The sequence below is a fragment of the Vibrio sp. A1-b2 genome (genome assembly GCF_021726015.1).
GTDB lineage: Bacteria > Pseudomonadota > Gammaproteobacteria > Enterobacterales > Vibrionaceae > Vibrio > Vibrio diazotrophicus.
The window spans coordinates 1-57,671 of record NZ_JAKKCI010000012.1; the positions used below are offsets into that span (position 1 = coordinate 1).

The following is a 57,671-nucleotide window of genomic DNA, read 5'->3' on the forward strand; positions in this document are numbered from 1 at the left end:
GAAGAATAATCATTCTAAATGAACTAAAAAATATGTAATAGCAAGCATTACGATGTAACTATACCGTACTCATGAACAAATGCGACTAACTGTATAACAGACTAACTATCATCGCATTTTGCCTTGAGCGTTACTTGATGATTGTGACGGAGTATCGAGAAACATTTTATCTACATTCCCGCCATAGACAAAAGTCGGATACGTCTTCTACCCTGATGGCTAAAACGCTGGGCAAAATTCTTCTCTCCCCAAAAGATACAATATGAAGCGCCTATTTTTTCATTACGCCCTATTACAGCCAATTTTGCATGCATCTAACATTTAAAGCCTATCAGGTACAGAGTACAATGTAGAGCATAGACCTAATCTACAATTGGCTTTTATTGAAAGAGGAATATATGATGTAAAATCGAATATTTACATAATAACTCCACTTAATAACTCTATAGGTAACCGCTTAATAGAAAGCAACGTTGAATCCTCATTTTTATCTTTATCGTATCCGTCTTCAGTTATATGTTATTAAGAAAAACGCAAATAATCGGCAATAGCGGCATGTTGGATTATGCCTACAAGCCGCCGTACTTACATCAACCGATATCACTTCTAGCAGCATCAGCTGTTAGCGAGTCCGCTATCTCATTCCCTCTAACACCAGAATGTGCTTTCACCTTGATGACTTCAACATATTTCGCAGTTCGAAAAACATCGACTGCCTGCCCACAAGTGTCGATTCTTAGTTGGTGAAACAGATTTATGATGCAGGGTCGACCAACTCAAAATTGAGCGAGGTGGTACTACTCCAACGACCAAAACCCTTATATATTCAAAAGATATAAGTTAGATAAATGGTTTAAGCTTATTCTTTCAAAAAATAATTGAGAGGTAATGTATTTTTATACAACTCAACGGTATCCAACCATTTTTTGGATATTTCACCAAAGTGCAAAAAGTGTGGCAAAGATTCATGTTCATTCAATGCTTCAATAGATTCCCATTCCTCAAATATAAAAAATGTCACCTCATCTGCTTTAAACGCTTCGTATCTTATTACTCCTAGTTCTTTATTACTCTCAGTAACTAGTTTTTTTAGGGCATCGGAAAACTCACTCACGCTTTCCTGTTTTACAACCAATTTAACTAATACATGAATCATTACATCACCAATTGAAAAATGCCGGGTAATCGTATCCGGCAAAAAATACACAACATTAAAAACAAATGGACAGTGGTTCTCTTTTTTATGACTTGAGATGTCAGCACCGGTCAGACATGACTCCTTATTAGGCGACATTTTGATTTTAAATAGCTGACTTTTAAGCACTAGACTGTAAAGTCAAAGACAACTATCTCATCAAGTAATGGGCGAAACTCTTTTTTGAGAGCATCATGCTCTGGGTGATATAGATAATTTTCACGACCTTTATCATCAACAAACGTCATCAAAACAGAATGTGTGTACCTTGATTCTTGCCCTCAAGGCAATCATTTCCTCCCCACTCAACAGAGAGAACGCCCTCGTTCTTGTTGGGTAATGAAGCAAAAACATCCTTTAACCTATTTATTTCTGGTAGTTCTGATGATTGATTAAACCTTTGAAGCAAAATGTGTCGAATCATATGTATCCCTCGATATTAGCTAACTCTTCTTTAGATTATAAAAAAGATTTATATGACTATTTAACTGGCAATATATAGCATCGAATAAAAATTGGATAATAAGATATTTATAATAAGAACTTAAATTAGTTTTATTGAGATAAATACACTGTTCATTAAATGCACTAACACCAAACTTGAAGGGACCTAACGAAATGGCCCCATGAAAAGAACGTGCTCAATATAGCTTAGCTTAATGTAATTACCGTTTTTTGTTTAGTAACTTCGCTATTTTCCAATGCATCAAGCAATTGTTCAAATTTAAAAGTAACTGGTAAACCAACTTCAACACTACCTTTTGAAATACGTTCAAGTAACGCTTCACCGTTTTGCATTAATACATACCAATCTTCTTTATCACCAAAATCATGTAACGCTCCTAGTGCTATTTCGTGGTAAGAAATAGTGCGAGTAAATGGAGGGTCAATTGGTTCAGGGATGCGATCTTGAATGCAAACAATATGTCCATTGGCTCTTAGCAGTGGCACTAAATGGGCCGCGTTTTGTCCACTGATCGCATCAAAAATAGCGAAGTATTTCATGTCAATTTGTGATTGCTCTCTATAAACTAGGCGAAAACCTAGCTTTATTGCACGCTCTTCGCTAAGACTAGCTGACACAACATCAACGACATAGCCAGCATTAACAAGGATCTGAGATAGCAAATTATTAACCGCGCCAAAACCAACAACAAGCACTTCTCTTTGTCGGGTTGACGGAATTTTTTCAAATGCTTGCCACGCAGTGAGCATGGGACAAGGTAGTGCTGCTGCAAGTTCAAATGTTAGGTTCTCGGGCAACATCATCACTCGCTCAACATTTAAAACCGTACACTCAGCAAAGCTGCCATTTCGTTTTAGTGAGCAATGATACGTCACTCGACGCCCAATTAAATCCGTGTCAACCATTGCACCGACTTGTACAATAACACCTGCTCCATCAACACCAGGGACATGACCATTAGGCCAGTTCAAAGGATTTGCTTTGATAAATTTCCAATCTACAGGATTAATACCAATGGCTTTGTTTTGCACTAAAACTTCATTGTCAGCTAATTGTGGGCTTTCTGCTTTACCTAAAATAAGGCTATGCTTCTCTGTTTGATATTGCCAAATTGGATATTGTTCCATCTAAATTCCGTTCGCTTATTGAAAAACATAAGGCACCGAGGAGTTGCCCTTGATGCCTGATATATTAGGCCTGATAAGTAGGATAATCGATGTAGCCCTCCTCTCCGCCACCATATAAGGTTAACCTAGCATTGGCATCAAACTCAGCCAGTGGCAAATCATGAGCAAAACGGGCGACTAAATCTGGGTTCGTTACAAAAGGGGTACCAAAGGCAACGAAATCAGCATACTGCTTATCAAGTAAGCGTTGTGCAGATTGCTTTGTTAATTTTCCTGCAACCATTATCGGATTAGTGTAAATCTGACGTACCTGCTGACGAAATCCTTCAGGCACCTCTACATAACGCGAAATATTTTCTGAAAAATGTACATACGCAAGGTTCATCGGTTGCAGTTTTTCCAATAATGCCAACGTCAGTGGAACAATTTCAGCATCATCTCCTGCAAAACCTTCTCCGATATGAGGAGACAAACGAACGGCAACTTTCCCACCACCAATTTCGTTAGTAAGAGCTTGTAATGTATCAACCAAAAAACGCATACGATTCTCTTGGCTGCCCCCATATTGATCAATTCTTTGGTTGCTTTCTAAGCGTAAAAAGGTATCGAACAAGTAACCATGTGCAGCGTGTACTTCAACGCCATCGAACCCCGCTTCAATAGCATTTCTTGCTGCTTGAACAAAATCGGTAATTGTAGCTTGGATTTCATCTGCACTCATTGCTTTTGGTTGCTCAGTTTCTACCATCCCAAACCCGCCTTCAGGTAGTGGGCCGAATACTTGATCTGGAATTTTGATCGCTGATGGTGCAATGGGTTGTGTTCCTGAAATATCAGAATGACTACGACGCCCAACATGCCAGAGTTGGATAAATATCTTACCCCCTTCCTCATGAACAGCTTGGGTCACTTTTCTCCAACCTTCAATGTGTTCTTCAGTATAAATGCCTGGAGTCATAGAATACCCACGACTTACGGCTGATACAGGAGCACCTTCGGTAACAATCAAACCTGCACTGGCACGTTGACGATAATAAGTCGCCATCATCTCGTTGGGAATATCACCAGGTTGAAACGTTCGTGAACGAGTCATCGGCGCCATGGCAATACGGTTACTGGTCTCTAGTACTTGACCTTTAAATGCATTAAACATACTTCCCCCTAAGCTCTATATGTTAGATAATCAATAAGCCCTTTTTCACCGCCACCAAACAACGTGTTTGGATCGTGATCCGCTAATGGGTAACCGTGAAGTAAACGCTCAGGGAGGTCAGGATTAGCCACAAAAGGTCTACCAAAACCAATCATATCAGCTAGCCCTTCATTGATAGCGTGTTCAGCTTTTTCCGCATTATAACGACCTGCGTAAATCAAAATGCCTTGGTAAGCCTCTCGTAATGCACGTTTAAAAGAGACTGGCGTGTCAGGGGCATCATCCCAATCTACTTCAGCGATATGCAGATAAACGATACCGTGCTTATTCAGTAACGCAGCGGCAGCGGTATAAGTTTCGATAGGGTTCGCATCTACGGTACCATTTAAGGTTGTCAAAGGAGCCAGACGCACCCCAACACGTTCAGCGCCAATCGAGTCCACCAATGCTGCAACTACTTCATCAAGAAAACGAAGACGATTTTCTAAACTACCACCGTACTCATCGGTACGGTTATTGGCTTCGGAGTCAATAAATTGGTTAATCAAATATCCGTTAGCCGCATGTAGTTCAATACCATCAAAGCCCGCCTCAATGGCATTCAATGCAGCTTGACGATATTCTGCTATGACGTGCTGAATATCCGATTTTGTCATCGCTCTAGGTTGTACGACATCAACAAAGCCAGGTTCATCAGTTCCATTATCAACGAATACTTTCACATTTTCCGCTTTTAACGCTGATGAAGACATCGGCAGTTCGCCACAGATGTTATCTGGGTGAGTGACTCTACCAACGTGCCAAAGCTGTGCGAAAATCGTCCCGCTCTCAGCATGCACAGCTTCGGTAACTTTACGCCAGCCTTCAATCTGCTCGGGTGTATAAATACCTGGGGTCCAAGCATAACCTTTTGCAATCGGTGAAATTTGCGTCCCTTCAGAGACAATCAAACCTGAACTTGCTCTCTGCGCGTAATAAGTCGCCATCATTTCGTTCGCGACATCGCCAGGCTGACTCGCTCGAGAGCGAGTCATCGGTGGCATAACAATTCGGTTTTTTAAGGTCAACTGACCGAGTTGAATTGGTTGAAACAGTGATTTAGACATAGCAAGCCCCTTCATTAACTAAGGACATACTAACAGATGAACAAAACAACATTCATAGCTATAAAAACAAATAACATTTGTTAAATTCGCAATAATCCAATACTACGAAGAAAAATACAGTTCGTTTAAAATCGCCTTTTCGATGATAGATACGTGATTCGAACTGGAATATTTAGGAGGCTTTGTTGCAGAAATCGAATCAACTAAATCAGAACCTTACGATCAGATCAGGGACATTCATTCACTGACTTTAGTTTCATGCCGAAGCCTCGCTACAAAACCACTAATTGGCGCAAGTACAATAACTAACTCATCAACCGAGGTTCACTCACGTTTTGGATTGGCGAAGAAGCGATAACTGAGTGGAAACAACCTAAGCAGGATAGGCGTGGTAGACCACGATTGTTTAGTGACTTAGCTATCACGACTGCTCTCATGGTAAAGCGCATTTTTTCCTTGCCTTTAAAGGCTTTGCAAGGCTTTATCGACTCGGTTTTTAGATTGGCAAATGTTACATTGGTTTGTCCCCACTATACCTGCATAAGTCGCCGAGCAAAGGATGTCGAGGTTTGCTTTTAAACCTCTTCACGAGGCACTATTCAGCACTTAGCCATTGATGCAACTGGACTTAAGGTATACGGTGACGGTGAATGGAAAGTGAAAAAGCATGGAACCGATGGTAAGCGCCGAGTCTGGCGTAAACTCCATCTTGCCGTTGATACCGATACTCATGAAATTATCGCAGCTGAGCTGACACTATCAGGCGTGACAGATTCGGAAGTACTCCCCAATCTACTCAAACAAACACGCCGAGTCATCAAGGTGATCTCGGGAGATGGTGCATACGATACAAGAGAGTGCCACAGGGCGATTAGGGTTAAGAAAGCGATACCTTTAATCCCTCCGCGTGAAGGAGCAGCCTTCTGGGAAAAGGAGCATCCACGCAATCTGTCGGTTGGCTGCCAGAAACTCTATGGGTCGAAAAAAAAGTGGAAACAGAAGTATGGTACCACAGACGTTCACTGTCTGAAACCGCTATGTGTCGCGTGAAACAGTTACTTGGAGCCTCACTCACTTTTCGTAATTACAATGCACAAGTTGGGGAGACTTACGCCATGATCAAAGCCCTCAACAAGTTAACTGGGATAGGTATGCCCGAAACTCAGTATATCGTTTAAAAGGTGTATGATTTAGCTAGCGTCCGCTCGTAAGCTGAATTCAGCAACAAAGCCCAAACTAGTTATTGATGTTAAACCAGAGCCTACATCATCTAAAGATATTCCAAACCCTTGCTTTTTAAAATCATTTAAACATAGTACAACTACAATCTAGTAAATACGATTCAGCAATTTCCAATGTTATTAATCTAGGTGACAATTCGTACTCACTTAAAATAGAACCAATATGACAAGCTCGCAATGCTAAAAGCAAGCGAGCTTGTATTATTTGCCTATTTTTATTTTCCGTTACGCTTACTTAAGCGACCTTCTAATCTATAAAAATCAAGATGACTAGATGTAAAGAAAGATGAAGACTGACCGCTAGTGAAGTTGTCCAGATGTACGACAGTCGCTCCATTTTCTTCCTGCCATGAAATCGCATATAACCCTTGTTTTAGGACCTTCCATTGGCAGGCTGCTTGTCCACTGGTCCCCTTTAGTGCACCACTAATAATTTCATAGCTGACAACAGAAGCGTCGGCGTTATAGGTATTAATCGCAGATAATCCCTCATACTCGACAAGATATGACCCACCTGCGAATTCTGGGATTTCATCTATATACTTCATATTAATCATTCCATTTCGGAGCAAGTCCTTCAGGGTTTACTTCACGTCCATTTCTTTCCAGTGAGTCAATTCTGAAGATGGCTTCATCTGTAAGTTTAAGGTTTAGTGCTTCAAGATTGCTAGCCAAATTATGGCGCTTGGTCGAGGAAGGAATGACAGCGTAACCTTTAGATAATGCCCATGCGAGTACTACCTGAGCCGGTGTAGCCGAAACCTCTTCTGCGATTTCGCCAATAACAGGATCTCCCAAAACTTTACCATAAGCTAGTGTCATATAAGATGTAACTTGTATATTATTTTCCTGCATAAATTTAACTAAGCTGCGATTTTGTAAATATGGGCTAAGTTCAATTTGGTTTGTAGCAATGTTTTCTTTACCTACGGCATCCATAGCTTGTTGTAGTAGGTCTATGTTAAAGTTTGATACCCCTATTTCACGAGTCAACCCTATATTCTTTGCTTCAAGTAATGACGTCATATATTCTTTTACATCATTATTGCTACCTGGCCAATGAATCAAAGTTAAATCCACATAATCAGTATTAAGCTTGTCCAAACTTTCCTTCAAACTAGGGATAAGTCGCTCAGAATTCATATTATCTACCCAGATCTTAGTTGTGATGAATAGTTCATCACGACCTAAGTTCGCTTGTGTGATAACTTCTCCTACCTCTTTCTCATTGCCGTAAATTTGAGCAGTGTCAATGACACGATAACCAACTTCTAATGCATTCTTAATAGAGTCTTTTACAACGTCTCCTTCTAGACGGAACGTTCCTACTCCAAATGATGGTACTTTCATATAACTCTCCTAAACTCATTGATATTATTCGATATATAAAATTCAAATTTACTTTACGAGTTTGTAAGATTTCCGTAAAGTTAATAATAATCAAATCTATATTGAGAAATTATCAACAATGAAAGCAACTCTAGATGAAATGAAAACCTTTGTAGCCGTCGTTGATACTGGTTCAGTTAGTGCAGCGGCTAAACTAATGTCAATGACTGTTTCAGCCGTCAGTCGCACAGTATCAAGACTAGAAAGCAAGTTGGATACAACATTGCTAAACAGGACTACTCGTAAGTTAGATGTAACGAATGAAGGAGCAATCTATCTTGACAAAGTAAGAGAGATCTTAGATGCAGTGGAACTTGCTGAAGCGCAACTTCAAAGTCAAAAATCTAATCCTTCAGGTTTACTAAGGATAAATGCTGCTACTCCATTTTTATTGCATGCATTGACTCCACATATTGCACAGTATCAATCCCGTTATCCAGATGTAGACCTTGAACTAACTTCCAGTGAAGGAAACATCGACCTCTTAGGAACGAAAACTGACATAGCTTTTCGTATAGGCGAACTACAAGACTCAACGTTACGAGCGACATTCATAGGAAATAGTCGAATTAGAATGGTCGCTAGCCCTGAATACCTCAGCAATTTCGGAACACCATCATCGGTAGAACAATTGCTTGATCACAAACTGATAGGATTTAGCCAACCTGAATCATTAAAAGAGTGGCCAATTATGGATAAGAACAACAAGTTGCTAAGAATTAACAGCAGCCTTAGGTCTGACAATGGTGAGACTATTCGATGCCTCGCACTTCAAGGAGCAGGCATCGCATGTTTATCGGACTTCATGACACACTCAGATAGAGAATGTGGCCACTTAGTGGAGGTACTTAGCGAGTATTCGCGTGAGGTAAAACAACCTATCCACGCCGTTTATTACAAAAACGCAGGAACCTCGAGAAGAATAAGTTCGTTTATTAACTTTATAAAGGAAGAACTATTGGTCAAGAATTTCAATTTTCTTTAGTGTGTAGCCTATTTATACAAAACTGTTTTGTCGTTTAGGCACTTTTTCTTACTTTGAAGATGAAATAATTTCATTGAGTGAGATCAAAATCTCACCACTAAGTGATATTAACATTTTCTGGTAGGCAATATTATGCATAAAAATCTAAATACTTCTTTTTCTATTGGAGTAGAGCTACCCTTAGATAACGATTGGACTCGAGAAGGCCAAACAAAACGTTTACTCCAACATAAACCATTTGGCGTTCCTGATATGACTGAACATAAAGAACGGATCATGCTGGCAGATGAACTTGGTTTCAAAGCAGCTTGGATTAGAGATGTTCCGATTTATGATCCAAATTTTGGTGATGCTGCTCAAGTTTTTGAAGCGTTCAGTTATCTAGGTTATCTATCAGCATGTACCAATAACATCTTATTAGGTACAGCTGCTATTGTTCTGCCGTTACGAGAGCCTTGGATTGTTAAAAAAGCAGCCGCAACAATCAATGAACTAAGCAACAATCGTTTAATTCTTGGTGTTGCTAGTGGAGATCGCCCGAGCGAGTATCCACTATTTGATGTGGATTTTAACAACCGTAGTGAAGTATTTCGCAACAGTCTGGAAATACTAAAAGATACGAATAACTCTAAACTCAAAGACGGGCTTCAGTTGCTCCCCGAGTTTAAAGACATTCCTATCTATGTAGCGGGATTAGCTCAACAAAATCCTGAGTGGATCGGCGCAAATGTAGATGGTTGGCTTGCGTACCCAGGTACACCACAAGACCATGAAAATCGCGTTAAGCTTTGGCGTAAGGTTGCAGGAGATAAACCTTATATCAGTTTCATTCACCTCGACTTAGTTGATGATCCTAATGCCCCTATCATTAGGCATCATTTTGGAGTTCAGACTGGTGTGGAAGGATTAATTACCGAGCTAGAGGCTATGAAAAATATCGGGGTGGACCATATCGGTTTACACTTCAGAAGAAATCGCCAGCCTATTGAAAATGCACTAAAAGAAATTGCTCGCGAAGTCCTCCCTCACTTCCAATAAGCTGATTGAAACAATAGGAGGTTTCAATTACCTGCTCCAAAAAATCGAGTTGGTAATCCCCCCTTGGAACCTCTTGTTCAGTACTTAAAATATTTTTTCAACTCACATCCAATACCTTACTATGTTGTGGAAAGAAGATCTCTTTAGCCAATCAAATTAGAACATACGCAATTAATGCTTACGATCACGCACTACGATCCGCTCGAATTAGACCAATAATGAAAAAACTCTTTTGTTATTTTAACAAGAATTCACTCACCGCAATGTAAGTCTAGGCTGAATAAAATCTATAAATGCTGTTATTCGTTTAGATAAAGAAGATGACTTGTAGAAAACCGCATTTACCTGCTCTCTCCCTGTGCTGACAGTTTTTTCTGACTCTAGTAATGCTACGAGTCGACCCGAATCTAAGTCTTGTTTCACCATAAACCCGGAAAGGCAAGCAATCCCATTCCCTTCAAGTACTAGTTTTCTTATGGTTTCACCACTACTAGATATTAGATCTGGAGTTCCAATATCAAACCCCCTAAGAGGCCATTCATTTAAAACCTTAGGTCCTGAAAAGCCAATCAAACTATGCTGTTTCAAGTCGCTCGTTGATTGGGGAAACCCTTTTCTTGCCAAGTAACTCGGAGATGCAACGATAAATAACGGGCTAGTACCAAGCGGTTTTGCATGCAATGTAGAATCGGCTAATTGCCCAATTCGAATCGCAACATCAGTTCTCTTTTCCAATAAGTCAACAAATCCTTCATTAGAGGTTAAATCTAGTTGTATATCTGGATAAGCCTCCTTAAATGGCTGAATTAATGGAACCAGTTGATGTAAAACAAAGGGACTAGCCGCGTCTACTCTGAGCCGTCCTTTAGGTAGCTCACCTCTTGTAATTATATCTTCCTCAGCTTCTTGAATTTCACGTAATCCTTTACGAACAGACTCAACAAACTGAAGGCCTTCCTCTGTAACTTCTACCCTTCGCGTTGTCCTATTCAGAAGTGTGATACCCAATTGAGATTCTATTTTGCTTACTGCCCTGGAAACCCTTGCCACCTGAATCCCTAGTGAGTTTGCTGCAGAAGAAAATCCACCACTATCAACGACAGTGATAAGAATCTCAAGTTCATCTGACCTAGTTAACATGCTCTATTCCCCCTGAACCATTTACATCAAAATTAGCAAAAGTATTTTGTAATAAATACTATTTTTTACAATTAAGTTCTATTCAATAATTCAACCACTGAAACGTTGAAACTGTTTCGGTTATTAACGTCCACTGATTAAGAGAGAGAAATATTATGCCTTTAGCATTATTAGCATTGACGCTTAGCGCCTTTGCTATAGGAACCACAGAGTTTGTTATTGTCGGGCTAATCCCTACAATGGCAACAGACTTAAATGTATCGTTACCTTCAGCGGGTCTTTTAGTTAGCCTATACGCACTTGGCGTTGCGATTGGTGCTCCCGTTTTAACTGCGCTGACAGGCAACTGGAAACGAAAATATGTATTAATGGCGGTAATGGCGCTGTTTGTACTTGGTAACCTATTAGCGTGGCAAGCACCAGAATACAACACATTGGTCACTGCTCGAATTTTAACAGGCTTAGCTCACGGCGTGTTCTTTTCTATTGGCTCCACAATCGCAACTGGTCTGGTTTCTAAAGAAAAGGCAGCTAGTGCAATTGCTATTATGTTCACAGGTCTAACTGTTGCGTTAGTTACTGGCGTACCTCTTGGTACGTGGATTGGACAAACATTTGGTTGGCAGTCAACATTTTTAATTGTTGCGATTCTCGGCCTAATTGCTCTGATTGGCAGCGCTATTTTGGTACCAAGCAATCTTAAGCAACCACCAGCAACTAAACTATCATCACAACTGAAAGTATTGACTCAACCTCGACTTCTATTAGTTTATGCGATCACTGCATTAGGTTACGGTGGTACTTTCACTGCATTTACGTTCTTAGCCCCAATCCTTGAAGAGGTATCAGGTTTCGGATCGAATGCAATTAGTCTGATTATGCTAGTTTATGGTGTGTCTGTAGCAATCGGTAATATTTGGGGCGGAAAAATGGCCGACAAGATGGGACCGATCAAAGCGCTAACTGCAATTTTCATTGGTTTGATCGTTGTTCTTCTTGTATTTAATGTCGCAGCAACAAACCAAACTGCAGTAGTTATTACCATTCTAGTATGGGGTGCGTTTGCTTTTGGCAATGTTCCTGGCCTTCAAGTCTACGTAGTAAAACTGGCTGAAAAATACACTCCTGATGCAGTGGATGTTGCTTCAGGCCTAAATATCGCAGCATTCAACGTTGGTATCGCACTGGGTTCATGGGGCGGAGGTCTGGTGGTTTCAAATGCTGGGCTAATGCACACACCATGGATTGGATCAGTGGTTGTTTTTGTTGCCCTATTACTTACACGATTCAGTGGAAGTTTGGACAAACGCAACGAAAAATACGTAGCCTCTTACAGATAAGAATCGAACAGAACATACATAGTTCGCCACTTTAAACCCAGTCTAAGACTGGGTTTGTCATTTTTAAGAACACTAAAGGCTTTGTTGCAGAAATCGAATGAACTAAATCAGAACCTTACGATCAGATCAGGGACATTCATTCACTGACTTTAATTTCATGCCGAAGCCTCGCTACAAAACCACTAACTGGAAACAGTACAATAACTCCCTGACCAACAGAGGTTCACTCACGTTTTGGATTGACGAAGAGGCGATAACTGAGTGGACACAATCTAAGCAGGATAAGCGTGGTAGACCACGATTGTTTAGTGACCTAGCTATCACAACTGCTCTTATGGTAAAGCGTATCTTCTCCTTACCTTTGAGGGCGCTGCAAGGTTCTATCGACTCCGTTTTTAAATTGGCGAATGTTCCTTTGGTTTGTCCCCACTATACTTGCATAAGTCGCCGAGCTAAGAATGTAGAGGTTTGTTTTAAAACTCCTTCACGAGGCACTATTCAGCACCTAGCCATTGATGCAACTGGACTCAAGGTATACGGTGAGGGCGAATGGAAAGTGAAAAAACATGGAACCGATGGTAAGCGTCGAGTCTGGCGTAAACTCCACCTTGCTGTGGATACTGATACTCATGAAATTATCGCGGCTGAGCTGACGTTATCAGGCGTGACTGATGCGGAAGTACTCCCCAATCTACTCAAACAAACCCATAGAGCCGTCAAGGAGCTCTCGGGAGATGGCGCATACGATACAAGAGAATGCCATAGGGCGATTAGGGTTAAGAAAGCGATACCTCTAACCCCTCCGCGTGAGGGAGCAGCCTTCTGGAAAAAGGGGCATCCACGCAATCTAGCGGTTGGATGCCAGAAACTCTATGGCTCAAACAAAAAGTGGAAACAGAAGTATGGTTACCACAGACGTTCACTGCCTGAAACCGCTATGTATCGTGTGAAACAGTTACTTGGAGCATCACTCACTCTTCGTAATTACAATGCACAAGTTGGGGAGACTTACGCCATGATCAAAGCCCTCAACAAGTTAACTGGGATAGGTATGCCCGAAACTCAGTATATCGTTTAAAAGATGTACAATTTAGCTAGCGTCTACTCGTAAGCTGAATTCAGCAACAAAGCCCATAACAACTCTAAAAATAACTCATATAATATAGCCAGAATAAATATCGACATTATTGCCATTACTAATAAACACTTTTGTTATAAATGCTATTTTACTACCAAATTAATATGGATAAAATAAAAACATTACGAATCACATCGTAAAATTAACACAGATTGACTTTTATAACTTACGAAATATTTGAATAGTAGCTAAGTCAACAGTTGCTATGACTATAAATAAGTTATTTAAAATAGGACATATTCATGCCTACAGTATTTATTACCGGTGCCAATAGAGGTCTAGGTTTAGAGTTTGTAAACCAATATTCAAATCTAGGATGTCAGGTTATTGCATGTTACAGAAATCGAGAAAATTCATTAAACTTAATTAGTATTGCAGAAAGAAATGACAATATAACCCTATATAGACTTGATGTAACAAAAGAAGAACAAATTAATCAATTGTCTGATTATTTTAGAGGTAAAGAAATTGACATTTTAATTCACAATGCTGGAATAGATGGTAATCGATGTGAAAGCTTTGGAACAATGAATATGATGGAATGGATGAACGTAATGATCACGAATACTATTTCACCAGTGCTTGTTACCCAAGCTTTAGTTGAAAGCCTAAAAATTGGTAAGCATAAAACTATTGTAGGAATGACTTCGATTATGGCTAGTATCGATGACAACCAATCAGGGGGCAGATATAGTTACCGAGCATCTAAAGCTGCTCTAAATCAAGTCATTAGAACTCTATCTATCGATTTATCTGACGACAAAATTAAAGCATTAGCTATTCATCCAGGATGGGTTCAAACAGACATGGGGGGAGTAAATGCTAAAATAAGTCCAAATGAAAGCGTAAAGTCTATGATTGAACTAATAAATAAATGTACGGATACTGATTCTGGTTCTTTTTTACTTTATGACGGTACGAGGTTACCTTGGTAATGTATATTTTAGGTCTGTTCGCCATCATTATAATTTTCTTCTACGTACGATCAATCCTTATGAGCATTGGTGATTTTAACATCACTTGGGAGTGGGATGAAGAAGATAAAGATATTCTATAGCTAATTAAATTGGATTAAGGGACTATATTTTTAGTTGGCTTTGTTGCAGAACTCTGCTAAAGAGCGGATGCTAGCTAAATCGTACACTTTTTAAACGACACACTGAGTTTCGGGCATACCTATCCCAGTTAACTTGTTGAGGGCTTTGATCAAGGCGTAAGTCTCCCCAACTTGTGCATTGTAATTACGAAAAGTGAGTGAGGCGCCAAGTAACTGTTTCACGCGACACATAGCGATTTCAGACAGTGAACGTCTGTGGTACCATACTTCTGTTTCCACTTTTTTTTCGACCCATAGAGTTTCTGGCAGCCAACCGACAGATTGCGTGGATGCTCCTTTTCCCAGAAGGCTGCTCCTTCTTCACGCGGAGGGATTAGAGATATCGCTTTCTTAACCCTAATCGCCCTGTGGTACTCCCTTGTATCGTATACACCATCTCCCGAGATCACCTTGATGACTCGGCGTGTTTGTTTGAGTAGATTGGGGAGTACTTCCGAATCTGTCACGCCTGATAGTGTCAGCTCAGCTGCGATAATTTCATGAGTATCGGTATCAACGGCAAGATGGAGTTTACGCCAGACTCGGCGCTTACCATCGGTTCCATGCTTTTTCACTTTCCATTCACCGTATACCTTAAGTCCAGTTGCATCAATGGCTAGGTGCTGAATAGTGCCTCGTGAAGAGGTTTAAAAGCAAACCTCGACATCCTTTGCTCGGCGACTTATGCAGGTATAGTGGGGACAAACCAATGGAACATTTGCCAATCTAAAAACCGAGTCGATAAAGCCTTGCAAAGCCCTTAAAGGCAAGGAAAAAATGCGCTTTACCATGAGAGCAGTCGTGATAGCTAAGTCACTAAACAATCGTGGTCTACCACGCCTACCCTGTTTAGGTTGTTTCCACTCAGTTATCGCTTCTTCGCCAATCCAAAACGTGAGTGAACCTCGGTTGATGAGTGAGTTATTGTACTTACGCTAATTAGTGGTTTTGTAGCGAGGCTTCGGCATGAAACTAAAGTCAGTGAATGAATGTACCTGATCTGATCGTAAGATTCTGATTTAGTTGATTCGATTTCTGCAACAAAGCCTAGCAGAATTACAAGCTTGATCTTTAGCTAGGAAAATTGAAACCATCTCTATGAATCATACACCTAAGTCGCTATTTAAGAAAAGCAATAGCGTCAGCGAGTACTTTAGACGCATCTTCTGCACTCATGTTCGAGTTCATGAACTCACCAACGACCAAATAAATCGCACTTTGAACTTCGCTCGACACCATATGACCATGTGCGATACTGCCTACCATAGAGTCTTGCTTTACTGCTTGCTTCAAATCAGCCATCGATTTCTTAGCACAAGCATCAAAACCATCACCGCTAACTTCTAAGTTTGGCGGAACAGAACCTTTAACTTGATTAAACTTAGCTTGAAATCCCGGCTCCATGACCGCTTTCGCCATGGTCTCTTGCGCCCCTTTCTTCTCTTGAGACACATCAAACATTCCAAACTGGTCAGAATTAAATACAAAGGCACCATCAGTGCCTGGATATTGGAAACAGAGGAAATCTTTGTTTGGCACTTTACCATTGTTAATGAACTCGCCTTTAGCCCAGTCACCCATGATTTGCATCGCGGCATCACCACGCATCACCATAGCTGTGGCTTTGTTCCAATCCCGCCCAGGGTAGTCAGCATCAACATAGCCGCGATACTGCCTTAACTGTTCAAATGCCTGAGCCATTGTATCGCTATTTAAACTGTTATAATCCAAATCTCCAAACGCTTTGCGATAAAATTTTAAGCCTCCTGCACTTAGTACCGCACTGTCAAAAATGGTCACTTCTTGCCAAGTTTGGCCGCCACCTGCGAACGGAATATAACCAAATGCTTGAATTAAGCTAGCAGCAACCATTAGCTCGTTAAACGTTTTTGGAACTGCAATATTTAGCTCATCAAAGATCTGCTTGTTGGCCCATATCCAATTAGTTCGGTGAACCCCGACAGGAGAAGCGACCCATTTACCTTCATATTTTGAGAATTTCTGAAGTGCTGGCGGGACGATTTGATCCCAGTTACCCTGTTGCGCGACGCTGTTAATGTTTGCCATCACCCCTTCAGAAGCCCATTCAGTCAATTTGGTTCCACCCATTTGCACCGCTGTTGGTGGATTACCAAAGGCTGCTCGCACACGAAGATAATTTTGAGCGTTGGCGCCTGCTGCCCCAGCGATTTTTAAGTCCTTCCATTCAATGCCCTGTTCAAGTAGGTTATTCTTTAACACTTCTACAGCAGCAGCTTCACCACCGGATGACCAACCATGCAATACTTCAACCGAAGAGTCAGCGTAAACAAATCCAGCACATAGACATAATGTGAGTGTGAGTTTCTTCATTGTCTTTTCCCTACATCTTGAACTGTTCTGTGATTTTCGCTTGCTGGTCTGAAAGCGACATTAAGTCTTCAAAGGTTCGTCGATTACCCCGCGATAGTTGATGTATTTGGTCCGCTGAGTCAGAAATAGCCACTACATTTTCCGTAATATCTTTCGACACATGGGACTGCTCTTGCGCGGCAGACGCGATTTGTTCACTCATATTCGCAACAGAATCAATGGCAGCTGAAATTTCCAGCAACGAAGTAGCCGCATGTTGAGAGTTATCCACCACCTCTTTCGCGGTTTGACTATTTTTCTGCATAATGTCTACAGAGGACGTCGAGATCTTTTGCAGTGACTGAATCATACGATAAATCTCTTCCGTCGAGCTCTGCGTTTTACTGGCTAGATTGCGCACTTCATCTGCAACAACAGCAAAGCCTCTACCTTGTTCCCCAGCGCGAGCGGCTTCAATGGCCGCATTAAGAGCGAGTAGATTAGTTTGCTCTGCAATACCGGTTATCACTTCAAGAATCCCTTCAATATTTTCAGACTCTTGCTTCATCTGACCTATGGTTTGAGCCGCCGATTTAATGTCTGAATCAAGCTCGTTAATCGAGTTAATCGACATATCCATCTTCGACTTACCTGTGGATGCTAATTCGCGAATTGCTAACACTTGCCCCAATGAAGATTCTGCATTTCTCGCCACTTCATACACCGCAGACTCCATTTCGGTAACCGCTGTAGCAACTGAACTAGTTTGAAATTTCTGGCTTTCCAACATCTCTTCCGATTTAGTTGCTACATCGAGTGCACCCTGAGCCGAATTAGAAAGCGTATTTGAACTCTCTTTTAGCTCGGAAAGCACACCACCAAGTTTATTGGTTAGTTGATTAATGCCACCAGCAATCTCACCAAACTCATCTTTCTTCTTAAGAACGATATGCTGATCGATCTGACCATTGCCTAATGCAGCGAGTGCATTGGTGATACTTTTCAGTGGCATCTTAATACTCTGAATTTGACTCAACACGATCAAAACACTGACCACTATCGCCACGATAAACAACATCGAAGTCATTAGAATATTTGAGTCAGCACCTTGTTCCACTTTCTGGTTAGTACTCGCCACTAATGCGTTTATAGATTGAGATAGTTCATCAAGGTTGTTCGCACCTCGATTGACCAATGAACCGATTTCAACAAGGTTTTTATTTATCTGTTCACCCAATGAGACCAACTTGATCTGCAGAGATAAATAGCCTCGCTCATCGTTAACCGAGAAATTAAGGAACTCTACAAAGGGCTTAAGTTTCTCGGCTGAGTTCGGTGCCATATCGGTAAGTTTTTCTATTCGAGAAACGGCTTTTAACGCATTGGTGGATAGTTTTTGCTTAATGTTATTGAGCAGATCCAAATTTTCAATGTTACTAACGCCACCTAGGGTTGCTTGTGCAAGGGTTAAGCTATCGGCAATAACTGAAACCGCGAAGCTTTCTACCAAACTTAGATTGCTAGCAAGTAACACTGCTGCATCTCTCTCATCATCGAAAGTAATCCATCTTGCAGTGTAGTTCTGTATCTCGGCGCGCGAAACATCTCGTGTCGTCGCCAGTTCATTTGTAGCATTTATTTGCTGTTGTCCCAAAGCAAATGCTTGAGAGAAGGCTTGATCAGCTTGTTCCAACAAACGATTGAACTCAGCTTGATCTGCTAAAGAGCTGCTCAATGAAGAACGCAGGTCCTTATATTGTTTGACGGCGGCATCAAACTCTTGCTCTAGCAGATTGCGTTGTTGATTATTGAGAGCATTAGCATGTTGACTCACAGCTCTATTAACGTTTTGCGCGATAATGGCAAGTTGGTAGCTACGCTCCATGATTGGAATTAGCGTTTCTGCTGTTTCTTTATAGGCACTTGATGATTGCTTTTGGGCATAGAAGCCCATCCCCGCCAAGAGTGTCATCAAAGAAACAACGATACTAAAGCCCAATATGGTGCGACTAATTACAGTTAAACTCAATTTTAGCCCCCTTTTATATGGAGCCTTCGGCAAATCGAACACACCTAGCTCCGCTTATTGTTGTAGGACGAGACTCCGACAAGAAGCCTCTTTTATTCACGTTCTGAATGGATTGATTAAATTGTAGTTGATAACGCAAAATTGGCATTTGGTATGGGTTCGCTATTTGAAACTAAGAGCTTTTGCGTCGACAACCTTCTGCGTTTGCGGCTTTAATAGAGGCAAACACCGCGTCTGGATCAACTGGGTTAGGTTCGTTATGAATGGTTTCACCTTCGGCACATGCCGCTTGTGCTACTCGAACTAGATCAGCATCATCTACTTGTTCAAGACCTATGTCCGCCAGCGTAGTTGGAAGACCGACTTGTTCACAGAACTGGTAAACCTGCTCGATAGTTTGTGGATCTTTACCTGTTAGGTATAGTGAGGCAAGAACACCAAACGCAACCTTTTCACCATGTAAATAGGAGTGAGTTGGCTCTAGTACAGTTAGACCATTATGGATAGCGTGCGAAGCTGCAAGGCCGCCACTTTCAAAACCTAAGCCACTGAGCAATGTATTGGCTTCAACAACACGCTCCAACGCTGTGGTTACTACCCCTTCATCATTCGATACTTTGGCAAGATGACCATATTCTAACAAAGTGTTGTAACAAAGCTCTGCCAGCGCGTATGCTGACATCGATCCTAAGCGACCTGTCATATTAGTCGCGAAGCTTTGCATACAAGAATTTGCTTCAAACCAAGTAGCTAGAGCATCACCCATACCAGCCACTAGCAAACGAGTCGGGGCTTTAGCAATGATTTCACTATCGACTAAAACCAAGTTAGGGTTTTGCGGCAGAATCAAATAACGATCGAATTCACCCTGCGGTGTATAAATAACCGAAAGCGCACTACAAGGGGCATCACTTGCGGCTAAAGAAGGAACAACTGCCACAGCAACCTCAGCAAAGTGCGCGACTGCTTTAGCGGTATCAATGGTTTTGCCGCCACCAAGGCCAGCGACAAACTGCCCGCCTCGGCTCGTTAAGCGATCGACTAATCGAGAAATCTCGTGATCACAACATTCCCCAGAAAAAGAGACAATATCAACCTCTACTTGACTTAAATAGGATTCAAACTCGGACAAAATATTGTCATAAACAAACGGGTCACAAATCATCATACCTTTTTGTCCAAATCGTTGAAGCTCTTCACCAAGAAGCTTTCTAGCACCTTTACCTTGAACATAACGACCTGGAAAAACTGTCGTTGTAATCATAATTTACCTCTACTTATAATAATGATTTAAATACTTTTTCTGTTCCATTTGAACAACAAAGTCATCCTGCGGGAATAGTACAAATCTTCACTCAATAGTATTTTTGAACACCAATCTATGTTCTCTGACACATCTGTTAGTAGGAAAGTACTATCCGATTGGCAACTTTAAATAGCGACGTCATTACTGTTTTTCTTTTTTACGTATAATAGCTTCCATCAACTTGATGGTCGGTTTGTCTGCTCTTGGGTATTGCACTTGCACATCAGTTTGTAGGCCTAACTCGTTTTGATTTTGAGTTATCCAGACCGCAATATCGACTTGCAGCAACATATCGCGGTACAAATCTTCTGCACACGTATCTGAGGATTCACTACAACTGATGAAAAGACGATACCCGAGTTTTCGAGAGAGTTTTTCTATTCTCGCCAAACATTTCATTGCCTTTGGCTCGTGCAAATTAGGTAATACAACGCCAACCAGTTGACTTCGACCTCCACGTAACACTCTAGCAGCAATATGAGGTCGATAGTTATGCTGCTCGGCTAGTGCCCATACTTTGTTCTGTGTGGGTAAACTGATTCGATATTGGTCACCTTTGCCGCTTAATACATAACTCGCCGTCGTTTTAGACACACCAGCTAACTTAGCGAGATCACTTAATCTCATACCTGGCCCCATGCATCATTTAAATCACATACCGCTGAACAAGAACTTGCTTGAGCATTTCATCAAGTAAATTAATTGAGGCAACGCCAACCCCCACTTGAGATACCGCCAAAGCTCCTATCGCTGTCGCACTGGCAATCTGCCTGTAGGGATTGTCAAACTGACTCGCCCAACAGAATGCTGCGACCACAGAGTCACCCGCCCCAACGGTGCTGACAGGTTTAACCGTCGGAGGCGTCGAAACTAATACTTCTGTTTCAGTCGCCCAAATTACACCTTTCTCACCCATTGAAATAAGAACATTATCAATGCCAAGCTTTACTAACTCTTGAGCGGCAGTGACGCCATCTTCGATAGAGCCTACTGCGCGGCCAAGAAGTTCAGAAGCTTCTGTTTCGTTGGGCTTAATCAACCAAGGCTGAACAGAAACACCGGCTTTCAGCATGGCTTTACTGCTATCAAGAACGACCTTTTTTCCGAGCTGTTTTAGCTCTCGCATCCAACTTGTAACTACGTTTTCATCAATATTTTCAGGCAGGCTACCGGCAAAAATAAAACCTTCATGGTCGTACGCAAGTTCTAAAAGCTTGCGATGAAGCCGTTCGATATGATTAGGCTGTACGGAAAAGCCACCAAAATTAATGTCGGTTGTTTCTCCGTTACGAGCGTGGACTTTGATATTGGTTCGGTTGGTGCCATCCACGCTAACAAACTGCGCATCTAGCCCACTAGCGTCAAACATCTTATCGAATAACTCTTGATTGTTGTGGCCAAGGAACCCTGTCAAAGTGACTGATGCACCAAGATCTGACATCACCTTAGCGACATTTATCCCTTTGCCAGCAGCGTAGCTGTGCTGCTCTTTGACTATATTAACTTGATTAACCGAAAAATTGTCCGCTTCCGCAGACAGGTCTATAGCAGGATTTAGAGTCACGCTAACCCATTTCGTAGTATTCAAATTGACCTCCTCATATGGAATGTACTTGGTTAGTTTTTTCAACCACAGGGAGCAAGTGCCCCAAAGCACGAGTTGTTATGAATTTGTAAACAAGCTTAAATAACCAACGCGCCGCGATATGTAGGTTAGATGTTCGATAAACTAGAAAAATGTGCGTTCTTGCTAATATTGAGATGTCACGCAATCAATTATTGTTGATTCGCGAGGCTCTTCCTAAGTAGCCGCCGTGATGCCTAAGGCCGTACTCTTGTTTGGTGAACCCTTTCGCTTCTGAAACAGACATTGATATCGCATCACAAATCGCCAGCATCACGGCAATTGTGGTCGTCGGTGCTAAGTTTAGGTGACACGCCTCTTTGTGCTGTCCCATATTCAGCACATATTCACAATGTTCTCTAAGCTCTGAATCTGGATGCGAGGTAATACCAACGATGTGTCTGACACCAAGGTGACGTGCTAGCTCTAAGATCTCAATCACCTCACGTGATTTACCACTGGTTGAACAGGCAATAAGGATATCATTGCTATTGACGATGCCGAGATCGCCATGGGCTGCCTCAGCAGCATGAAGGAACACGGCTGGGCTACCAGTGGAACTTAAGGTGGCGGCCATCTTTTTCGCAATCAATCCTGCCTTACCTATCCCTGTGGTAATTACCTTACTGTCGCAATCTAAGATAAGCTTTACTACTTTCTCGTAGTTGTCATCGACTTCGATACTGGCAATAGCGGCCGCTTCCTGGGCTATTACATCACGTGCCTTTTGTAATATGTCCATAGTTATACCCTTTCATCTGCGAGATAGTCAGAAATCGTATCTACCACTAGCTTGTGATCTTCATACTGAGGAAGACCAGATACAGAGATAGAGCCAACAACACCCACGCCTCGAATAATCAAAGGAAAACTACCACCGTAGGGAGCAAACTCTTTTGCATCAACTAAGGATGCTTGGTCAATGGTTTTACCTTTCGCCTTATAGTACTGGCCCATATACCAAGAACTATGTTGATAACGGTCGACCACGTTACGCTTGCGCTTAATCCAGCATTGATTGTCACGAGTCGTGTCAGGCATGGCAAAACTAAACAAGCGGTGGCCGTTACATACAATCTCGATAGCTACGTTAACCTGTTTCGCCTCAGCACGATTTTTAATCAAGCTGCCCAACTCCCACGCTGTTTGATTATCAAACTCGGTAAACTGTAACTCAGCTTCTTGCGCCAATAGTTGGTTTAGATCGGTAATCATAGAAGCTCCTGTAATTTCACTCGACGTTTCTCTTTAGCACTTAAATAAGCCGCTTCTATCACAGCAATAACACTCAAAGCTTCATGTGCTGGAACGGGGACTGATTCACCGAAGCGAATGGCATTTGCCAGTTGATGATAGAAGTTTTGATAACAGCCGAGTTCGGTAGCAATACTACTCTGAACGCCATTTTCATTGGTGTACAGACCGTAAAGATCTTCGCTTTCACGGCCCCAGCCTAGAGTGTTCGGCCCTTTCTTATCTCGAAGGAAGTCCTCTTGGCTATCCATACCATATTTGATCAAGCTGCCATTGTTGGCGTAAATCTGGAATCTTGGCCCTTCTGTAGTGCTCAAGCAGTTGCCATGGACAATAACTTCACGTTCTGGATAATGGAGCACTAAATGAAAGTGGTCGACAGCCTCTGCTCCCGGCCTTTGGTTACGTAGTATGCCCGTCACCTCATCTGGATTGCCAAACAGCGCGATAGATTGGTCAATTAAGTGTGCGCCCAAATCATAGAGAATTCCCGCACCAGGAACGTCTTGTTCACGCCACCGAACCTTTACCTCTGGTCGATAACGATTGTAACTCGAATAAAAGGTATGAATCCCTTCGAGCTTTCCTTCGCTAATCAGCTTTTTGATAGTGATAAAGTCGCCATCAAAACGACGGCTTTGATAAACCGTCAGCACCTTACCCGAGGTAGCCTGAATATCTAACAGCGCTTTACCCTCTTGGTATGACACGGAAAACGGCTTTTCTACCACCACATGCTTACCTGCTTGCAGCGATGCCATAGCCTGCGGCACATGCAAATGATTGGGTGTCGAGACCACGACAAGTTCGATGTCGGCGTGCTCAAGCATGGTTTCGAGGTTAGGATAAACCTCTGCATTTGGAAGTTGGGCTTTTACTTTCTCTTCGTTGCTAGAGACAACCGCAATAAGATCGTACTGTGGGCAATCGCTGATAATTGGCGCTTGAAAACACTGCCCCGAAATACCGAAGCCAACTAAACCGACTTTAATCGTTTCCATTAAATAGTCCTTATAAAAAAGGCTGTGATTCCGCAGAGCGCCACAGCCAAAAGCATAAACGGGGGGTGGGGGGGGAACTTATACGAGCTCAAGCTCTTGTTTTAACAGCGCCTCGACTTGAGTATCACTGCTTGCAGTCATTAACTGCTCCCTAAAGTCTGCATGCATAATTTTGCGCGCCAGTTTAGAGAAAATCTTCATATGCTGGTCACCAGCAGCGTGTTTATTCAAAGTTAGCATGATGATGAACTGTGCTTCTTCATCACCCCAAGCAATAGGTTTAGCTAAACGGCACACGCTAATTGCAGACTGCTCAATATGCTCACTCTTGGTATGAGGAATAGCAAAACCGAAGCCTAGTCCAGTAGAGAAGACATCCTCACGAGCCCACAAGTCATCAGCCAGTTTATTCGGGTATCGACAGCGGCCAGTAATAAACAAGTTGTCAGCAAGCGTCTTAATTACTTCTTCTCTACTACGTAGATCTCGGTCAAGGCTGATGCAGTCTTTCGACACCATAGGCGCCTCTGTTTGAGTCATGCGGAACTGAGCAAGAACATGCTCAACTTCCTGAACAGTGCGACAATCCATCGCGCGGTTAAGTAGTTGGCGACATTCACGGCTATCAAGCTTAGAAATTCGCTCTTTAGTTGCAGCAATACTTGGCGCGCTCATACTGATTTCATCCAAACCTAAGCCAACTAATAGTGGCAGTACGGAGCCTTTCGCACCTAGCTCGCCACACAAGCCAATCCATTTGCCATGACGATGCACTTCACGTACCACATGGTCAAGGGTGCGCAAGAATGCAGGGTTCAAGCTGTTGTAGTTTTTGGCAACCTTAGCGTTGTCGCGGTCAACAGCCATTAGGTACTGAGTCAGGTCGTTTGAACCGATAGAGAAGAAATCAATTTCTTCACAACACTGGTCGATGATGAAAGCGACTGAAGGAACTTCAAGCATTATGCCCAGTGGCACGCGCTCTGCAAAAGGCACTGCCTCTTTGCGCAGTTCTTGACGCACTTCCGCCAATACATCCTTCACCCAAAGGATCTCTTCCATTGACGAGATCATTGGAATCATAATCTTCAAGTTACCGTGAGCCGAAGCACGTAATATGGCACGTAACTGAGTCTTGAACATCTCAATAAACTCAGGGTAGATACGAACTGCTCTGTAGCCTAAGAATGGGTTGTTTTCAGACGGGATATTGAGGTAATCCACTGGCTTATCACCACCAATATCAATGGTACGGATAATGATAGATTTGCCATTCGCCGCTTCACAAGCCTGACAGAAGATGTTGTACAGTTCGTTCTCATCTGGTGCAGATGTTCTGTCCATATAGAGCATTTCAGTACGGAACAGACCTACCGCTTCCGCCCCGTGAGCAAAGGCTTGTGGCGCTTCCACTGAGTGAGCAATGTTCGCTGCTACTTCTAACACTTTGCCATCGGCCGTTGCTGCTGTTAGGTCACGGTATTTGGCTTGGCGTGTAGCCACAATCTCTTTTACTTTTTGCTCTTGAGCATAGTAGCGCTCAACAGGGTCTGTGATATCTGTCACTACCGCACCTAAGTGACCATCTACAATCACCTGCTTACCCATAAACTCACTTAACTTAGCCGCATCTAAACCAACAATCGTTGGAATAGCGAAAGAGCGCGCCAAGATAACAGTGTGCGAAGTGCTACCGCCATGAGATAGAATCAACCCTTTAAGCAGAGATTTGTCTAGCTCAAGGAACTGACTTGGCGTTAAATCCTCAGCCAGACACACTGTTGGCTCATTAAGCTGAGTTTGGCTAGCAAATCGCTCGTCGCCATAGATGCTTTGCAGTAGTTGATAGCAAACATCGCGAATGTCTAACTCACGCTCACGCATGTAGCTGCTAGACGAGTTCTTCATCATCTCGCCAAAGTGTTTTGCTGTCGCGATAATAGCATCTGCACAGCTGTGACCTTCACTCAAGTTACCTGTGATGGTTTGCTGAAACTCTTCGTCTTTAGCGATTGAAAGGTGAGCTTTTAGAACTTCCCCTTCGGTATGTTCAGCGGCTTTGAGTTGAATTGAAATCGACTTAATCACTGACTCCAACCCATTTTGCATTTGCAGTTGCTCTTCACTGAACGCTAACGCAGGTGGAAGATTGTCTAGACTATCGAAGTTTACCGCCCCCATAATAGTAAGGGTACCGCGACCAATACCTTCACTCACTGCACGGCCTCGCTCATGTGCCACTTCTATATTAGAGAAGTTACGCGGTAGCGGTGTTAGTTCAGCATCGTCAGCACTCTCATTGTTTTGTAACGGTGCGTCACAGTGTGGGAACTCGTTAACGATGAACTGTTTAAGTTGGTTAATGGCAGACTCTTCATCTTGACCATCAATGGTAATTAAGCACTCATCACCAAGAAGCGTATCAGTACCAATAAGAGAGAGAACGCTCTTCGCGTTACCACTCATACCTGTGCGTTTATTTTGCCAAGTAACGTCAGAAGAAAATTGGTTGCAAAGCGCTTCGACATGACTCGCTGGACGAGCGTGAACACCATTTGGTAGTTCACAAGAGAAAGAGAAAGTTTTCATTACATATTGTCCTTGTACTGCTAGGCGATAGACCCGAGTTGATGTAACAACAATAACAAATCATCACACTCCAGCTATTGGACAAAAATACTAATTACTGGATTTTTGTATTACCAAGAACTAAGTGTGAACGAAATCAAATTTACTATCATTTTTGTGAACCAGAACACTTTAAATGATAATTAAATCAAAAATAAAACACATAACCAATTGTTTTTAAACATTATAAATATAGAAAAACTATCTAACCCTAATCTAGATATAAATATAGATGGAGATCAAACTTCTCCTCCACTCTAACAATTATCCAGTAAATAGCATAAAAATCCTCTAACTAGACAGCACAAATGCTCACTATATTAGACTCAAAGCTCGGGCTGCTAAACCAACGTGAAACAGATTCTACAAATACTATTTGACCCAATCCAAGGAGAGGTCTATGAATGATTTAATCACAATTTTGAAGGACACCAGAAGACATCTTATGACTGGTGTATCTCATATGATCCCATTTGTGGTGGCTGGCGGTATCTTACTTGCTACGTCAGTTATGATGTATGGTGAAGGCGCCGTTCCTGAAGATGGGACATGGTTGCACGATCTGTTCTTTATCGGTGTAGCTGGTTTCCAATTAATGGTACCAATACTAGCTGCTTACATCGGCTACTCCATCGCAGACCGTTCAGCGCTAGCACCTTCTGCCATCGCCGCTTTTATTGGCGCTAACATGTACAACACTGGTTTCTTCGGGGCGATCTTCGCTGGTCTACTCGGTGGTATCGTCGTCTTCTACTTGAAGAAGATAAAAGTACCCGCGTTTGCTCGATCCATCATGCCTATCTTTGTTATTCCAATAATTGGTACCTTCGTCACTGCGGGCGCTATTGTATGGGGTATTGGTGAACCAATTGGTGCGGCAACAGCTTCACTAACTGACTTCCTAAAAAGCATGCAAAATGAAAGCATCGTAGTACTCGCTATCATCATGGGTTGTATGATCGCTTTCGATATGGGTGGTCCAGTCAACAAAGTCGCTTACGCATTCGTCATCTTGTGTGTCGGTGAAGGAATCTACAACGTAGCAGGTATCTCTTCAGTAGCAGTAGCAGTTCCTTCTATCGGAATGGGGTTAGCAACCTTTATCAATAAAAAACTGTACGACTCGAGCGAGCAAGAAGCAGGGCGTGCATCAATCCTAATGGGTACTATGGGTATCACTGAAGGGGCTATCCCATTCGCAGCAGGTGACCCACTTCGTGTTATCCCATCGATCATGATCGGTACAGCGGCTGGTGCAGTAACTGCGGCAACAATCGGTGTAGAGAGCTACGCAGCTTGGGGTGGGCTAATTGTTTTACCAGTTGTTGAAGGTCGCGTCGGATTTATTGCTGCCCTAGCTGTTGGCTCAATCGTCACAGCACTAATGGTTAACTTTCTAAAGGCACGTCGCCCGGTGCTTGAGAAAACCAACGAAAAGTCCGACGACTTAGACTTAGATATCAAAATCGGTTAATCACTAAGACCTATCAAAATAAGCAAGGCGTGCTCGCTATCACTTGGCGCCTTGCCCCCCAAACTTAATGTTAAGGAATTAAATTATGACTAGTATCGTAGCAGTAACAGCATGCCCATCAGGTGTAGCTCATACGTACATGGCAGCAGAGGCGATCGACGCAGCAGCAAAAGCCAAAGGTTGGACATGTGAAGTGGAAACTCAAGGCTCAATTGGCATCGAAAACGAGCTGACTGCCGCAGCAATTGAAGCCGCTGACATCGTTATCCTTACAAAAGACATCGACATCAAAAATAGGGAACGTTTTGAAGGCAAAACTGTGGTTAGTATTGGTGTCAGCGATGCAGTTAAGAGAGCAGCAGCAGTAATGGATAAGATTGAAGCTCATCTTTCAAATGTAACGGCTTAAGACAGCAATAAGCAATATCACACCTATAGAATCGCTCCCCTCCTCCTTAGAGGGGAGCGCCTAAAAACCAATGAGTAGTGATACCAAAGTGACCGCCGCATAAAAATCCGCACACGGCAACTTTGTTATAAGTGTTCAAAACACCAAAACGCTCAACAACCGTATTACTGGTAATGCAAGGAGCCAAGCAAATGAGCACCCCAAGAATTGAACGCCTCAAGTCAGCACTGTTTGAATCACAACGTGAAATATCCCTTGAACGTGCATTACTTTACACAGAAAGCCATAAAACGACAGAAGGTGAACACACGCTAATTCGTCGTGCAAAAGCCACCGCACACGTTCTCGACAATGTCGAAATTTCTATTCGCGAAGATGAGTTGATTGCTGGCAACCGCACAGTAAAAGCTCGTGCAGGTATTATCTCTCCAGAGATGGACCCTTACTGGATTGAGAAAGAGCTCGATATATTCGCTACACGCCCTCAAGATAAGTTTTTTATCTCAGAACAAGATAAAGCCGTTTACCGTGAAGAGCTACTGGCTTACTGGTCAGAACGCTCAATGAAAGATTTCATCAACGCGCAAATTCCATCCGAAGTCAAAGATGCCGTGGCGCAAAAAATCTTTAGTGTCAACCAGACAGATAAAGGCCAAGGCCATATCATCATCGACTTTGAACGCTTGCTAGAACACGGTTTAGGTTCGTTACTGGATGATATGCAGGGCCTAACGTTAAGTAACCCAGACAATGAGTTCTATCAATCTGTCGTGCTATTGCTAGAAGCCTCAATCCGTCATATCTACCGTTACGCCGATCTTGCGCAGAATATGGCAGAAGCGAGTGAGGATGCAGAACGCAAGGCAGAACTGTTCAAAATCGCTAATATTTCTCGGAAGATCGCTACTAGTAAACCGCAAGGTTTCTACGAGGCGTGTCAGCTATTTTGGTACATGAACATTGTTCTGCAATACGAATCTAATGCAAGCTCGCTATCTTTAGGTCGCTTTGATCAATACATGATGCCGTTCTATCAAGCGTCTATTGATGCTGGAGAATCTCCGGCGTTCCTGAAAGAGCTATTAGAAAGTCTATGGATTAAAACCAACGATATCGTACTTCTGCGCTCTTCCGGCAGTGCTAAGTTCTTCGCAGGTTTCCCTACCGGTTACACCATCTTACTTGGCGGACTGACTGACACGGGTAAAAGTGCGGTTAACACTCTATCTAGCCTATGTTTAGATGCGTATCAAAGCGTGCAGCTTCCACAGCCAAACTTGGGTGTTCGCGTCAACGAATTCATTGATCGCAACTTCTTAATGAAAACTGCGGAAACCATTCGTCTCGGCACAGGTATCCCGCAAATATTCAACGATGAGGTCGTGGTTCCAGCCTTCCTTAACCGTGGAGTTTCACTCGAAGACGCGCGTGATTACTCGGTAGTGGGTTGTGTTGAGCTCTCTATTCCAGGCAAGACTTATGGCTTGCATGATATCGCTATGTTCAATCTGCTCAAAGTGATGGAACTAACCATGCAGCGCAATCAAGACAATCCAAATATCAGCTTTGATAACTTGGTTGAGCAAATTCGCAATGACATCAAGCACTACATAAAACTAATGGTCGAAGGCTCGAACATCTGTGATGTTGGCCACCGTGACTGGGCTCCAGTTCCTCTACTGTCATCGTTTATTAGCGACTGTATCGAGAACGGCAAAGACATCACTTACGGCGGCGCTCGCTATAACTTCTCTGGTGTGCAAGGTATCGGTATTGCCAACCTATCAGACTCACTACAAGCACTAAAACGCTTCGTTTTTGAAGAACAGCGTCTGAGTTTTGCTGAATTTATCGACGTACTAAACGCCAACTTCGATGTTCCTGAAGGTGACAAGATTCGTACTCGACTAATGAACAAATATGAGAAGTACGGCAACGATATTGATGAGGTCGACAACCTAGGCTCTGAGCTTCTACGCCTGTTCTGTAAAGAGGTAGAGAAGTATGACAATCCGCGTGGTGGTCAGTTTACTCCGGGCTCTTACACCGTTTCAGCGCACGTACCGCTAGGTGCTGTTGTTGGCGCAACTGCAGATGGTCGTTTAGCTGGAGAACAACTGGCAGATGGTGGCCTGTCACCTATGCTGGGTAAAGATCAACTTGGCCCTACAGCGGTACTGAAATCAGTAAGCAAGCTAGACAATTACCTCCTTTCGAACGGTAGCCTACTCAACGTTAAGTTCACTCCTGCAACCCTAGAAGGCCAATCAGGACTAAGCAAACTGTCTGACTTCTTGCGCGCGTTTATGAAGCTAAAACTACAACACGTTCAGTTCAACGTGCTCAATGCGGAAACGCTGAAGAAAGCGCAGCAAAAACCTGAAGATTACGCAGGGCTGGTCGTTCGTGTCGCAGGCTACAGCGCATTCTTTGTTGAATTATCGAAAGAGATTCAAGATGACATCATTCGCAGAACCGCACATGAGCTGTAATTCAACACCAAAAGATCAAGCGAGCAGCGCCCGGATATTCAACATCCAGCGCTACTCGCTGCACGACGGCACTGGTATCCGTACCGTTGTGTTCTTTAAAGGCTGCCCATTAAGCTGCCCATGGTGTTCTAATCCTGAGTCGCGTTCGCACCGCACCACATACCTGCGCGGAGAATCCAAGTGCATAGATTGTGAAACCTGTGCCATGGATGTCGATGAGTGTCCAAGTGGCGCGTGGGAGCAAGTCGGGACAGATATGACCTTAGATGAAGTTGTTGCTGAAGTGACCAAGGATGACGTGTTCTTCAACACCTCAAATGGCGGCATTACTTTATCAGGTGGCGAGGTGTTAACTCAGCCTAAGTTTGCTATTGAGTTACTCTGCAAACTAAAAGCATTGGGATTCAGAACCGCGATTGAAACCTCGGGACATGGCAACACCAAGTTGCTACTTAAAATTGGTCAGTTGTGTGATGAAGTGCTGTTCGACTTTAAAATCATGGACCCGCAACGGGCGAAAACCGTGATAGGGATTAATCTGGAACTGGTTTTAGACAACTTCCGTCAATTGGTAGAACAAGGAACGAACGTCATCCCTCGCCTGCCCCTTATCCCGGGTTATACCATGAACCTAATTAACACAGACCGGGTGATCAACTTCCTGCGCCCGTTCAATCTTAACGAAATTCATTTACTGCCATTTCATCAATATGGCGCAAACAAATACCAAACCTTGGGGATGGAGTATCTACTCGAAGACGTTCCGGTTCCGAGTAAATCAGAGGTGGAAAGTATACGTCAACATGTTGCGGCGCAAGGCTACCACGTCATCATTGGAGGATAATCATGACTAAGAAAATACTAATTACCGGTGCAAAAGGTTTCTTCGGCACTCGTTTTATCAACCGCTACCAAGGTGAGTTTGATATCCTTGGACTGGATGTTGAGCAGCTAGACATCACCGATAACCAAGCGGTGGTTGAAACTTTCGCAAACTTCAAACCTGATTACGTTATCCACGCTGCGGCGATTGCGGTGACAGACTTCTGCAACAAGCATCCTGATCTCGCACATAAGGTCAATGTTCAAGGGGCGATCAACGTAGCAAAAGCGTGTAAAGAACATGGTGCTAAGCTGGTGTTTATATCCACAGAGCAAGTGTTTAACGGTAACCTAGAAAAAGGTCCATACAGCGAATTAGACCAACCTGTACCAGATACCGTGTACGGACAGAACAAACTTGAAGCTGAAAAAGAGCTAGCAAGTATTCTCGACGAGATGTGGATACTGCGCTTTACTTGGCTATTTGGTCTTCCTGAGCGTAACACTACCATCAACCCGAACGTGGTTTGGAACACACTACAAGCGCTAGTTAACGGACAGGTGATGCGAGAGCGTCGCAATGAGTTCCGTGGTCTAACTTACGTTCACGAGCTTATCGAACAGTTCCCGAAGATCTTCACTATTCCTTACGGTACCTATCATACAGGGGCACATAACCCAGCAAGCCGCTACGAGATTGCAGAGCATATTCTCATAGAGTTAGGCCAACAAGAGCGACTAAATGAACTGTTAGAAGCAGCGGATGCCCCAATAACACGCGATGTACGTTTAGACACAAGCAAACTCGCCGATCAAGGCGTGGTATTTACTGAGAGTAAAGATGCCATTACCAAGTGCATGAAAGAATTTCACTTTATTTAAATTTGTTTGGTTGCGCCGAGGCGTAGCCTACCCCCAATTAGGAGCAGCACCATGATTTACATGCTAGATACCGCAGACCTTAACGCAATTCGCAAAGCGGTAGATCTTTACCCTCTGGCTGGCGTAACGACTAACCCATCTATCGTCGCTAAAGAAAACCGTCCTCTTAAAGAGATCCTATTGGATATCCGTGAGTGTATTGGTGAAAAGCGTATGCTACATGCCCAAGTAATGGGTAAAGACGCAGAGACAATGCTTGAAGAAGCAAAAGCACTGAAAGCATTTGATAACAACATCATCGTAAAAGTGCCAGCAACACCTCAGGGCATCAAAGCGATGAAGCTTATCCACGCAGAAGGCATACGTATCACCGCAACAGCTATCCTTACTCCTCAGCAAGCGCTAATGGCAGCAGTTGCTGGCGCAGAGTTTCTAGCCCCTTATGTAAACCGTCTAGATAACATCTGTAGCGATGGTGTTAATGTTGCTGCTGATATGGTGGCACTGATCGACACTTATAACTTGGATGCTAAAGTTCTCGGTGCATCATTTAAAAACGTGCAGCAAGTTCATCAATTATCTCTAGTAGGTGCACACTCAGTAACGATTGCACCAGACGTATTTGACCAACTATTGGTGCATCCACTGACAGAATCTGGTGTCGCAGGCTTTGTTACTGATTGGGAAGGCGTTTATGGGAAAGATACCACGGTGCTAGACGTACTATAATGTGATCTAGTCATTAGTTTTTGGTCACTGGATTATAAAACACACAAAATGAAACCAATCGCATGCCCAAGGATATTACAATCATTGGGCATTAGCATATAATACTAATGAGATATTTATCTCGATTGGTATAACTAATAAAAGACCGCATTATGAAAATCGTTGGAGTTACTGCGTGCATCAGTGGCGTAGCACACACCTACATGGCTGCCGAAGCACTAGAAAAAGCCTGTAAAAAAGCGGGATATAAAATCTCAGTTGAAACTCAAGGAGCACTGGGGAGCGAGAACCAACTTGAAGAGTCTGATATCGCAGAAGCTGATGTTGCGGTCATTATTGCCGATATCAATATTGACGGTGTTGAGCGATTCAGTCAAACGCGAATTGTGCGTTGTTCCATTGCGCATTTTTTAAGAAATAGCGAAGAAGTACTTCAAGCTATAAAAAAAATACGCAACGCGCCACCTAATGCAGAGCTCATTCTCTAGTCTGCTGACGTTGCACTTGAGCTAAGATACTGCGCGCGATACTCCGACGGAGAGCGTGCAGTTTGGTTTCTAAACACGCGGCAAAAATAGTTACTATCCTTAAAGCCGCAGCGATGCGCTACCTCTTTCACTTTCATATCGTATTCAATCAACAAGTATTTTGAGCGCTCCAAACGTACATGGTTTAAATATTCGTTGAATTTAAGTTGCCCCTCTTTTTGAAACAACTGAGACAAGTAGTTCGGTGACACATAAAAATGCTGAGCAACAGATTCGCGTGTTAAAGGCTCGTGATAATGCTGCTCAAGATGATCCCTCACCGCTTCAAACAATGCATGGCTTTTAGATGGTGTTTCAACTGGTCGCTCAATCAAATCGAGAATATGACTAACTAACGCCCCTACCAACAAGCGCTTTGTTCCTTGACTCTCTGGCTGTTTGATCAGCTCTTCAATAGCATTAAGAATAAACGCGCCGATTCTCGGGCCACGACGAAGGACATTTTCCTTTATCGCAGAGTCAAACTGCTCTCCATCCCAGCTAAGTAAACTCATACCAAAACTCTGCTTACCCGCCATCACAGTTAAAATGACGACTGGTTTATTCCATATCGGCTTATTCCAACTTTCCGCAGGTAAATACAATACTCCGCCCTGCTTTAGTGTGTATTGAGTATCTACCCCCATACTATTACCCACTTCCATATCCAACTCTCCCACCAGCACCATTTCTAGGCGAGGAAAGTGAACTTGATAGGCTAATGGCGGAGGCGAGGGTAGATTACCGGCAAAGTAGACATCGCTGATAGCTTCAGTCTGGTTTGCATAATATTCAAGCGCTTCTAATAAATATGTTTTGTCTAGCATGGTTGATTGTCTGTATGAATTTTAACTATACCAAAGTTACGGATGATTACTCCTTAAAACATTATAGTTATTAACCTGCAACAAAATATGTGAGCAATCACCTTAAAGATATGTGCTAAATCACACTTCGCTTCATAGTCAACAAATATCCAGTATTTCGAACAATTTCCCTACTTATAAAACACCTAATGTCCATTATTTTGACTGTTAATGTCAGCACTAAAATAATATCAAAAGGTACCCTCCATGACACAAATCGCTCAAACTCATTTAAATGCTCTCGGTGCAGATCTTGAACTATCCCCTCAGATGATTCATGAACTAGACACCCAAGGTTTTACAGTAATTCACAACGTTGTAGATAAAGATTGGCTAGAAGAGATACGCCGCACTATCGACATGCTTGTTGAACGAGAAGGGAAGAACTTGGCGATCGAACATCACCAAGAAGAAGGTGTAACAAGAGTCGCCAACCTGATAAACAAAGGCACAGTATGGGAAAAGGTATGGGCACACCCGCTTGTTCTCTCCGCTTGTAAACACATCTTTGGTGGCGCTTTTAAGATATCTAGCCTCAACGCACGAGAGGCTCATCCAGACTGTGGCCATCAACCGCTTCATGCAGACTGGAAAAAGCCGCGTCCAGATTTCCCTAAAGTCCACCTAGTTAACTCAATTTGGGCGATTGACGACCTAACCCGTGAGAATGGTGCGCCTCGAATTATCCCCAGTACTCATTTACGTCCAGAATTGCCTGAAGAGGTTTTAGCTGATGTTGAAGGCGCGCACCCTGATGAAATCTATTTGGAGTGTCCGGCTGGCAGTGTGATGATTTTCAACGCTCACACTTGGCATGGCGGCACTATTAACTACGCAGGAACGCGCCGTCGTGTGCTTCACGGCCTCTATATCGATCGTGACGATGTCGCGCAACAAGATCAACAAAAATGGCTTACTGAGCATACTGCCAGCCGCCTAACTCCAGCTCAAAAATGGCTACTAGATGTAGAGTAATCAAACCAAAAGTTAGCTGTTCAACATGAATGGCTAACCTATTGAAATAGTGAAACATAATATATCAGTATATAAAGCAAACAACGTCATTAATAGTAATAAATGGGAGAACGTTACTTCTTGGCAAGAATTGTTCAATATTGACACCACAGACATTCACCCCTAGCAGAATCGTGGATGGACGTATTTTCGCGTAAAGCCGCACAATCTGGGGTAAACCGCCGAACGAACCAATACACAAGAATCTAGATCACACAGAATGAGTTGATTTTAATTCACACCTACTGAATATTAATGCGTATTATAACTTCAATAAGCCTCAATAGATATTGACTGAACTTCGTAGAAATTACTCTTTAATAGTAGACGATACAAAGTCAACCAGAGCTTCATCTCTCGCTAAAGCTCCATTCCACATATTATGTTGACTTGGGATCTTAAGCTGCAAATTGTTCAGTCAAACAAAATCCAGTCCTTACTAGATTAGACTAAATTTTCGGTCTCAAAAATTTGCGTGGTCACCAGTTGGTCACAATTGTGACCATCCGTGCCCTACAAAATATGAGTCAGCAAAATTTATGTGAATAAAACAGAATAAATATTTGAGTAAAAGAAGAGAAATAACAGAGAATGTACAAGTATACTTTACAGGCTTCAGAAACAATAAAACCCGCTAATGTGCGGGTTTTATTGAGAAATTTGGTGGGTCCGGGCGAACTCGAATCGCCGACCTCCGCCATGTCAAGGCGATACTCTAACCAACTGAGCTACGGACCCAAATTTACATATATATTCAATTTTTATGGTGGGTCTAGGCAGACTCGAACTGCCGACCCCTACCATGTCAAGGTAGTACTCTAACCAACTGAGCTATAGACCCAAATTCTGTGTTCTATTGTTCTTAATGATTTAAGAATGGTGCGTCCGAGTGGACTCGAACCACCGACCCCCGCCATGTCAAGGCGATACTCTAACCAACTGAGCTACGGACGCACTGCTTTAGAACGAAAGCGATATTAGCGACTGAACCTGAGGCATGCAAGTGCAATTTCTATGTTTTTGAACTAATTGGCTCTTCTATAGACAGTTTGGTGTTTTTTTATCCGTGCTTATAAAGTCTCTCTTAATACGCGCTAAATAGCTTCTTATTAATAAGACGCTCGTAAACCACTTCTCTTTAATTTTGTGACACCGACCCAAAATACTGATTGATTGATTACTCTAAAAACGTAATATTGAATTTACCCAAAAATAACCAATAACAACCGATATCAAAGTAGTGAATGGACGTTCATATTTTCGATAACTCACACACTCTACGAGCTTCCGTCTTAACGGGAGTCAGTCTTTTCATGTCTGTTATTGCACTTTGTTTTGCGGTTTTTCACTTCCATGTGACTGGTAAATATTTTCACTCAGGGTTAGATCTCATTTTGGGGGGATACTCTTTTTATGCTTATCAATTAGCTAAGAAAAACAAGCATAAAAAGCATCACATTCAAATCTTCGTCTACTTATTTACCTTCGTGGCATCTACCTCTATTTATACCCAGCCGATTGAACATGGTACTTATGTATGGACAATGCTGTTCCCTATTTTCTTTTATTCTCTATTGGGGATAAAACAAGGCCGCGCTTTCTGTTTTGCTGTGCTTCTTATTCACCTAACCAGCATTTACCACAACGTAGACTCGAACCAAGTTTTGCAAGCTCTTCCGACTTTTACCAACCTTATTGCATGTTACGTGTGCATATGGATCATTGCTCACATCTACGAGTTCAACCGAAGAAACATTGAAAATTCACTTACTTATCTAGCATCTCGAGACTCATTAACCGGAGCTCACAACCGCTTATCCCTGACTTCGACATTTAAGCACTTTGAAACTCATAAAGACGATGAAACAACACTTTGTCTGCTTTTTATTGATTTGGACTATTTCAAGAAAGTGAATGACCAATATGGCCATGATGCTGGTGACAAAGTATTGATGGAAACCACCCGCCTGCTTTGCCAAGTGGTCGGTGACGATAATCTTTATCGGATTGGCGGCGAGGAGTTTTGCGTTACTCTTTTTGATCATCCTATTGAACTAGCAGAGCAAGTTGGAGAGCGAGTCCGCTCAATGATGAGCCAACACTTGTTCGCTTTTGGTGATAAAAGAATACACATTACACTCAGTGTGGGCATCTGCGAATATAGTGACGGAGACAAACTCAGTGATCTCTTGAAGCTCGCAGATCTTCAGCTCTATAAAGCAAAAGAAAACGGACGTAATCAAGTCCGTTTGAGTCGCGCTTCAAAAGATCTCACAGAAGATACCAGCACCTGTTAACCATTAAATCAACTTAGTTTAGGCGCTCTATATTTGGGTCGTCATCAAAGTTGTCCTGCTCAAACACCACGTTGTAGTTTTCTGTGTATGTGCAGTGTGGCTGACGGCTGCAAGTAAAGAATCGACGCCCTTTGAAATCACCTTGGCTAGCGGTTTTTATCACCATAGGACTACCACAGCGTTTACAGAATCGTACTTCTTTATCTGATTCAATAAGGTCGATATGTGCAGCGAGCAAACGTCTCAGTTTACTTACTTGGTAACTCAGTTTCACATTAGTGCCAATCAGTGGGATGTTGGCGGATTTGCATACGTGAATAAGCAACTTTTCACGTTCAACTTTGCCTTTTTTCAGTTCCTTTCCGTCATCAAGTTCAATGATCACTCTTGGCTCTAATGTACGAGCATCACAAACAACAAAGTCAAAATAACTTTTCGCAATTCGGTTGTAGGCGATAAACCACTCTTTCTTATTATTGGTTTTTGTAGGGGTAACAAGATTCGCCATACTCACTTTTGCTAGCACTACACCATGATCACCTACTGCCGTCTTCAGAGCGTTATAAAAAGCACTTTCTGTCATATTCAGGGCTGCACCCTTTGACTTGTATGCAAAGTCTTTTGTTTCGTCACTACGAGTAACTGTTTTCTGAATGATATAGAAAAACAAAACCAAAATGGCAACAACAATAAAAATGTTGGTCATGATAAAAAGCCGACTCCTAAGCTAAACGACGCTAACACGTTAATTCATAACCGAAGTTATGTAGAAAAACCAGCACTGATGGTTACTTTTGAGAGATGTTGATACCGCTATGTTACACCCGTTGTTCATCGCTTGAGGTTTGTACTTGCAAAATAAAGACTACTGATATTTTTCGACGATGGACTGATAACGAGTGATGCCTTCGGAATCCACCGTATTTTTGATGTTGTCGAGATTCTTTTGTAGCTCTTTAATCACCGCTTTATCGACGCCTTTGTTGAAGGCGTAATAGATTTCACTTTGCTCAAGCGTGTATACGCTCTCGAAGCTGTCCACTCCATAACCCGCTTTTTCAATCAGCCAACCTGCCGAGCGTTCATCGTACACCATCAAGTCTATTCGATTCTTATAAAGCAGTTCGATCAAGCGGCTAATATGCGTGGCCTCTTGCATGGATTCTCTCGGAACACCCAGTGAAAACAACATCTGTTCACCAACATCGTCCCTCATCACTCCTATACGATACTTCGCCATATCTATTGGAGAGTTAATAACTATGTTGCTTCCTTTACGCGCCATGACTGTGACCTTGGCGACATCAATTGGCCCAACCCATTGAAAGAGTTCTTCTCTGTGCGATGTTTTCGTCGTGGAAAACAGTCCGCTATTTTTTTGAATCAGGGCAGATCGATATGAACGTGACCATGGCAGCAATATTATGTGGTTTTCGGGGATCTCGACTCCTGAAGCTGAAGTCATTTCGTGCAGTAAATCGACAGAAATACCTTTAATTACCCCGTTTTCACGAAAATTAAATGGGGGATAGTCTTCAGTGTAATAAACCAAAGACTCAAGAGGATGGGCTTCGACTACCGCGACATTCGCTGCCAGCATTAGACACAAAGACATCAAAAAGTTTCGAAACATTTGACTCTCCCTCAAAGCAAATTTCGCCTATTGGTTTCTTATACTTTAGATGGTTATGACGAGAATGCAGTGCATTTGCGGATTATCGCACTAGCTTTTTATAACTACGTTCTGGTCTTCCGACCGTTCCGTACTTAAGATCTGCCAGTAATTCACCTGTGCTAATCAAGTACTCAAGATATCTTCGGGCGGTCGTTCGGCTTGCGCCAATTTTCTCTCCGGCTTCATCTGCCGTTAAGCTGACTGGTGTTTGAAATAAGTAACGAATTTTATCCAAAGTGACCGAATCTATCCCTTTAGGAAGCCGGTAGAGTTTAGGTTCGTCACCAAGATTGGCCGTCATCATTTTATCGACAAGATTCTGGTCTAAGTCAGCCATGCGTCCTAGCTCTGCCTGTCTCAAACGGTATTTATTCAAAGCGGCTTCTAAACGCGGGAAGATCACTGGCTTCAACAGATAATCCACCACACCTCCCCTCATAGCTTGTTGCAGTGTTTCGACTTCTCTCGCCGCAGTAATCAAGATAACGTCGCAACTGTCGTTCTTCCCTCTCATACGCTGAATAAGGTCTAATCCTGTGCCGTCCGGTAAGTAGACATCCAAAAGAACCAGATTCGGCTTAAGGACATCAAGCTGCATCTCTGCTTCCGATTGGCTAGTGGCGATTCCCACCACTTCAAAGCCTTCGATTTTATCTAAGTACTTATTATGAAGCTGAGCAATGGCTACATCGTCTTCTACGATCAAAACCCGAGTATTCATTGTTGTTCCTTTGGTAGATAAACCGTTATACGTGTACCGAATGGGGTATTCGCTACCATTTCCAAATGTCCTAAATAACGATCGGTAAGCTGCTTAACTAAATACAATCCAACGCCCCTGTTATGCTTAGCTTTGCTTGAAACACCTTTCTGTAGCAATTGTTCTTGGCTTAGCCCTTTTGGCAGACCACAGCCTTGGTCTTCCACTTCCAAAATCACTTCATGCCCATAATCACTGATAGACACTTGAATGGTACGACGCTCTGGCGAGATGTATGTCCCTGTTCGGATAGATGAAAGACAGGCATCAAAAGCGTTATCAATCAAATTACCCAGAATGGTGACAATGTCTTCTGCTTTGATTTTCTCCGGCAAGTTTTCTAGCTTCGAACCTTGTTCAACAAACAGTTCAAGTCCAAGCTCGCGAGCTCTTTCGGTTTTGCCTAAAAGCAATCCGGCAATCAATGGGTCTTTCACTGTCTCGCGAAGAAACTCTATCAAGTTTTGATACAGCGCTGTTTCCTGGCCTATCAGCTGTTGCACCGCTTCAAGTTCACCCATCTGAACCAATCCGCTTATCGTATTCAGTTTATTTCGGTGTTCGTGAGTCTGGGATCTGAGCATCTCTGCGTACTCTTTGGTTTGTGATAACTGCTCAGTAAGATCGTTAATTTCATCCCTCAGACGGAAACTCGATACGGCGCCGACCACTTCACCGTCGACGATGATTGCGCTGCGGTTTGCAATCAGCCTTTGGTTATTCAAAAACAGCTCAATATCTTTATCTGTTTCGCCAGTTTCCAGTACGGTATACAAATCACTATCGGGCAGAGAATCGGTTAATAATCGATTCAGCGCTTTCTCTTTGTCTAAACCTAAAATTTCACAGGCACTTTTGTTGATTGACCTTAAATACCCTTTTGAATCAATACTTAAAATACCTTCTTTTATGGTACTCATGGTCACATCAAGTTCGACGTAAAGACGCCCGATTTCTTCTGGCTCAAAGCCCAGAATTGCTCTTTGAAATCGACGAGATGCATAACTGGAAACGACTACGTTCGCGGCAACGACAAGCAGTGCCATGCCAGTCAGATAGATAAGAAACGGTTCAATTCGATTTTGTAGACGCTCAATCAGATAACCGACAGAGACTACACCGATAATTTGGTCATTCGCATCGCGTATTGCAGACTTTCCTCGAACCGATTTACCAAGAGAACCTTTGGCATAGGAAACGTAGGACTCACCTGAAATCAGCGCTCGATAGTTGTCGCCACCAACCATAGGTTTACCAATGCGCTCATCCAGCGGATGAACCAGCCGGATACCCTGTTTATCACCAATAGAGATAAACGCGGCGCCAATCAATTGGGTCAGATCTCGAAACTGCTCTTGTTGCTCAGCGGTAGCCTCACCTCTCTGCAGCATATTAATCACACTCGGTGACTGCGCTAAAAATGAAGCGACCCCGAGTGCTTTCAGCCCTACCTCTTCCTCTTGGCTATGTTTCACATAGGCGAAACCCGCTGCCACCAAAAGTAACAGCTCTATCAAGCCTGATAAGGTCATAATAATGAGCAGGCGTTTACGAAAGCTGATGCTGTTCCAAGTCATGTGTTACCTCCGGGCTGAAAGTAACACTTAATTAACATCAGCGCTAAATAGGTATCGAATAGTGTGAACAACTTATCGCAATAAAATACCCTCGAAAATAACCAAAATTTTGCCCCTGAAAATTCGAATGATAACTACTTCTAAAGAGCTAGTAACAAAGTTTTATTACATCGCCTAAATTTGGCAGGAATCACAGAGTGCGTGGGTGCTTTACTTCGACAGAGTCAAAAGTTGAGCTGTATAATTAATAAGCAATCAGGAGCATTCTGGCTAGCGAAATTCTATGTGAATCGTTTATCGGAAAATGAGTTTTTTAGGAAGTAAAACTCAACAATTTGATGGGGCATTTTTATGAAACGGGACGACTTAGGGATTTGTCTTTCCAAAGACATGTTATCGAGACAACTGTGTTCTACGTTCACCCACGTAAGAGCGTATGATCCGAAAGATACCTGCTCAGATGAAATGTTAGTACTTCTCTCTTTTCCTCAGATGTCAGGAAGAGAATTGCTGAGCACGATGCAAAGCAGCAAAAAGTTGGTTTGGAGAGCGGATTATTTTTGCCCTGCGGATCATCACTTCTAACAAATACGGTTTGTTTTGTCACAGACAGCGATTTGCTGATAAGCAACGATACGTTTACAACACCGTGCTTTTTACAAGACTATTCTTTTTAAAAGAGTATGCTTTCTAAAACCCGTTGACTTAACACATAAATAATTAGAGCATATGCTCTAATTATTTTTTATTGCTGAGCTGAACATGAAGACAAAAACTATCGCTCTTTTTGTATGCTCTCTGCTTGGTATTCAAACTGCTTATTCTGCGCCAATTTCGTTTCAACAAGCTTGGGAACTGCTGAAACAGAACAACAATTCCCTCGCAGCAGAACGTGCCAATGTAGAGCGTTACGAACATCTTAAAAATTCTAAAGGTAACCTCAACTTACCTTCCATTAGCGTGGGAGCGAACTTCACTCGCTTAGATAACGACGTGACGCTCTCCGGCCAGCAAATTATGGAGAGTACAGGTCAAACCCTCCCTCTCCCTGCTGCACTACTAAGTTCCATTGGTTCAATAACTTCAACGGTTACTGAAAGAGATATCTTCAGCTCTTCTATTCGAGCTGTCTGGCCTATTTTTACTGGCGGCAGAATTTCAGCAGCCCAAGATGCCGCGATTGGAAAGAAAGAGGAAGCTCAAAGTCAGCTTGCGATGGAAACTCAAGCTCGCTACGAAGACTTAGCGAAATACTATTACAGCGTGGTTTTGGCTCAGCAAGTTTTAGAAACACGCTCTTCCGTTGAAGCTGGATTAACCAAACACAGAGATAACGCTTTAAAACTAGAGCAACAAGGGCAAATTGCCCACGTTGAGCGACTTCAGGCGGAAGCTTCATTAGATAAAGCGGCGGTTGAACGTAAGAAAGCACAGAAAGACCTCGATATTGCTCAAAATGCCTTAACGGAAATTCTAGGACAAACCACCCTCGTAGAACCCGATGGTGAGTTGTTTGTAAACCAAAGTCTTCCTTCAATGAGTGCCTTTGTCGAACAGACACTCAATACTTATCCGGGCCTTGATTTGCTCGACGCCAAAGAAAAACAAGCCAGCAGCTTAATCAATGCGGAGAAAGGCAAATATTACCCAGAGGTTTACCTATACGGCGACTACAGTCTCTATGAAGATGATTCATTAGCAAGTCAGATGAAGCCAGATTGGTTAGTTGGTATTGGTGTCAGCGTCCCTTTGCTTGAAAATACAGGGCGTAGTGATCAGATTAAGGCAGCGCATAGTGCTGTTTCACAAGTCAAATACTTGAAGGCACAAGCAAGGCAAGATCTGCAAGTCTTAGTGAAGAAAACCTATCTCGAAGCAGAGCAAGCACTTGAAGAAGTGACAGGGCTAAACTCCAGCCTCAATCTTGCTCAAGAAAACCTTAAACTGCGTCAGAAAGCATTCACCCAAGGCTTATCTACCTCTCTTGATGTGGTAGATGCCGAACTGTATTTAGCGAGCGTTAAAACTCAGCAATACGTTGCCAGCTTTAATTACCTTATTTCACTCAATAAATTGCTCGCACTGACCAGTGAAATGGACACATTTGATAACTACAAAAACTCAGCAATTCCTCTGACAAGCACTGAAACTCAAACACTTGTGAATGAAAAGGATCCATCATGAAGGCTGTAAAAACGACACTAGTTGCTGTATCCACCCTAGCTTTGGTTTCATGGATCGGTTATGGCTTTTATCAAGCTTATCAGCCAAAGCCTATTCATTTGCAGGGTCAGATAGAATCACAGCAATACAGCATTTCCTCAAAAGTACCGGGGCGTATAGACCAAGTGTATGTTCGCAAAGGTGATATGGTCGAAAAAGGACAGCTGATATTCACTATTCACAGCCCAGAAATTGAAGCCAAGCTTGATCAAGCTATTGCTGGAAAAAAAGCCGCTGGAGCCTTGGCTCAGGAAGCGGAAAACGGTGCTCGTGAACAACAGATTCAAGCAGCAAAAGATCAATGGTTAAAAGCGCGCGCCGCTTCTCAATTAGCTGAGAAGACTTATTTACGCGTCAATAACCTATATAAAGATGGCGTCGTTGCTGAGCAGAAAAGAGATGAAGCTTTAACGCAATGGCAAGCAGCGAAATACACTGAAAGCTCAGCACAGCAGATGTACAACATGGCTCAAGAAGGCGCTCGTGAAGAAACCAAACAAGCCGCAGCAGAAAAAGTTCGTATGGCTGAAGGAGCGGTTGCTGAAGTGGAAGCATACGCCGCAGACACTGAAATTTCGAGCTGGTTTGACGGAGAAGTTGCACAAGTATTAATGCAAAGTGGCGAACTCGCCCCACAAGGCTTCCCTGTTGTGACAGTAGTCGATACGCAAGATTCTTGGGCGGTTCTCAATGTTCGAGAAGACCTGCTCAGCCATTTTGCTAAGGATTCTCAGTTCAATGCTTTTGTTCCAGCACTGAATAAAACGCTGGCGTTTAAAGTCACTCATATTGCGGTAATGGGCGACTTCGCAACATGGCGCTCTACCGATGCAACACAAGGTTTCGACTTGCGCACTTTTGAAGTTGAGGCTCGCCCCGTTGAACCGGTCGAAGGTTTACGCATGGGCATGAGCGTGGTGGTTGAACTGTAAATGGATCACGCTGTGGCTTCACCTTCTTTAGCGACACAATGGCAGATATTAAGGAGAGATCGTTGGTTGCTCTCCTGTCTGACATGGGTTCCGATCGTATTGGTTGTCATAATCTGGTGGATATTCTCCCAAGCCATTGTCCGCGACTTACCTATTGGCGTCGTAGATCTATCCAATAGTCGCCTTTCACGACAGCTTAGCCGCGAACTGGATGCAACCTCTACCCTTTCGGTGATTCGTAGTTACGCCAATGTGGCAGAAGCGACAGAGGATCTAAAGAGCACTGACATTTACGCTTATGTGGTCATTCCGAACCAGTTCGATAAGGCTATTTATCGTGGAGAACAACCACAGGTTACCACCTTCTATAACAGCCAAATGATTCTGGTTGGAAGGCTAATCAATTCTGCCGTCGTGCAAGCGCAATCCACATTTAATGCGCAGGTTGAAGTGGTAAAAACGCTCGCCAAGGGTCAGCAAACCACGCTGGGTGCAATGAGTCACGTGTTACCGATACGTACTCAAATCACACCACTATTTAATAAAAACACAAACTACGCGCAGTTTTTGGTTTCGGCGGTTGTTCCCGCCATTTGGCAAATTGCCATAGTGGTGACCACCATTATGATATTGGCCGCCAATCACCGAACTCACGGTTTAAGCATTTGGGCGCAACACAATACGCTCTCTCGTTTAATAGCAACACTCGCGCCCTATTCACTGGTCTTCGCCCTGCAAGGTGCCGGTTTTCTTAGCTGGTTTTATCACGGGCTAGATTGGCCTATGCACGGTTCCATGTCGACCATGGTTATTGCTCAGTGCATTACGATTGTGGCCTGTATGATTATGGGCTCGTTCTTTTTCTTTATTACACTAGACCCAGCACGAGCGATGAGCTTCGCCGCGGCATATACCGCACCAAGCTTCGCTTTTATGGGAATAACATTCCCAACAACGGATATGGGCACTTTGGCTCAGATATGGCGCAGCTTGCTACCTGTCAGTCATTATATTGATGTACAGGTAAGCCAAGTCAGCTATGGACTCGATGCTTATTCTGCTCTTGCATCTTTGTGGCCTATGCTTGGCTACCTTCTACCACTTGGATTAACCCTCCTGTTGATAAAAAAACACCTGCGAGCTGAAGAAAAAGTGAGGAGTGACCATGAGCTGGTTTAACTTACTAAAAGCTGAAATTAAAGCACTGTTTACCAACCCGGTGGTGGTATTAACCGTGTTTGGTGGCGTATTTTTCTATTCGTTTCTTTACCCGCTTCCCTACAGTCAGCAAACGCCAAGAGAACAAACACTTACCGTAGTAAATTTGGATAAGAGTCAAGCCAGCTATCAACTCGAACGCATGGTTGATGCAACGCCACAGGTCAAAGTCGTTCAACGAAATGCGACCATTGAAGAAGCAAAGCAGACGTTTCTAGATAAGCAAGTGAGCGGAATTTTGGTCATTCCGGAACATTTCTACAAAGACTTAATGCTAGGAAAAAGCACCACTCTTGCTTATGCGGGTGATGCTTCCTACTTTTTGGTTTACGGCACATTGGTTGAAGGTCTGGCTCAGGCAGGCGGAACATTAGCAGCCAAAACCAAAGTCGCTCGTCTTGTCGTAGACGGAGAGCCACTTTCACTTGCCGCTAAACACTACTCGCCGACCGGACAAAACCTGAAACCCACGTTTAATGCACGTATGGGATATGTAGACTATGTAGTACCAGCCGTGTTTGTTCTTATTTTGCAGCAAACGATGCTGATTGCTTCAGGCATGATGGTTGGCACGCAGAAACACGGTATTGGTTATTGGAGCCACATATCCAGTTTCAAACTCATCGCTTTAAGAAGTGTTGTGCTCATCCCGATTTACTACCTGCTGAGTATGTATTATTTCGGCGCAAGTTTTAGCCTGCATGGTGTCAACACACTGGCACACGCATCCGAACTGCTGACGCTGTTACTGCCATTTTTACTTTCTTCGTGTTTTATCGGCATCTGGCTTGGTTCTATTACTCCAAGACGGGAGCTGGTAACTTTGGTGGTTTTGCTTAGCTCAATGCCTTTGATTTTTTCAGCAGGCTTTATATGGCCTGTCGAGGCGATTCCACAGCCAATTGTATGGGCATCGAAACTGTTTCCAAGTACTCCGGCAATACAAGGCTTCTTAGCTCTCAATCAAATGAGTGCTGAATGGCGTCAAATAGCATCTCAATGGACTTTGCTGTGGGGACAAGTGATAGTTTGGTTCATGCTGGCTTGGTGGCAGCTTAGCAAAGCGCAACGCAACTGCACCAGAATAGAAAAGTAGAAGAAACGGCTAGCAAACAAGTTATTCTTGCCAGTCTTTTCGCATCCGCTTGATGACTTCATCATCGACACCGTGGATATTCCCGTAAAGCTCTCGACACACAATGATATTCAGCTTAGCTTTATGTTTTCTGGCTAACTTCTTATAGACGGTCATCTCCCACTGCTTAACAAAGGTGTTTGATACCACCACGCTCTTGCCCTGTTGAAGCCAGTAATCCGTCTGTTGCTGGCACCATTGGTGTGCATCCCCAATTTCCTCAGCACGGTATTGATACTCTCCCTGCTCATCCACAAAGTACATATCCGCTTCTAAATGAACGGCTGGTAATGTTTTTGCCAGCGTTGATTTACCTGAACCCGGTAAACCTCGGATAAGAGTGAGAGTCAGCATGATGAACCCGTTAATAAGATATAAAATTATGAAATAACCGCGTAGGGCGTGAATATTAACTTAATTTGAGGTTGTCTGCATTTTGCTATCGACATCTGCAAATAGTTAGGCTATAAGTCTAGATGTTTAGACGTCCAAAATGTTAGCTAAGGGAGAAAGCTGTGCCAATTAGGATCCCCGATCAACTACCTGCAAGTGATGTGTTACGTAAAGAGAACATCTTCGTGATGCCAGAATCTCGTGCGTCAACGCAGGAAATCCGCCCACTTAAAATTTTGATCTTGAATCTAATGCCGAAAAAGATTGAGACCGAGACTCAGTTTTTACGTCTACTCTCCAATTCCCCTCTGCAATTGGATATCGAACTGTTACGCATTGATGATCGCCCAAGCAAAAACACACCGGAAGAACACCTTAATGCTTTCTATCGTCAGTTTGACAAAATTAAGGATCGTAACTTTGATGGTCTGATCATCACCGGAGCCCCTCTGGGCTTAGTTCAGTTTGAAGACGTGGCGTACTGGGATCATTTGCAAACGATTATGACATGGGCAAAAAGCCATGTTACTTCAACACTTTATGTGTGTTGGGCTGCACAAGCAGGCTTGAAGCTACTGTATAACTTGCCAAAGAGAACACGTAAGGAAAAACTCTCCGGAGTTTACCATCACGACATCCATCAGCCATTCCACCCAATCTTGCGTGGTTTTGATGATACCTTTTTGGCTCCTCATTCTCGTTATGCAGATTTTGAAGCCGACTTTTTAGATCAACATACCGACTTAGATATACTCGCGACTTCTGACGTTGCGGGCGTGTACTTAGCATCAACGAAAGACAAGCGTAACGTGTTCGTTACCGGTCACCCGGAGTACGATGCTAATACACTGCACAATGAGTATGTTCGCGATCTGGGTGAAGGTATGGAACCAATGATTCCTGTGAACTACTACCCGAATGACAATCCGGATAATCAACCGAGAGCAAGTTGGCGAAGTCATGGGCACCTGTTGTTCGCGAATTGGCTTAACTATTGTGTATACCAACAAACACCGTTTGATCTGGAACACTTTAGCGAAGACAAGTTCACAAAAGACGACTAGTCGAAGAGCAAAGTTGTATTTCAGCACACACTTCTAAGCCCGCTATCACTAGCGGGCTTTTTTATTCACTCCATTGAATATGCAGAACCTGTCGCATAAATTTTCACCACAACTTCGATAATTAATTGATTTCATTATCATACCTTCAAAATTCAAGGAGTAAGTTAATGAAATCAATACTCAGTATTTTACTATCATCTCTCCTCTTGGGCTGCATGATGGTTGAACAGCAAGACAGTCTCCAACAAAACAACGACCCGATTGAAAAAGCGGAATCGAGAATCACATTAGGCTTGGGCTATTTAGAAAATGGCAACATGCCCAAAGCACGAGAAAACCTTGAGAAGGCGTTAGATCACGCGCCGGAATACTACAGAGCCATGCTTGCGATCGCTCATTATTACGATGTCGTCGGCGAAAAAGATAAAGCACTTGAAGCTTACGAAGACGCATTGAGTGAACATGACGACAATGGCCAAGTGCTCAACAATTATGGTGCTTTCCTGTGCAAGATAGGCGACTACCGACAAGCCGATAAATATTTCAATCAAGCCGTAAAACAACCCAACTATTACTTAGTGGCGGAAAGCTACGAAAATGCCGGTTTGTGTGCAGCGAAGTATGGCAACTTGAGCAAAGCAAAAAAGTACTTTAGCCGCGCCATAGATCATGATCCACAGCGATTTCGCTCAATCTTACAATTGTCGAAGCTAGAAATAGATTCAGGAGAGTTTTCTCAGGCGCGAGTGAGGCTTTTGCAGTTTCATCAAAACCATGGTTATCAAAAAGCATCACTGCACTTGTTGGCAAATTTAGAACGACGAGCCGGAAACAAAAGGTTGGAACAGAAATATTTATCGCTACTCAAACAACTGTAGGCTCATTGTCATTTAGCGTTTTTCGGGCGGCCATTATTGCCGCCTTTTCTATCGCGATAATGCACTCGGCGTAGGCGTCGTACTTGTTTCGCCCGTTGTATTTTCTGGTATTCGCGATAAACGATACGGATAAACAAAACCAGTCCGACAAGCAACAATAGTGAAAATACACTCAAGAATGGTTTGCATAACCAATCCGGTTGGCAAGGTTGAAAGAACACAAAGTCCATACTTACCTCCTTCTCTATAGAGTTATTCCACTACTGTTATATTAGCAACTGTCTTTAAACCACAGCTTGCGCCGCTCAACATTTTGAAAAGTCCATGCAATAAAACGACTTATCTTTTGTCCTTGCTGCATCTCTACTACTTTTATCGACTCAGCGCCAACTTTCTGAAGTTGTTTTTTCATCCAACGAACATTATCACTTTTTGATATCAGCGTTGTGAACCACAAAACCTGCTGACCAAACCTCTGACTTTCAAACGCCATGTTCTTAATAAATGCCGCTTCACCGCCGGGACACCAAAGCTCAGCTTTTTGTCCACCAAAATTGAGAGTCGGCTTTTCCTCTTGCTTTGAAAGCATCGGCTGACTTGTTAAACCTTTCTTCTTTTTGTTCGCTTGAAGGTTGTTCAGCTTTCGCTGAGTCCCTTGTTCCGCTTCAGAAAGAGATGCATGAAACGGCGGATTGCAGGTCGTCACATCGTATTTTTCATTTGACTGAATAATACCTGTAAATATCGATTTGCTGTCAGTTTGCAAGCGACACTCTATTCGGCCTCTCAGATTGTCATTGTGCTGAGCGATATTATTGGCTTGATTCACAGACACGGGGTCAACATCGCTACCTACATAGTTCCAACCGTATTCCGTGACACCAATGATCGGATAAATGCAGTTCGCACCGACTCCTATATCAAGTGCGCGAATACTGTTTTGTTTGAGCGACGAGTTCTCTGATTGCAGCAAATCTGCTACACGGTGGATGTAGTCTGCACGTCCCGGAATCGGCGGACACAAATAACCCTGCGGAATACCCCAGAACGTGACACCGTAATGTAATGCAAGCAACGCTTTGTTCAGTAGCTTAACGGCTGTTGGATCTGAGAAGGAAATACTCCAATCACCTTTAGGGTTTTTAATCAGGTGGGGCTTTAATTCAGGTAACACTTTGCATAACGCCATAAAGTCGTAGTTACCCTTGTGGCGATTTCTGTTGTGTAACCCCTCTTTGCCCTTAGTCACTGGGGTTGATTTAACGGTTGGTTTTGCCGCTCCGCTAGATTTCGGTTGTGCTAGTGGTTTGGACTTTGAAGCCTTAGATGCAGAATACGGTTTCTTACTGCTCACTTTTTTTTCGTTAGCAGCGTTCTCTTTCACTGTATTTTTACTGCGTGTTTTCCCTCGGGTCTTCCCAGTAGGAGCTTGACTGTTCATCCGTTACCTCGGCTTAACTCTAAGACCATCATGTAAATGCGTGCATCCAGTTCATACTGGTGATAATTCGGTTCCATATGACAGCAAAGTTGATAGAAGGATTTGTTGTGATCTTTTTCTCGCAGATGTGCAAGCTCGTGAACAACCAACATTCTTAATAAAGGCTCAGGCGCGTTTTTAAACATACTGGCAATACGTATTTCACTTTTAGATTTGATCTTATTGCCATGGACTTTTGATACGTAAGTGTGAAGGCCCAGAGCATTGTTGATTAGGTGTATTTTGCTGTCGTATACCACCTTGCTCAGCGGCGCAGTTTTCTTCATATACTGGTTCTTAATCGCCATCGTATATTCAAACAGTGCTTTCTCACTTTGAATTGAATGACGTTCAGGGTAACGCTGCTCGAACCAAGGAATGAGCTTATCGTTATCAACCAACTTTTGGACTGACTCGACAATGTGAGCAGGATAGCCTTGAATGTATCTGAGTACTGAATTCATACGTATTTTTGAAAGCCTTAAAATGAAGCCGCACAGTGTAGCGGAAAGTCGATAATGATTCACGTATTAGGCTTTGGCAAATGCAGAGGTAGGTTTGTATCAAGTCTGAATGAATGAAACTGGAACATGGAAAATCTAGACACCCGATGATTTTCCATGTTTTTAAAAAGGTATGAGCTAGGTCTAACTGAGCAACGCAACCACAGTATGGCGACGCACATTCGCTTGTGCATTTAATGCTTCAAACGCTGAAGAAAAATCTTCCGAAGCTCTATTAAAATGTGTGAGCTTCTGTGAAATCTGCTGACTGGTAGGCACATTCAGTTGACTCTTCATTGTCTGCATTTGTGTATCGATATCGACTTGATATTGGTTAGCTTGTTCTAAGCTAGCGTGTGTTTGCTGAAGATGTTTATTAACTTTAATGATGCTCTGCTTAATACCGTCACGCGAGCTTAAATCGAAACGAAGCTCAGCAACGCCATCTGGTTCTGATTTTAAATTGAGCATGTTAGCCTGACCAGCCGGAAAACGATGGCCTTGGCCTGTAACTGCGACTTTATGGTCCATTTGTTTGTAAGCTTGCTCACTCGCTTCAAATAGTACGGTACCGTCTTCACTAATGCTGGCTCTCATCCCCAAAGGTATAAGACTTCTATCCAACATTTTAACGGTTCTAACTCCATCTTTCGCTGAATCAAACTGGATCATTACCGAGCTACCATGAGGGAAATCCAAACGTATTTGTTCAGCTTTACCTTGTAAGCGATTCACATTGAGACCAGGAATTGAAAATCGGCGGACATCTGTTCCATTGAGTTTTAAGTTCAACTCATTATCAATAACACGATGACCATCGAAACGAGACTCTTGTAACACGGTATCAATTTGAAATTTTGAACGCGTTAAGTTCTCTTTAATATTTGGAACGTTATCTACGCCCTGATTCATTGCCTGAGTTAATTGACGCTTAATGCTACCTAACTCTTTCCCGACTAGCTGCAAGGACTTAGCCGCTATTTGTACAGCAGTCGCTTGTTGTTGCCCCTGAGTAAGCAATATTCCCGACACAGAATAAGTCGAGGTATTACCTCTGTCCGGATAATAAGTAGCGGGGTTCGACGCAATACGTTTTACATCGCCAGCATTTAGTGACGGTGTAACCGTCGTTCTTTCCTGCCCAGTTAGTCGAATACCATGCGCACGAACTTCACTTGTGCTTAAAGCCATCTAAATACTACCTAAATACGGTCAAATAGTGATAAGCCGTCTATTTTGACATAGCTGGCTTGTGTAGCCTGTAAAGCAGCCATGAAACTGTTTAAACGCACAGAGGCTTCACTGTAATCTAAAGCAGATAACTCATCGTTCACTTTTTCGACAAAGAGTTTGTTGTCGGTATGCGAACTGTTCATTAAATCCAAATTGTTATGACGTCCGCCCATTTCCGTGATTGCTGACAGAACGTTATTTGCGGTTATATCAAGATCATTAATTGTGTTGCTGACTTCATTTTGGAAATTTGCAGTAGGAGCCTGAAACTCGGCGATTAATCCGTCTATGGATTTTAAAATATTATTGCCACCGCCCAGATCCAAAACATCTAGCGCTGTAATGTTCGTTTCCATCGTAACGCCTTTTGCGACAGTCACGACTCGTTTATCACTGTTACCCAAAATATTGTAATTCGCATCTAAAGACGGGGTATCTGTTGCCGTTCCCGAGAATAAATGAACCCCTTCTTCATCTTGAGCGTTAAATGCCGAAGTAATCGAATCTCGTAGATTGTTTAACTCGGTAATAATCCCGGCACGGTCGTCTGTTGTCATCGTGCCATTCGCTCCCCAGAGAATTCGGTCACGCATGTTCTGCAAGCTATCCGTCACGGAATCTAAATACACTTCCTGGCTGGAAAGTATCGTTTTTACATTGGCAATATTGTTTTGGTATTGGGTAATAGCGCTGTCTTCACGCTCGAGGTTCAATAACTTGATTGATGCCATAGGATCGTCGGACAGCTTCGTCATCCTTTCACCTGTCGACATTTGCTGCATGACCTTTCCTAACCCTGCATTGTTTGTCTGCAAGCTTTGCAGCATCATCTGGCTAAACTGTGTGTCACTGATTCTCATGATGTCCCTCTAAAATAACTGCAGCACTGAATCAAACAGCTGGTTGGCGGTACTGATAACTTTCATATTGGCATTGTGCGCATTAGCAAAATTCATTAGGTTTGCTGCTTCTTCGTCACTGTTGACTGCACTAATATTATCTCTGGCGGTAATTGCCTGGCTGTTCATGCTGCTTTTAGCCTGATAGTCCGATTCGGCCTGTCGTGCTTTTATTGCGACATTACCCACCATTCCTGTAAATGCATCATTCAGTGAGACATTCCCAAAGCCATTAATCGAAAATGTCTGGTTACTTATCTCTATTATGGAAATCAAGTTGTCGCTGTTCCCTGGATTTCCATCACCAGATAAACCCAGTTCATTCGGAGTAATGTCCGTAATAGTTAGACTTGCAGCAGCGTTCGCTGCGTCATAACTAAATAACGCTTTTCCCGCGATTCCGTTAAGATCTAAGCCCATTGCCAGTTCCGTGTTGAACGCATCAGCCATGGAAACAGCCATCTCATCAAGCGCCGTCATGTACGGTTTGAGAATGTTAGTTTGGTAGTTTGATATTGCGCCAAGGTTACTGCCGACATCACCGGGTATTGAAAAGCTTTGTTTATCAAAATCGACTTGTAACGTTGCTATATAAGCATCATTTACATCAGGTATTGCTTTAAGAACACCCGCCTCACTGCCCATGATCAGAGGTTGACCAGACGTCAGTGTTACTTGAATGCTCCCGTTAGCCTGATCAGTGGTTTTTACTTCCACCAATTTTGATAGCTCCCCAACCAACGTATCACGTGTGTCTAGTAGTTGCGCTGCATTTGCGCCAACGCCTTTACTCTCAACTATCTGCTTATTTATATCAGCAATATTACTCATAAGACTATTCGCTTCTGCAACTGCAGCAGTGCGCTGATCGCTTAAGTTTTTATGTTGGGTATAAAGGGACTCATTCAGAGTGTTAAAACGGCGGGATAGCGCTTCAGCTTCATTAATAATTTGCTGACGTAATGGCATAGATTCCGGTTTCGAAGTCGCATCATGAAGTGCAGCAAATAAGTTATCCAAACCCGCTGACAAACTAAATCCTTCAGAATCTAATGTGTTTTCTAGGTAGCTTAAACTCTCTGTATACCGTGATGCATAAGATTCTGCACTGCTGGTCGTCCACGTCTGCTTAACAATAAACTGATCTGTTACTCGGCGAATACTCGTCACCTCTACGCCCGTCCCTGCACTAAGTCTGTCATACTGAGAACCGCCAACGGTTGCCATTAGTGCTTGTTGGCGACTATAACCAGGAGTATTTACGTTCGCGACGTTCTGAGCTGTAACATCTAGTGCTACGCGGTTTGCATTGAGTCCGCTTAATGCGATATTAACCAGGTTCATATTCGTTAACGCTCCAATTTACGAATCAAAGACTGACTAAATGCATTAGTCGCTGTTAATTCATTTCTTTCTTGGAAGTTAGATGCGACCGTTTGTGAAGAATGATTAACTGGTGTGACGACATTTTTTGCCAATTTTGGCTCATCGTGTCCTACACGTTGAGAAGCTAAAGAAAAGTTCACAATGTTTGAAGCCGAGCTCTCATTCGAACCCAATTGTTCAACTAACATATCTGCAATTCCCGAGCTCTGTTTTTTCGCCATTTCAATAGCCATCTGGCCATCATACATATCGCGAAACACACCCTGTTGCTTGCTAGAAAACGGGCTGTCTTCATCAGCCATAACATCACTACTGCTACGCATTTGACGTAATACTAATTGCAGGAACATTGCCTCAAATTGTTTCGCGACAGTTTCTAATGCGCCTTTTTCGTCGGAAGCATGTTTAATGTTCGTCAGTGTTGTGTTGTCATGATAAAGAACTGAACCCATCTGTGTTCTATCGTTAGAAAGATCTATTTTCATTGTGCTTTCCCTATATAACGACTAACTCGGCGTTTAATGCCCCAGCCTCATGTAAGGCTTGCAATATCGACATCAGATCAGTGGGTGTCGCTCCGAGGCTGTTTACCGCACTAACGATGGTGTTTAGTTCGGTGCCCACAGGCCAGATCATCATATTCGCTCTCATTTCATCGATATTAATATCCGACTGCTGGACAACTTCCGTTTGCCCTGAATCTGCAAACGCATTTGGCTGACTCACCAGTTGAGATTCGTTAATACTGACCGTTAAGTTGCCGTGACTGACAGCAGCCTCTCCCACTTTCACATTCTTACCTATTACGACGGTTCCAGTGCGAGAGTTAAAGACGATTCGTGCAGGTTTACGACCTTCGGTAACACTGAGTTCTTCTAACATAGACATCATAGTCACTCGTTGTTGGGTATCCTTAGGGGCTCGCATTTCGACCTTGCCCTTATTGATTGCCGTCGCAACCTTAGGTCCAAACGTGTTATTAATTTCACGGACAATATTTTTTGCGGTCGTAAAGCTAGGTTCACGTAGATTTAAGGTGATTTTGTCTTGTTCATTAAAGTCTGTGGGTATTTCTCGTTCGAGTGTTGCACCGTTAGGCACTCTGCCAGTGGTTGCTGTATTGATGGTAATTTTTGAACCACTTCGACCTTCAGCAGACACACCGCCAACCACAACATTACCTTGCGCTACGGCATACACTTCGCCGTTAACACCGCGCAATGGTGTCATTAATAACGTCCCGCCTCTGAGGCTTTTGGCATCGCCGATGGATGCAACAACAATATCCAGTTTCTGACCCGGTCCAGCCATTGGATTGACTGTCGCCGTCACACTCACTGAAGCCACATTACGCAACTTTGGGTTGGTCGATTCATCGAGTTGTACACCAAACTGACGCAGCATGTTTGTAATAGACTGAGCGGTAAACTTCACTTGGTTACGGTCACCATTACCATCTAAGCCGACAACCATTCCGTAACCAACTAATTGGTTTTCACGTATTCCCTGAACATCTACTAAGTCCATTAATGCAATTTGAGTTTCAGCTCGCGCGGTAGGGAACGAACCCAAAAACAGTACCAGTAATACTGTTGTGAAAAATATATTGTGTTGTTTCATTAAAACGGCATCCATGGACTATTAAAGAACTGCGTCAACCAACCGGACGCGTTACTGTCAGCCAGTGCGCCACGGCCTGAATAGGTAATTCTTGCATCACCAATGCGTTGAGAAGAGACTTGATTACTACGTGTAATATCTTCGACACGGACGATTCCGGTCAGACGAATAAACTCATCCCCCTGATTCAATCGAAGCCATTTTTCTCCGCGGATTCTTAATACTCCATTAGGAAGAACCTCACCGACGGTGACCGTTATTGCTCCTTCAAGTTTATTACCTTGAGAACTAGACGCTGTGCCATCAAATTTTCGCTCACCATCTACAGACGCACTAAATTGATCGTATGTGCTGTTCCCTATTGTGGGGACACCGAGTCCAACACTCGACGTTTTTCCATATTTAGTATCTGCACTTTTGCTGGATTCTGTTTCTTCCGACAAAAGTACGGTCAAAACATCGCCGACACGATATGCACGGCGGTCTTGAAAGAGAGTCATTGAGTAGTTGTGGCGATAAAGGCTGCCTGAGTGAGGTGTAGGTAAAGAGTAATCCAAAGCCGGTGGCCCATATTTTTCATCATCGGGTGACGGCGG

The 57,671-nt window shown here is 43.0% G+C and carries 52 protein-coding genes, 3 tRNA genes and 4 pseudogenes (1 of these 59 running past the window's edge); 22 read left to right on the top strand and 37 right to left on the bottom strand.

The window, feature by feature from the left end:
* Positions 1–590 precede the first annotated feature (590 nt).
* From L3V23_RS18580 to L3V23_RS18605, 6 genes and pseudogenes are all read right to left on the bottom strand, one after another.
* A pseudogene (locus L3V23_RS18580) lies at positions 591–744 on the bottom strand (RNase H family protein); the annotation flags it as partial.
* Between the two features lie 115 nt (positions 745–859).
* Positions 860–1,294, bottom strand: coding sequence for a putative quinol monooxygenase (locus L3V23_RS18585; protein WP_237292729.1), 435 nt, complete (start codon positions 1,292–1,294; stop codon positions 860–862).
* Positions 1,295–1,323: 29 nt separating this feature from the next.
* Positions 1,324–1,619, bottom strand: a pseudogene (locus tag L3V23_RS18590) (Dabb family protein).
* A 227-nt stretch (positions 1,620–1,846) separates the two neighbouring features.
* Positions 1,847–2,788 (bottom strand): alcohol dehydrogenase catalytic domain-containing protein, encoded by a 942-nt coding sequence (locus L3V23_RS18595; protein WP_237292730.1) that lies wholly within the window; start codon positions 2,786–2,788, stop codon positions 1,847–1,849.
* 64 nt (positions 2,789–2,852) lie between these two features.
* Positions 2,853–3,941: an alkene reductase gene (locus L3V23_RS18600; RefSeq protein ID WP_237292731.1), complete on the bottom strand. Its 1,089-nt coding sequence runs from the start codon at positions 3,939–3,941 to the stop codon at positions 2,853–2,855.
* Positions 3,942–3,949: 8 nt separating this feature from the next.
* Positions 3,950–5,047: an alkene reductase gene (locus L3V23_RS18605; RefSeq protein ID WP_237292733.1), complete on the bottom strand. Its 1,098-nt coding sequence runs from the start codon at positions 5,045–5,047 to the stop codon at positions 3,950–3,952.
* 312 nt (positions 5,048–5,359) lie between these two features.
* Between L3V23_RS18605 and L3V23_RS18610 the strand changes: the two are divergent.
* Positions 5,360–6,225: pseudogene (locus L3V23_RS18610) on the top strand (IS5 family transposase).
* A gap of 278 nt (positions 6,226–6,503) precedes the next feature.
* On the opposite strand, the gene L3V23_RS18615 reads toward L3V23_RS18610, so the two are convergent.
* Together L3V23_RS18615 and dkgB are read right to left on the bottom strand one after the other, a co-directional pair.
* Positions 6,504–6,836: an adenylate cyclase gene (locus L3V23_RS18615; protein ID WP_237292735.1), complete on the bottom strand. Its 333-nt coding sequence runs from the start codon at positions 6,834–6,836 to the stop codon at positions 6,504–6,506.
* Position 6,837: 1 nt separating this feature from the next.
* Complete coding sequence (gene dkgB, locus L3V23_RS18620) at positions 6,838–7,638, bottom strand: 2,5-didehydrogluconate reductase DkgB (protein ID WP_014232173.1); 801 nt, start codon at positions 7,636–7,638, stop codon at positions 6,838–6,840.
* Between the two features lie 118 nt (positions 7,639–7,756).
* Here dkgB and L3V23_RS18625 point away from each other — a divergent pair, with 118 nt between their 5' ends.
* Both L3V23_RS18625 and L3V23_RS18630 read left to right on the top strand, forming a co-directional pair.
* Positions 7,757–8,662, top strand: a complete 906-nt coding sequence (locus L3V23_RS18625) for a LysR family transcriptional regulator (RefSeq protein ID WP_014232174.1) — start codon at positions 7,757–7,759, stop codon at positions 8,660–8,662.
* Positions 8,663–8,794: 132 nt separating this feature from the next.
* On the top strand, positions 8,795–9,700 hold the full coding sequence (locus tag L3V23_RS18630) for a TIGR03571 family LLM class oxidoreductase (protein WP_237292737.1): 906 nt from the start codon (positions 8,795–8,797) through the stop codon (positions 9,698–9,700).
* Positions 9,701–9,955: 255 nt separating this feature from the next.
* On the opposite strand, the gene L3V23_RS18635 is transcribed toward L3V23_RS18630, so the two are convergent.
* Positions 9,956–10,840 carry a LysR family transcriptional regulator gene (locus L3V23_RS18635; RefSeq protein WP_237292738.1) on the bottom strand — a complete coding sequence of 295 codons (885 nt, stop codon included), beginning with the start codon at positions 10,838–10,840 and terminating at the stop codon, positions 9,956–9,958.
* A gap of 155 nt (positions 10,841–10,995) precedes the next feature.
* Here L3V23_RS18635 and L3V23_RS18640 point away from each other — a divergent pair, with 155 nt between their 5' ends.
* The 3 genes from L3V23_RS18640 to L3V23_RS18650 all read left to right on the top strand — a co-directional run bounded on the left by L3V23_RS18640 (position 10,996) and on the right by L3V23_RS18650 (position 14,253).
* Entirely contained in the window at positions 10,996–12,180 is a 1,185-nt protein-coding gene (locus L3V23_RS18640; RefSeq protein ID WP_237292740.1) for an MFS transporter, read from the top strand.
* Between the two features lie 157 nt (positions 12,181–12,337).
* Complete coding sequence (locus L3V23_RS18645; RefSeq protein WP_237292742.1) at positions 12,338–13,258, top strand: IS5 family transposase; 921 nt, start codon at positions 12,338–12,340, stop codon at positions 13,256–13,258.
* A gap of 302 nt (positions 13,259–13,560) precedes the next feature.
* A complete protein-coding gene (locus L3V23_RS18650) occupies positions 13,561–14,253 on the top strand; it encodes an SDR family oxidoreductase (RefSeq protein WP_237292743.1) in 693 nt (230 codons plus the stop codon).
* Positions 14,254–14,465: 212 nt separating this feature from the next.
* On the opposite strand, the pseudogene L3V23_RS18655 reads toward L3V23_RS18650, so the two are convergent.
* The 10 genes and pseudogenes from L3V23_RS18655 to ptsP all read right to left on the bottom strand — a co-directional run bounded on the left by L3V23_RS18655 (position 14,466) and on the right by ptsP (position 26,548).
* Positions 14,466–15,328, bottom strand: a pseudogene (locus L3V23_RS18655) (IS5 family transposase).
* Between the two features lie 205 nt (positions 15,329–15,533).
* Positions 15,534–16,766, bottom strand: coding sequence for an ABC transporter substrate-binding protein (locus tag L3V23_RS18660; protein WP_237292745.1), 1,233 nt, complete (start codon positions 16,764–16,766; stop codon positions 15,534–15,536).
* Positions 16,767–16,776: 10 nt separating this feature from the next.
* Positions 16,777–18,774: a methyl-accepting chemotaxis protein gene (locus L3V23_RS18665; protein WP_237292747.1), complete on the bottom strand. Its 1,998-nt coding sequence runs from the start codon at positions 18,772–18,774 to the stop codon at positions 16,777–16,779.
* Positions 18,775–18,946: 172 nt separating this feature from the next.
* On the bottom strand, positions 18,947–20,038 hold the full coding sequence (locus tag L3V23_RS18670) for a glycerol dehydrogenase (RefSeq protein WP_237292749.1): 1,092 nt from the start codon (positions 20,036–20,038) through the stop codon (positions 18,947–18,949).
* Positions 20,039–20,221: 183 nt separating this feature from the next.
* Complete coding sequence (locus L3V23_RS18675; RefSeq protein ID WP_237292750.1) at positions 20,222–20,707, bottom strand: LacI family DNA-binding transcriptional regulator; 486 nt, start codon at positions 20,705–20,707, stop codon at positions 20,222–20,224.
* A gap of 19 nt (positions 20,708–20,726) precedes the next feature.
* Positions 20,727–21,668: a 1-phosphofructokinase gene (pfkB, locus tag L3V23_RS18680; protein WP_237292752.1), complete on the bottom strand. Its 942-nt coding sequence runs from the start codon at positions 21,666–21,668 to the stop codon at positions 20,727–20,729.
* Positions 21,669–21,852: 184 nt separating this feature from the next.
* The gene (locus L3V23_RS18685; RefSeq protein ID WP_237292754.1) at positions 21,853–22,446 is read right to left on the bottom strand and encodes an SIS domain-containing protein; all 594 of its coding nucleotides are present in this window, start codon (positions 22,444–22,446) and stop codon (positions 21,853–21,855) included.
* Between the two features lie 2 nt (positions 22,447–22,448).
* Entirely contained in the window at positions 22,449–22,919 is a 471-nt protein-coding gene (locus L3V23_RS18690) for a heme-degrading domain-containing protein (RefSeq protein WP_237292756.1), read from the bottom strand.
* Positions 22,916–23,959 (bottom strand): oxidoreductase, encoded by a 1,044-nt coding sequence (locus L3V23_RS18695; RefSeq protein WP_237292758.1) that lies wholly within the window; start codon positions 23,957–23,959, stop codon positions 22,916–22,918. Before L3V23_RS18695 ends, L3V23_RS18690 begins: the two co-directional genes overlap by 4 nt.
* Before the next feature lie 78 nt (positions 23,960–24,037).
* Positions 24,038–26,548, bottom strand: coding sequence for a phosphoenolpyruvate--protein phosphotransferase (gene ptsP / locus L3V23_RS18700; protein WP_237292760.1), 2,511 nt, complete (start codon positions 26,546–26,548; stop codon positions 24,038–24,040).
* Positions 26,549–26,987: 439 nt separating this feature from the next.
* On the opposite strand from ptsP, the gene L3V23_RS18705 reads away from it, so the two are divergent.
* The 7 genes from L3V23_RS18705 to L3V23_RS18735 all read left to right on the top strand — a co-directional run bounded on the left by L3V23_RS18705 (position 26,988) and on the right by L3V23_RS18735 (position 33,883).
* Complete coding sequence (locus tag L3V23_RS18705) at positions 26,988–28,061, top strand: PTS fructose transporter subunit EIIC (RefSeq protein WP_237292761.1); 1,074 nt, start codon at positions 26,988–26,990, stop codon at positions 28,059–28,061.
* Between the two features lie 85 nt (positions 28,062–28,146).
* Positions 28,147–28,470, top strand: coding sequence for a PTS fructose-like transporter subunit IIB (locus L3V23_RS18710; protein ID WP_237292763.1), 324 nt, complete (start codon positions 28,147–28,149; stop codon positions 28,468–28,470).
* Between the two features lie 191 nt (positions 28,471–28,661).
* Positions 28,662–30,962, top strand: a complete 2,301-nt coding sequence (locus L3V23_RS18715; RefSeq protein ID WP_237292764.1) for a formate C-acetyltransferase — start codon at positions 28,662–28,664, stop codon at positions 30,960–30,962.
* Positions 30,952–31,806 carry a [formate-C-acetyltransferase]-activating enzyme gene (locus L3V23_RS18720; protein ID WP_237292779.1) on the top strand — a complete coding sequence of 285 codons (855 nt, stop codon included), beginning with the start codon at positions 30,952–30,954 and terminating at the stop codon, positions 31,804–31,806. The genes L3V23_RS18715 and L3V23_RS18720 overlap by 11 nt, the downstream gene beginning before the upstream one ends.
* A 2-nt stretch (positions 31,807–31,808) precedes the next feature.
* Positions 31,809–32,666 carry an NAD(P)-dependent oxidoreductase gene (locus tag L3V23_RS18725; protein ID WP_237292766.1) on the top strand — a complete coding sequence of 286 codons (858 nt, stop codon included), beginning with the start codon at positions 31,809–31,811 and terminating at the stop codon, positions 32,664–32,666.
* A gap of 51 nt (positions 32,667–32,717) precedes the next feature.
* Complete coding sequence (locus tag L3V23_RS18730) at positions 32,718–33,395, top strand: fructose-6-phosphate aldolase (RefSeq protein ID WP_237292768.1); 678 nt, start codon at positions 32,718–32,720, stop codon at positions 33,393–33,395.
* Between the two features lie 152 nt (positions 33,396–33,547).
* Entirely contained in the window at positions 33,548–33,883 is a 336-nt protein-coding gene (locus tag L3V23_RS18735; protein WP_267134827.1) for a fructose PTS transporter subunit IIB, read from the top strand.
* Here the strand turns inward: L3V23_RS18735 and L3V23_RS18740 are convergent.
* Entirely contained in the window at positions 33,880–34,749 is an 870-nt protein-coding gene (locus L3V23_RS18740; RefSeq protein WP_237292770.1) for an AraC family transcriptional regulator, read from the bottom strand. The genes L3V23_RS18735 and L3V23_RS18740 overlap by 4 nt on opposite strands.
* Positions 34,750–34,995: 246 nt before the next feature.
* Here L3V23_RS18740 and L3V23_RS18745 point away from each other — a divergent pair, with 246 nt between their 5' ends.
* A complete protein-coding gene (locus tag L3V23_RS18745; protein WP_237292771.1) occupies positions 34,996–35,763 on the top strand; it encodes a phytanoyl-CoA dioxygenase family protein in 768 nt (255 codons plus the stop codon).
* Positions 35,764–36,463: 700 nt separating this feature from the next.
* Here L3V23_RS18745 and L3V23_RS18750 read toward each other — a convergent pair.
* The 3 genes from L3V23_RS18750 to L3V23_RS18760 form a co-directional block, all read right to left on the bottom strand.
* Positions 36,464–36,540: transfer RNA gene (locus L3V23_RS18750), tRNA-Val, on the bottom strand.
* 26 nt (positions 36,541–36,566) lie between these two features.
* Positions 36,567–36,643 (bottom strand) — tRNA-Val (locus L3V23_RS18755).
* 36 nt (positions 36,644–36,679) lie between these two features.
* Positions 36,680–36,756: transfer RNA gene (locus tag L3V23_RS18760), tRNA-Val, on the bottom strand.
* Positions 36,757–37,046: 290 nt separating this feature from the next.
* On the opposite strand from L3V23_RS18760, the gene L3V23_RS18765 reads away from it, so the two are divergent.
* A complete protein-coding gene (locus L3V23_RS18765) occupies positions 37,047–38,099 on the top strand; it encodes a GGDEF domain-containing protein (protein ID WP_102967037.1) in 1,053 nt (350 codons plus the stop codon).
* A 13-nt stretch (positions 38,100–38,112) separates the two neighbouring features.
* Here L3V23_RS18765 and L3V23_RS18770 read toward each other — a convergent pair whose 3' ends face one another.
* The 4 genes from L3V23_RS18770 to L3V23_RS18785 form a co-directional block, all read right to left on the bottom strand.
* Positions 38,113–38,805 carry a DUF2726 domain-containing protein gene (locus L3V23_RS18770; protein ID WP_102967036.1) on the bottom strand — a complete coding sequence of 231 codons (693 nt, stop codon included), beginning with the start codon at positions 38,803–38,805 and terminating at the stop codon, positions 38,113–38,115.
* Positions 38,806–38,964: 159 nt separating this feature from the next.
* Positions 38,965–39,732, bottom strand: a complete 768-nt coding sequence (locus L3V23_RS18775) for a transporter substrate-binding domain-containing protein (RefSeq protein WP_102967035.1) — start codon at positions 39,730–39,732, stop codon at positions 38,965–38,967.
* An 82-nt stretch (positions 39,733–39,814) separates the two neighbouring features.
* A complete protein-coding gene (locus L3V23_RS18780; protein ID WP_102942338.1) occupies positions 39,815–40,495 on the bottom strand; it encodes a response regulator in 681 nt (226 codons plus the stop codon).
* Positions 40,492–42,111: a sensor histidine kinase gene (locus tag L3V23_RS18785; RefSeq protein WP_102942339.1), complete on the bottom strand. Its 1,620-nt coding sequence runs from the start codon at positions 42,109–42,111 to the stop codon at positions 40,492–40,494. The genes L3V23_RS18780 and L3V23_RS18785 overlap by 4 nt, the downstream gene beginning before the upstream one ends.
* Positions 42,112–42,462: 351 nt before the next feature.
* On the opposite strand from L3V23_RS18785, the gene L3V23_RS18790 reads away from it, so the two are divergent.
* The 5 genes from L3V23_RS18790 (at position 42,463) to L3V23_RS18810 (ending at position 47,580) form a co-directional block, all read left to right on the top strand.
* The gene (locus L3V23_RS18790) at positions 42,463–42,696 is read left to right on the top strand and encodes a hypothetical protein (protein ID WP_081878761.1); all 234 of its coding nucleotides are present in this window, start codon (positions 42,463–42,465) and stop codon (positions 42,694–42,696) included.
* A 177-nt stretch (positions 42,697–42,873) separates the two neighbouring features.
* The gene (locus L3V23_RS18795) at positions 42,874–44,295 is read left to right on the top strand and encodes a TolC family protein (protein WP_102967033.1); all 1,422 of its coding nucleotides are present in this window, start codon (positions 42,874–42,876) and stop codon (positions 44,293–44,295) included.
* A complete protein-coding gene (locus tag L3V23_RS18800) occupies positions 44,292–45,266 on the top strand; it encodes a biotin/lipoyl-binding protein (protein ID WP_042488690.1) in 975 nt (324 codons plus the stop codon). The genes L3V23_RS18795 and L3V23_RS18800 overlap by 4 nt, the downstream gene beginning before the upstream one ends.
* On the top strand, positions 45,267–46,445 hold the full coding sequence (locus L3V23_RS18805) for an ABC transporter permease (protein WP_102967032.1): 1,179 nt from the start codon (positions 45,267–45,269) through the stop codon (positions 46,443–46,445). It begins immediately after the preceding gene.
* Positions 46,432–47,580: an ABC transporter permease gene (locus L3V23_RS18810; RefSeq protein WP_102967031.1), complete on the top strand. Its 1,149-nt coding sequence runs from the start codon at positions 46,432–46,434 to the stop codon at positions 47,578–47,580. Before L3V23_RS18805 ends, L3V23_RS18810 begins: the two co-directional genes overlap by 14 nt.
* A 21-nt stretch (positions 47,581–47,601) precedes the next feature.
* Here the strand turns inward: L3V23_RS18810 and L3V23_RS18815 are convergent, their stop codons facing one another.
* On the bottom strand, positions 47,602–47,976 hold the full coding sequence (locus tag L3V23_RS18815; protein ID WP_180980359.1) for an ATP-binding protein: 375 nt from the start codon (positions 47,974–47,976) through the stop codon (positions 47,602–47,604).
* Positions 47,977–48,134: 158 nt separating this feature from the next.
* Here L3V23_RS18815 and metA point away from each other — a divergent pair, with 158 nt between their 5' ends.
* Positions 48,135–49,076 (top strand): homoserine O-succinyltransferase, encoded by a 942-nt coding sequence (gene metA / locus L3V23_RS18820; RefSeq protein ID WP_042488702.1) that lies wholly within the window; start codon positions 48,135–48,137, stop codon positions 49,074–49,076.
* 167 nt (positions 49,077–49,243) lie between these two features.
* Complete coding sequence (gene pilW, locus L3V23_RS18825; RefSeq protein WP_102967029.1) at positions 49,244–49,954, top strand: type IV pilus biogenesis/stability protein PilW; 711 nt, start codon at positions 49,244–49,246, stop codon at positions 49,952–49,954.
* An 8-nt stretch (positions 49,955–49,962) separates the two neighbouring features.
* On the opposite strand, the gene L3V23_RS18830 is transcribed toward pilW, so the two are convergent.
* The 9 genes from L3V23_RS18830 to flgH form a co-directional block, all read right to left on the bottom strand.
* Entirely contained in the window at positions 49,963–50,184 is a 222-nt protein-coding gene (locus tag L3V23_RS18830) for a hypothetical protein (protein WP_042488708.1), read from the bottom strand.
* A gap of 41 nt (positions 50,185–50,225) precedes the next feature.
* Entirely contained in the window at positions 50,226–51,395 is a 1,170-nt protein-coding gene (rlmF, locus tag L3V23_RS18835; protein WP_102967028.1) for a 23S rRNA (adenine(1618)-N(6))-methyltransferase RlmF, read from the bottom strand.
* A complete protein-coding gene (locus L3V23_RS18840) occupies positions 51,392–51,898 on the bottom strand; it encodes a M48 family metallopeptidase (protein ID WP_180980358.1) in 507 nt (168 codons plus the stop codon). The genes rlmF and L3V23_RS18840 overlap by 4 nt, the downstream gene beginning before the upstream one ends.
* Positions 51,899–52,081: 183 nt before the next feature.
* Positions 52,082–53,128 (bottom strand): flagellin, encoded by a 1,047-nt coding sequence (locus tag L3V23_RS18845; RefSeq protein ID WP_102967027.1) that lies wholly within the window; start codon positions 53,126–53,128, stop codon positions 52,082–52,084.
* Between the two features lie 11 nt (positions 53,129–53,139).
* Positions 53,140–54,030 (bottom strand): flagellar hook-associated protein FlgL, encoded by an 891-nt coding sequence (gene flgL / locus L3V23_RS18850; RefSeq protein ID WP_042488717.1) that lies wholly within the window; start codon positions 54,028–54,030, stop codon positions 53,140–53,142.
* 9 nt (positions 54,031–54,039) lie between these two features.
* The gene (gene flgK, locus L3V23_RS18855) at positions 54,040–55,413 is read right to left on the bottom strand and encodes a flagellar hook-associated protein FlgK (protein WP_042488718.1); all 1,374 of its coding nucleotides are present in this window, start codon (positions 55,411–55,413) and stop codon (positions 54,040–54,042) included.
* Positions 55,414–55,418: 5 nt separating this feature from the next.
* A complete protein-coding gene (locus L3V23_RS18860; protein ID WP_102964033.1) occupies positions 55,419–55,940 on the bottom strand; it encodes a rod-binding protein in 522 nt (173 codons plus the stop codon).
* Between the two features lie 10 nt (positions 55,941–55,950).
* Positions 55,951–57,075, bottom strand: a complete 1,125-nt coding sequence (locus tag L3V23_RS18865) for a flagellar basal body P-ring protein FlgI (RefSeq protein ID WP_180980357.1) — start codon at positions 57,073–57,075, stop codon at positions 55,951–55,953.
* Positions 57,075–57,671, bottom strand: the 3' portion of a protein-coding gene (gene flgH, locus L3V23_RS18870) for a flagellar basal body L-ring protein FlgH (RefSeq protein WP_102967055.1). It continues 75 nt past the right edge of the window; only the last 597 of its 672 coding nucleotides appear in the window; its start codon lies off the right edge, out of view — the gene reads right to left on this strand; it ends in the stop codon at positions 57,075–57,077. The genes L3V23_RS18865 and flgH overlap by 1 nt, the downstream gene beginning before the upstream one ends.

Excerpts from the sequence above, each read along its gene's own strand:
- L3V23_RS18640 (WP_237292740.1), top strand. The coding sequence starts at position 10,996 with ATGCCTTTAGCATTATTAGCATTGACGCTTAGCGCCTTTGCTATAGGA.
- L3V23_RS18650 (WP_237292743.1), top strand. The coding sequence starts at position 13,561 with ATGCCTACAGTATTTATTACCGGTGCCAATAGAGGTCTAGGTTTAGAG.
- L3V23_RS18770 (WP_102967036.1), bottom strand. The coding sequence starts at position 38,805 with ATGACCAACATTTTTATTGTTGTTGCCATTTTGGTTTTGTTTTTCTAT.
- L3V23_RS18725 (WP_237292766.1), top strand. The coding sequence starts at position 31,809 with ATGACTAAGAAAATACTAATTACCGGTGCAAAAGGTTTCTTCGGCACT.
- L3V23_RS18595 (WP_237292730.1), bottom strand. The coding sequence starts at position 2,788 with ATGGAACAATATCCAATTTGGCAATATCAAACAGAGAAGCATAGCCTT.
- L3V23_RS18615 (WP_237292735.1), bottom strand. The coding sequence starts at position 6,836 with ATGAAGTATATAGATGAAATCCCAGAATTCGCAGGTGGGTCATATCTT.
- flgK (WP_042488718.1), bottom strand. The coding sequence starts at position 55,413 with ATGAACCTGGTTAATATCGCATTAAGCGGACTCAATGCAAACCGCGTA.
- L3V23_RS18635 (WP_237292738.1), bottom strand. The coding sequence starts at position 10,840 with ATGTTAACTAGGTCAGATGAACTTGAGATTCTTATCACTGTCGTTGAT.
- L3V23_RS18720 (WP_237292779.1), top strand. The coding sequence starts at position 30,952 with ATGAGCTGTAATTCAACACCAAAAGATCAAGCGAGCAGCGCCCGGATA.
- L3V23_RS18600 (WP_237292731.1), bottom strand. The coding sequence starts at position 3,941 with ATGTTTAATGCATTTAAAGGTCAAGTACTAGAGACCAGTAACCGTATT.
- rlmF (WP_102967028.1), bottom strand. The coding sequence starts at position 51,395 with ATGAACAGTCAAGCTCCTACTGGGAAGACCCGAGGGAAAACACGCAGT.
- L3V23_RS18845 (WP_102967027.1), bottom strand. The coding sequence starts at position 53,128 with ATGGCTTTAAGCACAAGTGAAGTTCGTGCGCATGGTATTCGACTAACT.
- L3V23_RS18605 (WP_237292733.1), bottom strand. The coding sequence starts at position 5,047 with ATGTCTAAATCACTGTTTCAACCAATTCAACTCGGTCAGTTGACCTTA.
- L3V23_RS18695 (WP_237292758.1), bottom strand. The coding sequence starts at position 23,959 with ATGGAAACGATTAAAGTCGGTTTAGTTGGCTTCGGTATTTCGGGGCAG.
- L3V23_RS18860 (WP_102964033.1), bottom strand. The coding sequence starts at position 55,940 with ATGAAAATAGATCTTTCTAACGATAGAACACAGATGGGTTCAGTTCTT.
- L3V23_RS18865 (WP_180980357.1), bottom strand. The coding sequence starts at position 57,075 with ATGAAACAACACAATATATTTTTCACAACAGTATTACTGGTACTGTTT.
- L3V23_RS18585 (WP_237292729.1), bottom strand. The coding sequence starts at position 1,294 with ATGTCGCCTAATAAGGAGTCATGTCTGACCGGTGCTGACATCTCAAGT.
- L3V23_RS18775 (WP_102967035.1), bottom strand. The coding sequence starts at position 39,732 with ATGTTTCGAAACTTTTTGATGTCTTTGTGTCTAATGCTGGCAGCGAAT.
- L3V23_RS18765 (WP_102967037.1), top strand. The coding sequence starts at position 37,047 with ATGGACGTTCATATTTTCGATAACTCACACACTCTACGAGCTTCCGTC.
- dkgB (WP_014232173.1), bottom strand. The coding sequence starts at position 7,638 with ATGAAAGTACCATCATTTGGAGTAGGAACGTTCCGTCTAGAAGGAGAC.
- L3V23_RS18645 (WP_237292742.1), top strand. The coding sequence starts at position 12,338 with ATGCCGAAGCCTCGCTACAAAACCACTAACTGGAAACAGTACAATAAC.
- L3V23_RS18810 (WP_102967031.1), top strand. The coding sequence starts at position 46,432 with ATGAGCTGGTTTAACTTACTAAAAGCTGAAATTAAAGCACTGTTTACC.
- L3V23_RS18795 (WP_102967033.1), top strand. The coding sequence starts at position 42,874 with ATGAAGACAAAAACTATCGCTCTTTTTGTATGCTCTCTGCTTGGTATT.
- L3V23_RS18740 (WP_237292770.1), bottom strand. The coding sequence starts at position 34,749 with ATGCTAGACAAAACATATTTATTAGAAGCGCTTGAATATTATGCAAAC.
- L3V23_RS18785 (WP_102942339.1), bottom strand. The coding sequence starts at position 42,111 with ATGACTTGGAACAGCATCAGCTTTCGTAAACGCCTGCTCATTATTATG.
- L3V23_RS18715 (WP_237292764.1), top strand. The coding sequence starts at position 28,662 with ATGAGCACCCCAAGAATTGAACGCCTCAAGTCAGCACTGTTTGAATCA.
- L3V23_RS18730 (WP_237292768.1), top strand. The coding sequence starts at position 32,718 with ATGATTTACATGCTAGATACCGCAGACCTTAACGCAATTCGCAAAGCG.
- L3V23_RS18675 (WP_237292750.1), bottom strand. The coding sequence starts at position 20,707 with ATGAGATTAAGTGATCTCGCTAAGTTAGCTGGTGTGTCTAAAACGACG.
- L3V23_RS18790 (WP_081878761.1), top strand. The coding sequence starts at position 42,463 with ATGAAACGGGACGACTTAGGGATTTGTCTTTCCAAAGACATGTTATCG.
- L3V23_RS18660 (WP_237292745.1), bottom strand. The coding sequence starts at position 16,766 with ATGAAGAAACTCACACTCACATTATGTCTATGTGCTGGATTTGTTTAC.
- L3V23_RS18830 (WP_042488708.1), bottom strand. The coding sequence starts at position 50,184 with ATGGACTTTGTGTTCTTTCAACCTTGCCAACCGGATTGGTTATGCAAA.
- pilW (WP_102967029.1), top strand. The coding sequence starts at position 49,244 with ATGAAATCAATACTCAGTATTTTACTATCATCTCTCCTCTTGGGCTGC.
- L3V23_RS18625 (WP_014232174.1), top strand. The coding sequence starts at position 7,757 with ATGAAAGCAACTCTAGATGAAATGAAAACCTTTGTAGCCGTCGTTGAT.
- L3V23_RS18805 (WP_102967032.1), top strand. The coding sequence starts at position 45,267 with ATGGATCACGCTGTGGCTTCACCTTCTTTAGCGACACAATGGCAGATA.
- L3V23_RS18670 (WP_237292749.1), bottom strand. The coding sequence starts at position 20,038 with ATGATTACAACGACAGTTTTTCCAGGTCGTTATGTTCAAGGTAAAGGT.
- L3V23_RS18735 (WP_267134827.1), top strand. The coding sequence starts at position 33,548 with ATGAAAATCGTTGGAGTTACTGCGTGCATCAGTGGCGTAGCACACACC.
- L3V23_RS18745 (WP_237292771.1), top strand. The coding sequence starts at position 34,996 with ATGACACAAATCGCTCAAACTCATTTAAATGCTCTCGGTGCAGATCTT.
- L3V23_RS18840 (WP_180980358.1), bottom strand. The coding sequence starts at position 51,898 with ATGAATTCAGTACTCAGATACATTCAAGGCTATCCTGCTCACATTGTC.
- L3V23_RS18800 (WP_042488690.1), top strand. The coding sequence starts at position 44,292 with ATGAAGGCTGTAAAAACGACACTAGTTGCTGTATCCACCCTAGCTTTG.
- flgL (WP_042488717.1), bottom strand. The coding sequence starts at position 54,030 with ATGAGAATCAGTGACACACAGTTTAGCCAGATGATGCTGCAAAGCTTG.
- L3V23_RS18690 (WP_237292756.1), bottom strand. The coding sequence starts at position 22,919 with ATGATTACCGATCTAAACCAACTATTGGCGCAAGAAGCTGAGTTACAG.
- L3V23_RS18705 (WP_237292761.1), top strand. The coding sequence starts at position 26,988 with ATGAATGATTTAATCACAATTTTGAAGGACACCAGAAGACATCTTATG.
- L3V23_RS18780 (WP_102942338.1), bottom strand. The coding sequence starts at position 40,495 with ATGAATACTCGGGTTTTGATCGTAGAAGACGATGTAGCCATTGCTCAG.
- ptsP (WP_237292760.1), bottom strand. The coding sequence starts at position 26,548 with ATGAAAACTTTCTCTTTCTCTTGTGAACTACCAAATGGTGTTCACGCT.
- L3V23_RS18685 (WP_237292754.1), bottom strand. The coding sequence starts at position 22,446 with ATGGACATATTACAAAAGGCACGTGATGTAATAGCCCAGGAAGCGGCC.
- L3V23_RS18710 (WP_237292763.1), top strand. The coding sequence starts at position 28,147 with ATGACTAGTATCGTAGCAGTAACAGCATGCCCATCAGGTGTAGCTCAT.
- L3V23_RS18630 (WP_237292737.1), top strand. The coding sequence starts at position 8,795 with ATGCATAAAAATCTAAATACTTCTTTTTCTATTGGAGTAGAGCTACCC.